We start from the raw sequence: 53,578 nt of genomic DNA on the forward strand, positions 1-53,578 counted from the left end.
CTAAAGCTCAAACCGAAGTGCTGCTTGAGCTGCTGCTGTATCTTGCTGATGCTCTGGTGGAACTGACCACTCTGCAAAGCGATATAGCTCAGCAGATTAGCCCCCATCTGGCTGTGGCTCACCGTATCGGGCAGGGCTGCTTCACTGGTGGTGACGCACCCACGGCAGGTGCCCCGATACAGCTGATGCTCTGTCACCACATAGCTGACCTCGGGCAGGTCAAACACCTGATGAACCCGGTAGGGCTTGTCATGGGACACCACCTGCTCACCACAGCAGGCGCACTGCCGGGCAGGATAGTGTGGTATTGCCGTCAGTCGGTCGTCCTCAGGATGACGTTCACGCCGCTGCCCCTTGTGGCCAGGCTGGGCACCACGAGCCTTGCCGGAAGCGGGGCGCTTGCGCGCAGGCGGGGTCCCCGAGCCATCAGTGGAGGGGGGCTTGGAGGAGTTATTGCTGTTTTGGTTGAGGCGGTCTTCAAGCTCGGCGATGCGCGCCATCAGCTTGTAAATCAGCTCGTTGGCTTGCTCGAGGGTCAGCGGCAGGCCGGGTGGTGGCGTAATGGGTTTGCTCATGACGTGATGGTGCCAAGCTGGCGGGATCAGGCAAGGGGCAACAGTGGATCAAGGGATGATCGTCTCACTTTTTCCTGTCAATGCCATCTGGGTGAACAGTTACAAAGGCTCCATCGGCAAGCAGGGGCAGTTGTGGGCATTGATCAAAACCCCGGACGGGCAAGCCGTGCGCGTCGGGCTCAACCAGCACATGGGGCTGGATCAGGGCAGGGTCATCAAGATAACGAACACGCATGTTGACTTGATGGAGACGGTACCGGATGGCAAAGGATGCTGGGTCACCCGAGAAACCCAGCTGGCCATGGCCAATCTCGACGCAAAACTATGATCAGGGATGAGCAGAGATGAGAACAACAATAAGAAGGATGATCGGTGTGGCGCTGCTGTGGCTGGGCGGATGCACTCAGGTGTGGGCAGTACCCGCGTTGCAGGAGGTCAAGGTGAATCCCCTGCTGGCCGATCAACTCCTGCTGGAGCTCAGCTTCAGCGAACCGGTCAGCGGTTTTACGGACAGGTTGACCTATGAACCCAATCAGCTTCTGCTGCACGTACCCGGGGCCATCGGTGCCCTGACGGTCAATCCCCTGCCCATCAAGCAGCAAGGGGTGAACAATCTCCTGGTGGAGGGGAAGGGGCAGGGGCTCGACATCAAGATCGCCCTCGATCAGCTCACCCCCTATCAGGTCCATCAGCAGGGCAATAAATTGCTGGTGGCGCTGGGAGATAAGGCCGGGCAGCCGGTCGCCTCTTCGGCGGCGCCTGTTGCAGCCGGTCAGTCTGCGCTCGTCAGAAGCCAGCCAGTGACCCAGTCTGCGCTGATTGACACCCAGCGGGTTGCCCAGAACCAGTCCCAGTATCAGGCTCAGCCTGCCGTGGCTGCCACGCCTACCGTGGCTCCTTCGCCCGTTGCCCTCGGCAAGCCGGTGTTGTCCGTGTCTCAGGCAAACATGGGTGGCGCCTACTTCAACTCGGTCAAGGGCGTGGATTTTCGTCGTGGCAAGGAGGGGCAGGGGGAGTTCCTTGTGACGCTGGACAACAGTTCGGCGGCGGTGGATGTCAGCAGCCGTGGTCAGAAAGTGCTGGCCAAGTTCCATGGTACCCGGGTGACTGATGATCAGCTCAACCTCATCAATGTGCAGGACTTTGCTACCCCGGTCTCCCAAGTGGAGGTGTTCCGCCAGGGCAATGACACCCTGTTCGAGCTCTCGGTGAACGGCCAGTTTGACTACCGTTACGATCAGGCCGACAAGATGTTCATCATCGAGGTGAAAAAACGGGTGGCCACCACGGCGGCGAAGCAGTACCAAGGAAAACCCATCTCATTGAACTTCCAGGATATTCCTGTTCGTACCGTGTTGCAGATCATCGCCGATTTCAACAATCTGAACCTGGTGACCACGGACTCGGTCTCCGGCAACATCACGCTGCGTCTCGATGGCGTGCCCTGGGAGCAGGCGCTGGACATCATCCTCAAGGTCAGAGGGCTGGACAAACGGCTGGACAACAACATCCTGCTGGTGGCGCCGGCGGACGAGATTGCCGCTCGCGAGAAACAGCAGATGGAGAGCCGCAACCAGGTGGCGGATCTTGCTCCCCTCTACACCGAGTATCTGCAGATCAACTATGCCAAGGCATCGGAAGTGGCGGCCCTGCTCTCCTCCGAGAGTACCAAGCTGCTCTCCCCCAGAGGCGCGGTCAGCGTGGATGAACGTACCAACGTGCTGGTGGTCAAGGACACGGCGGATGTCATCAGCAACGTCAAGCGGATGCTGGATATCCTCGATATCCCGGTCAAGCAGGTGGTGATCGAGGCGCGCATGGTGACCATTGATGATGGTTTCGATGAGGCTCTGGGGGTGCGCTGGGGGGTGACCAAGACAGACGGTCATGGCAACGGCACCTCGGGCACCATAGAGGGTAATGATGGCGCCGGAAACAATGATGGCAGTTCCACCATCACTCGCCCCAACGTAGAAGACAGACTCAACGTCAACCTGCCGGTGACCAACGCGGCCGGCACGCTGGCGTTCCAAGTTGCCCGTCTTGCCAATGGCACCCTTTTGGATCTTGAGCTCTCGGCTCTGGAAAAGGAGAGCAAGGCCGAGATCATCGCCAGTCCGCGTGTCACCACGGCCAACCAGAAGCCGGCCCTGATCGAGCAGGGGACCGAGATCCCCTATGTGGAGTCCTCTTCGAGCGGGGCGACCTCGGTCACCTTCAAGAAGGCAGTGCTGAGCCTCAAGGTCACACCGCAGATCACCCCGGACAACAGGGTGATCCTGGACTTGACCGTGACTCAGGATACCAAGGGTGAAACCGTGCCGACCGGGACCGGGGATGCGGTGTCCATCAACGCCCAGTCCATCACCACCCAGGTGTTGGTCAACAACGGTGAAACTCTGGTGCTTGGCGGCATCTATCAACAGACCATCAAGAGCGATGTCAGCAAGGTGCCGCTGCTGGGGGATATCCCCGGGTTGGGCTATCTGTTCAAGAAAACCACCAGTGAAAACAAGAAGCGTGAACTGCTGATCTTCGTGACCCCGAGGATAGTGACCGACGCCCTCTGAAAACTTTACTTGTGAGAGTAAAACACATATAACCTTACGCCCCGATGAGGCTGGGGCGTAAGGGCTGCGGTTGCCAGTCCTGGTTTCTACTGAGATAATCCCCCTCCTGATCCAACGCAAGATAAGGTTCATAGGTACCCCGGTCGAGTGTTTACCGGGGCCATACAGTTTGTAATTACTAACGAAAAGACATGGCTGAGAAACGCAATATTTTCCTGATAGGTCCCATGGGTGCGGGCAAGAGCACCATAGGTAGACATCTGGCAGAACAACTGCACATGGAGTTTTTCGACTCAGATCATGAGATTGAGCGCCGCAGTGGTGCCGATATCGGTTGGGTGTTCGATGTTGAAGGCGAAGAAGGCTTCCGGATCCGCGAAGAGAAGGTGATCGGTGAGCTCGCCGAACAGCAGGGTATCGTGCTGGCAACGGGTGGCGGTGCCATCAAGAGCCGTGAAACCCGCAACAAACTCTCCGCACGCGGCATCGTGGTCTATCTCGAAACCACTATTGAAAAGCAATTGGCGCGAACCCAGAGAGACAAGCGTCGTCCCTTGCTGCAAACCGAAGAGCCGCCCCGTGAAGTGCTTGAGCGTCTTGCGCAAGAGCGCAACGCCCTGTACGAAGAGGTTGCCGATTTTGTCATCCAGACGGATGACCAGAGTGCCAAAGTTGTCGCTAATCAAATCGTCAAGTTGATTGGTATGTAATTCATTAGAGGACGTCCATGGAAAGGTTGAAGGTCGAACTGGGTGAACGCAGCTACCCGATAGAGATAGCTGCCGGTCTGCTGCAACGCCCCGAGGTACTGGCGCAGACGATCAAGGGCAAGCGGGTCATGATAGTGACCAATACCGTGGTCGCGCCCTTGTATCTTGAACAGATCATTCAGTTGCTGTCCGGTTTTCAGGTGGAACACCTGATCCTGCCCGATGGCGAGGCCTACAAAACCCTGGCGACCTTCGAGCGGATCATGTCTGCTCTGCTGGAAACCAGCCATGGTCGTGATACTACTCTGATCGCTCTGGGGGGCGGTGTGATAGGCGATGTTGTCGGCTTTGCTGCGGCAAGCTACCAGCGAGGCATTCCGTTTATTCAGGTGCCTACCACGCTGCTCTCCCAGGTTGACTCTTCCGTTGGCGGCAAGACCGCCGTCAACCATCCCCTCGGCAAGAACATGGTGGGTGCCTTCTATCAGCCCAAGCATGTGATCATCGATACCGACTGCCTCAAGACCCTGCCTGCCCGGGAATTTGCCGCCGGCATGGCCGAGGTGATCAAATACGGCATCATCTGGGATGCCGCCTTCTTCTCCTGGCTTGAAACCAACATGACCCGCCTGCAGCGCCTCGACGGTGATGCACTCTCCTATGCCATTCGCCGCTGCTGCGAGATCAAGGCCGATGTGGTCGGTCAGGACGAGACCGAGCACGGCGTGCGCGCCTTGCTGAACCTGGGACATACCTTCGGCCATGCCATCGAGGCGGAGAAGGGTTACGGCAACTGGCTGCACGGTGAAGCCGTGGCGGCGGGAACCATGCTGGCGGCCGAGACGGCCCTGGCCCGTGGCGACATGACGGTGCAAGAGGTGGCACGAGTCCGCGATCTGCTGTTGGCCGCCGATTTGCCGGTCAAGGCACCGTCCGATATGGATTTTGCCGCCTTCATTCGCCATATGCGCCGTGACAAGAAGGTGCTGGAAGGCAAACTGAGGCTGGTGCTGCCGATCGGGATCGGACAGGCCCAGGTCGTGGCCGATGTGACAGACGAACAATTGATGGCGGTGATCGAGTCTGGTCGTGACCACTAATAAATTGCTCAAGCTGCCTTCTCAGCGGCAGTTGGTTGACCGGCTGCTGCACCTGATCGAGTTCAACCACCCCTTTGTTTTTCTCTCCGGCAAGCCAGGCAGTGGCCGTGGCACACTGTGCGAGTCGCTGCTTGCCCAACTGCCCGATGCGGTGCGGGTGGCCAGCCTCATCGGCAGCCCGTCCATGAAGATGGCGGATGTGCGTCAGTTGCTGCTGCAGCAGGTGGTGGCACGTCCCCTGTTCAACGCGCAGGATGCCCTGGCGGACAGCTTCTTTCGCATGGTGGGTGACAAGCCTGCCAGACTGCTGCTCATCATCGAACGTGCCGATACCTTGCCTGCCGAGCTGGTGGGGGAGTTGTGGGCGCTCTGTCGTCACAACGATACCCTGGCATCTCCTCATAAACTGGCCATCCTGCTCTCGGGTGATGACGCCTGGTGTCGCAACCAGAAGGCGCTCCTCAAGGGACGGGCCATGCCAGCCCTCGAGCTGGAGGTCGCGCCACTGAGCGCTCCTGAGCAACGTATCTTCTTGTATGAGAAGGCCAAAGAGCTCAAGATCCCGACTGCCCTCTTGCCCAAGCCGAAAGTGGAAGAGATCCTGAATGGGGCGGGCGGACATCCGTCAGCCATCATGCAGTTACTGGAGGATACCATGACCGACAGAAGGCCCAAGAAACGTCAGGCCGAGTTGCCCGTCAAGAAGATAGCGATCGTGCTTGCCCTGTTGGCGGGCGGGTTGCTGGCCCTGAGCTATCTGCCCCTGTTCGACAGTGCAGGCCAGGACCCCGCCCAGGCACCGTCCCAGGGGACGGCGTTGCCCGATCCCGTCTCAAGCGATCCTGTGAACGTCGGTGCGGCGAGCGGGGCTCTGAGTACTCAGACGAGCAGTGGCGCCGCTGCCATCCCGTCAGGGAATCAGGTTGCCCGCGATTGGCAGTCCGATGCCAAGCCCTTGCCCAAGAAGGTCGAGAGCGAGACGGTCACCACGGAGTCAACCAACTATGAGGGGCGCCGGGTCGTCATCTCCGACGAAGTGGTCGAGAAATTGATGAACCAGCCGAACGTCAGCGGCGCCTTGCCCACGGCCGTGGTGGATGAGCTGGTGGGGAGCGGTTCCCGTGCGGTCCCGACCGGAACGACGGCCCAGGTCAAGAATCCGGCCCCGAGCAGTGTCCCGGCCCGGACAGAGGCTCAACCGGCCAGTGGCGCGCAGACAGCGCCGGTCGCGGCCCCAGCGGCCAAGGTGGCGTTGACGCCGGTGGCGACTCTCAACAAGAAGCCGAAGAATCACTACAGCATCCAGTTGATGGGGGCGAGCAACACCAAGGCGGTAGACAGCTTTGTGGCCGAGCATGGCTTGGCGGGCAAGGTGTGGGTTTACAAGACCCGTTTCCGTGGCAGTCCCTGGTATGTAGTGGTGCAGGGAGACTACGCCAGCAGTGCCCAGGCCAAGGCGGCCATTCGCAAGCTGTCACCTGCCTTGCTCAAGGGACAACCCTGGCCCAAGTCATTCGCCCAGATACAAAAAGAATTGAAGCAATAGCCAGCCACCCGAAGAAGGGGGTAGAATCACCCCCCTTTTTTGGGCATAGCCTTGTCAACACCGGACTTCCATGAAAAAAACACGCGCGTTTTTAAAATGGGCCGGGGGAAAATACTCCCTGGTCGAAGAGATCGCCGAGCGTTTGCCGGCCGGGCGTGTGTTGCTGGAGCCCTTCGTCGGGGCGGGATCCGTGTTTCTCAACACGGATTACGACGCCTATGTGCTCAACGACATCAATCCGGATCTCATTGGCCTCTACAACCACCTCAAGCAGCAGCCGGACAGCTTCATCAGCGAGGCCCGCAAGCTGTTCGTGGCCGAGCACAACCACAAGACCGCCTATTATCGGCTGCGTACCCAGTTCAACCAGACCGCGGCCGGGTTTGAACGGGCTCAGTTGTTCCTGTTTTTGAATCGCCATGGTTTCAACGGCTTGTGCCGTTACAACAAGAAGGGGGGGTTCAACGTTCCCTTCGGTTCCTACAAGAAACCCTACTTCCCGGAGAAAGAGCTGTGGGCGTTTGCCGAGAAGGCGCAGAAGGCGACGTTCATCTGCGAAAGCTATGCCGACGCCATGGCCCGTGCAGAGGAAGACTGGGTGATCTACTGCGATCCGCCCTATGCCCCCCTCTCCACCACGGCAAGTTTCACCACCTATTCGGCAGGCGGTTTCACCCTGGACGATCAGGCGCTGCTGGCCAGGCTGGCTCGCCACACCGCCGCCCATAAAGGGGTGCCCGTGCTCATCAGCAACCATGACATCGAGTTGACCCGCGAGCTCTATCGTGGCGCCCGGCTCGACGAGATCCTGGTCAAGCGCACCATCAGCCGCAACGGCGGTGGTCGCAACAAGGTGGCCGAGCTGCTGGCGCTCTATCCCCCCGGCATCGAGCCCGAACAGGGCTATTATCCCGGTGAGGCGGAGCTGGTTGCCGTCGGCTGAGTGAACAACGGTCCCTGAGGGGGCCGTTGTCATTTCTGATGCTGCCGCTGGCATTCCGTGAGCCGCGCTTGGCATCGTGTGCCAGCCATGGTGCCGGAGCGGCGTGTTCTGTAGATGCGGGTCGTTTTCATCGCCCTTTTGCGATAAAATTGCGCCGTTTTTTCTGCCACGCTGCCAATGGATGACGCTGATGAAAGACTTTCTGATTGCCCCCTCTATCCTCTCCGCCGACTTTGCCCGTCTGGGTGAGGATGTGGCCAAGGTGCTGGCCGCCGGGGCCGACGTGGTCCATTTCGATGTAATGGACAACCATTATGTCCCCAACCTGACCATAGGCCCCATGGTCTGTCAGGCGCTGCGCGATTACGGCATCGAAGCGCTCATCGACGTGCACCTGATGGTCAAGCCGGTGGATCGCATCGTGCCTGATTTTGCCAAGGCCGGTGCCAGCCTGATCACCTTCCACCCGGAAGCCTCCGATCACGTGGATCGCACCCTGGGCCTCATCAAGGAGCAGGGTTGCCAGGCTGGTCTGGTGCTGAACCCCGCGACCCCGCTCACCTGCCTGGAGTACGTGATGGACAAGCTGGACGTGATCCTGCTGATGTCGGTCAACCCGGGCTTTGGCGGTCAAAGCTTCATCCCCGGCACCCTCGACAAGCTGCGCCAGGTGCGCCGCCTGATCGACGAGAGCGGCCGCGACATTCGCCTGGAAATCGATGGCGGGGTCAAGGTCGACAACATTCGCGAGATTGCCGAGGCGGGTGCCGACATGTTCGTGGCGGGCTCTGCCATCTTCGGCAAGCCGGATTACAAGGCAGTGATCGACCAGATGCGCGCGGAGCTTGCCCATGTCCGTCGCTGATCGCCCCTTTGACCTGGTGCTGTTCGATCTGGATGGCACCCTGATTGACAGCGCCCCGCAACTGGCGCTGGCGGTCAACCGTACCCTGGCGGAGCTGGGGTTGGCCGAGGCCGACGAGTCCGTGGTGCGTACCTGGGTCGGCAACGGCGCCGACAAGCTGATCCAGCGGGCTCTCGATTACCGCGACGCCCCGGAGCAGTTTGCCAAGGCCCGCCCCCTGTTCGACCGTCACTATCAGGCCTGTCTTCTGGAAGGTCTGGCCATGTATGACGGAGTGGCCCGGAGCCTGCGCCGTCTGCAGGGGCTGGGTTACCAGCAGGCCGTGGTGACCAACAAACCGAGTCACTTCGTGCAGCCCATTCTGGAGGCCCTCGGCATCAGCGACTGTTTCGCACTCTGGCTAGGGGGCAACTGCGTACCCGTCAAGAAACCGAGCCCGGAGCCGCTGTTGCACGCCTGCCACGAGCTGGGTGTCAGCCCGTCCCGCACCCTGATGGTGGGGGATTCCGAAAATGACGTGCTGGCCGCCCAGGCCGCCGGCATGAAGGTGGTGGGGCTCACCTATGGCTACAACTATGGCCGCCCTATCGCAGACTCCCGCCCCGACTGGGTTTGCGAGCAGTTTGCCGAACTCGATGCCCTGCTGGTCTGATCCAGACCGGGCTGGCGGATAACAAGGATTACTACTCTGATGACTAAACCAATCGTATTGAGCGGTGCCCAACCCTCGGGCCAGCTGACCATCGGCAACTACATGGGGGCCCTGCGTCAGTGGGTCAGCATGCAGGATGATTTCGACTGCCTCTATTGCATCGTCGATCTGCACGCCATCACCACTCGCCAGGATCCGGCCGCCTTGCGCAAGGCGTGCCTCGACGCAGCCGCCCTCTATCTGGCGGTGGGCATCGACCCGGCCAAGAGCACCGTCTTCATCCAGTCCCACGTGCCCCAGCACGCCGAGCTCGGCTGGATCCTGAACTGCTACACCCAGATGGGCGAGCTGTCGCGCATGACCCAGTTCAAGGACAAGTCCGCTCGTTTCGAGAACAACGTCAACGTCGGCCTGTTCGGTTATCCGGTGCTGATGGCGGCCGACATTCTGCTTTATCAGGCCAATCAGGTGCCGGTTGGTAATGACCAGAAGCAGCATCTGGAGCTGACCCGCGACATCTGCACCCGCTTCAACAACCTCTATGGCGAAGTCTTCACCCTGCCGGAACCCTTCATTCCGACCGAAGGGGCCCGGGTGATGAGCCTGCAGGACCCGACCAAGAAGATGTCCAAGTCCGACGACAACGAGGCCAACTTCATCGGCTTGCTGGAAGATCCCAAGCAGATCGTCAAGAAGATCAAGCGGGCGATGACCGACTCCGACGAGCCGGCCGTGGTGCGTTTCGATCCCGAAAACAAGCCGGGGGTCTCCAATCTGCTGACCCTGATGTCCGGTGTGACCGGCCGCTCCATCCCGGAGCTGGAGCAACACTTCGAAGGCAAGATGTACGGCCACCTCAAGAGTGAAACGGCCGATGCCGTGGTCGCCTTGCTGGAACCCATCCAGGCGCGCTTCCGCGAGCTACGTCAGGATGAGGCCCATCTGCAGGCCATTTTGGCGGCTGGCGCACAAAAGGCGCGTGAAAGGGCTGAAAAAACCCTGATCAGCGTATATGATGTCGTCGGCTTCGTTCCTCGAGCCTGACATACTGGGAAGGTGTAGTAGAAGAGAGCTGGGTGGATGCCTGGCTTTCTTTGTTTTACACCTTCCGGTTTGTCGCAACCTCCCCAATGTCAAACACGGGCTTTGCCCCAAGAGAAAGCATGTCTGTCGAATCACAAACCCTGAGTGAAGAGTTGGGTGACAAGGGTCACTGGCTGCGCAAGTTTCGCAAGGCCAAGAGCCTCAATACCTTGCAGTTGATGGTCTCCAACGCCATCGACAAGCACCACAAGACCCCGGCCATCGCGGCTGCCATCTATCTGGCCGAGTGCCAGCGGGAACGGGAACTGGAACAGGGCCGCTATCTGGACCGCTGAGGTCCGTTGTCAGCCCTTGCCAAGGTGACTCCTTCCCATCTGCCTGTCACGACCTTTGCCCTTTTCCCAGTCGCCTCCCGTCTCTTTTACCTTGCCATCCTGACATGGAGCGGCTGATGCTGCCCGGTCGGGGACAGGCCCACCGCCGGGTGGGGTCGACAGGCCCGGATCGTCATTGAAGAGTGGACAGACTGCACAGCAGGTGAGGTGATCGCCGGTTTATTAACGCAAAGAGACATGCCAGAATGCGCGGCGTTTGTCTGCCCGCGCTCGTAACGGGCTGTCCGATCACCGTCTCTGTCTTATTCCCATGGTGTTTGCATGCTGCTACTCATCGACAACTACGACTCCTTTACCTGGAACCTGGTGCAATACTTCGGCGCCCTGGGGCAAGAGGTGGTGGTCAGGCGCAACGATGAGCTGAGCCTGGAGGAGATAGCCCGGCTTGCCCCCCGCAATCTGGTGATCTCTCCCGGCCCCTGCACGCCAAACGAGGCGGGCATCTCTTTGGCCGCCATCTCCCGTTTTGCCGGCGAGATCCCCATCCTCGGCGTCTGTCTCGGCCATCAGTCCCTGGCACAGGCCTTTGGTGCCCGGGTGGTGCGTGCCCGTCAGGTGATGCACGGCAAGACATCTCTCATCCGTCACAAAGGGGAGGGGGTGTTCAAGGGGCTCAACAACCCGCTGCGGGTGACCCGCTATCATTCTCTGGTGGTGGAGGCGGCGTCGCTGCCCGACTGTTTCGAGGTCACTGCCTGGAGCGAACATGCCGACGGCAGCCTGGACGAGATCATGGGGCTGCGGCATAAAACGCTGGCGCTGGAGGGAGTGCAGTTCCATCCGGAGAGTATTCTGAGCGAACAGGGGCACCAGTTGCTGGCCAACTTTTTGGCCGTTTCCTGAAAAAATTGCGATGTCTGTCTCAAAACCGTCATGAGGCAAAAAAAAATTTCCCTGAGACTTTATTCACCCTCCTCCCTGTCCAAATTATCTCTTGCCAACACCCCCTGAGCCGTTATGCAATGCGGTTGCCTAAAATCTCAAAGGCAATCGAACATTGTTCCTTATAGGCGGTTAAGTTACAGACTTTTTACTTTTTTTCTGTGATAATTCCGCCACGTTTACACGGATTTAACTTTTGGGCGGTGGATTATTCTGCCGCGAGATAGCAGGAGAGCAATATGTCAGAGTTGTTGGCAGTGACACGTGAAGTGTTTGATGAAGTGATGGTTCCCAACTATGCGCCGGCCAAAATCATCCCGGTGCGCGGCGAGGGGTCACGTGTCTGGGATCAGGAAGGCCGCGAGTATGTGGATTTCGCGGGCGGGATCGCGGTCAATGGCCTGGGCCATTGCCATCCCAAACTGGTCGAGGCCCTGAAATCCCAGGGTGAGAAGCTGTGGCACCTCTCCAACGTGATGACCAACGAGCCGGCCCTGCGCCTGGCCAAGAAACTGGTCGCCGCCACCTTCGCCGAGAAGGTCTATTTCTGCAACTCCGGTGCCGAAGCGAACGAAGCGGCCCTCAAGCTGGCCCGCCGCTACGCCATCGAGAAGTTCGGGGCCCACAAGACCCAGATCATCGCCTTCCACCAGGGCTTCCACGGCCGTACCTTCTTTACCGTCAGCGTCGGCGGCCAGGCTGCCTACTCCGATGGCTTCGGTCCCAAGCCTGCCGACATCACCCACGTCGCCTACAACAACCTGGAGGAGCTGGCTGCCGTCATCTCCGACAACACCTGCGCCGTGGTGATGGAGCCGCTGCAGGGCGAGGGTGGCATCATCAGCCCCACCGACGAGTTTGCCAAGGGGGTGCGCGAGTTGTGCGACAAGCACAACGCCCTGCTGGTTTATGACGAGGTGCAATCCGGTGTCGGTCGTACCGGCGAGCTGTTTGCCTATATGGGTCTGGGCGTCACGCCGGACATCCTCACCAGCGCCAAGGCGCTGGGCGGTGGCTTCCCCATCGGGGCCATGCTGACCACCACCGAAATCGCCTCCCACCTGAAAGTGGGCACTCACGGCTCCACCTACGGCGGCAACCCGCTGGCCTGCGCGGTGGCAGAGGCGGTGATCGACGTGGTCAACACCCCGGAAGTGCTGAGCGGTATCAAGCAGCGCGAGCAGCTGTTCCGCGAAGGGCTGGAAGCCATCAACGCCAAGTACCACTGCTTCAGCGAAGTGCGCGGCAAGGGCCTGCTGCTGGGCGCCGTGCTCAACGATGACTTCAAGGGCCGCTCCCGCGACTTCCTGCTGGCCTCCATCGATCAGGGCCTGATGGCGCTGGTTGCCGGTACCAACGTTGTGCGTTTTGCCCCCTCCCTGGTGATCCCGGAAGCGGACATCAAGGAAGGGCTGGCACGGTTCGAGAAAGCGGTCGCTCAGGTGGTCAACGCCTGATCCAAATTGAGGTGGGGAGCCCTCCCGGCAGGAGCCGGGACCCCACCTGTCGTCAATGAAAGGGAGTTGTCATTTATGTTGGTTATCCGTCCTATCGAGCAGCGCGACTTCGCCGGCCTCAAGACCTGTGCCATCGAATCCGGCACCGGCATGACATCCTTGCCGGTCAACGACGAGCTGCTGCAACGCAAGATCGATGCCTCGACCCAGACCTTCCTGGACAAGCCCGCCGGCAAGGGCGAGTGCCTCTATTTCTTCGTGGCCGAGGATCTGGAGACCGGGGAGATGGTCGGTACCTGCGCCATCGACGCGGCGGTCGGCCTGTCCCAGGCGTTCTACAACTATCACATCGGCAAGGTGGTGCACTCCTCCCCCAAGCTCGGCATCTACAATGTCGTGGAAACCCTCACCCTCTCCAACGACTACACCGGCAATTCCGAGCTCTGCACCCTGTTTCTGCGTGAATGCGCCCGCGAGGGGCTCAACGGCCGTCTGCTCTCCAAGCACCGTTTCCTGTTCATGGCCGAACACCCCGAGCTGTTTGACAGTACCGTCTTTGCCGAGATGCGTGGTGTCTCCGATGGCAACGGCCACAGCCCCTTCTACGAGTGGCTGCAAAAACATTTCTTCTCGATGGATTTTCCCACCGTCGACTATCTCACCGGCATCGGCAAGAAGCGCTTCATCGCCGAGCTGATGCCCAAGTACCCCATCTATGTCAATCTGCTGAGCAACGAGGCGCGCGCCGTCATCGGCAAGACCCACGAAAAGACCCGGCCTGCCCTCAAGATGCTGCAGGATGAGGGGTTCGTGAATCGCGGTTATGTCGATATCTTCGACGCAGGCCCCACCGTCGAATGCGAGGTGAAGAACATTCGCAGCGTGCGCCGCAGCCAGAAGTTGGCGGTGCTGGTGGGTGAACCCATCGGCGGCCATACCTACCTCATCTGCAACGCCAGGTTCGAGCAATACCGCGCCTGCTACGGCAACATCCGGGTCGATCTGGACAAGCACGAAGCCATCATTCCGCCCAAGATGGCGGCCGCCCTCAAGGTGGAAAATGGCGACATGGTGCGCGTCGTCGATCTGGATTGACCCACCCCGCAGCACAGCATTGAGACAGGCTGCCGAGGCGGCCTGCGTACCCACAGGGAGTGAATTGATGATGTCTTTAGTCCAGTTTATCGATGGCCAGTGGCTGGCCGGTGAAGGCAAGCCGTTCGAATCCATCGACCCGGCCAAAAACGAGGTGATCTGGCGGGGTGAGGCGGCAAGCCAGTCCCAGGTGGATGCGGCCGTCAAGGCGGCCCGCACGGCCTTCTACCATTGGTCCGATCTGGCCCTTGAAGAGCGCCTTGCCATCGTGCGCCGCTATGCCGACCTGCTCGGCGAGCACAAGGAGGCGCTGGCCCTGACCATCGCCCGTGAAACCGGCAAGCCCCTGTGGGAGACCCGCACTGAAGTGGCGGCCATGCAGGGCAAGATTGCCATCTCCATCCGCGCCCATGAGGAGCGTACCGGTACGGTGGAAAACCCCATGCCGGGCGCCAAGGCGTTCGTGCGCCACAAGCCCCATGGCGTCGTGGCCGTGTTCGGCCCCTACAACTTCCCGGGCCACCTGCCCAACGGTCACATAGTGCCTGCGCTTATCGCGGGTAACGCAGTGGTGTTCAAGCCTTCAGAGCTGACCCCCATGGTGGCCGAGGCCATGCTGAAGATCTGGCAGGAGGCGGGGCTGCCCAAGGGGGTGCTCAACCTGGTGCAGGGGGAGGTCGACACCGGCAAGGCGCTGGCCGGCAACCCGGACATCGACGGCCTCTTCTTCACCGGCTCCTCCCGTACCGGCCACTTCCTGCATCAGCAGTTTGCCGGCCAGCCGGGCAAGATCCTGGCACTGGAGATGGGGGGCAACAACCCGCTGATAGTGAAAGATGTGAGCGACGTCGACGGCGCCGTCCATGCCATCGTGCAGTCCGCCTTCATTACCTCCGGCCAGCGTTGCACCTGCTCGCGCCGTCTGTTTGTCGAGCGCGGCGAGCGGGGCGATGCCCTGGTCAAGCGCCTGGTGGAGGTGGTCGGCCAGATCAAGGTCGGCCTCTATGACGCCGCCGAGCAGCCGTTCATGGGCGCCATGATCAGCGAGAAGGCCGCACTCGGCATGGTCGAGGCGCAAGCCAACCTGCAGCGCCTCGGTGGTGAAAGCCTGCTTGCCCTCAAGCACCTGGAAGCGGGCACCGGCTTTGTCTCCCCGGGCATCATCGACGTGACCGCGGTCAGCGCGCTGCCGGATGAAGAGTACTTCGGCCCGCTGCTGCAGCTCATTCGCTACGACGACTTCGATGCGGCCATCGAGAAGGCGAACGCCACCAGTTTCGGTCTCTCGGCCGGCCTGCTCGGTGACAACGAAGCGGACTGGAACCACTTCTTCAAGCGCATCCGTGCCGGTATCGTCAACTGGAACAAGCCCATCACCGGCGCCTCCAGTGCCGCCCCCTTCGGCGGCATCGGTGCCTCCGGCAACCACAGAGCGAGCGCCTACTATGCCGCCGACTACTGTGCTTACCCGGTCGCCTCCGTCGAAGACAGCAAGGCTGCTATGCCGGATCAGCTGTCTCCCGGTCTGACCTTCTGATAACAAGAAAATAAAAGAGGGGCACTGAACAGGTGCCCCTGTCTGTACCCGCAATCAAAGGAAAGAGAGATGCAAAAGGATATCGACACCCTGTTTGGCCATCTGTGGGACAACTACATTCAGGTCACCCCCAGTGCTCACAAGGTTCATCAACTGCTGGGCGGCGGTGCCCCCATCATCAACGATCACGTGGCGTTTCGGACCTACAACCTGCCCAAGCTCGGTCTCGAGAAACTGGCGGCCCACTTCCGCGCCCTGGGGTATGAAGAGAAGGGCGAGTATGTATTCAAGGCCAAGAAGCTCTATGCCAAACACTTCGAGCATAAAGATCCTGATGCGCCCAAGGTGTTCATCAGCGAGCTGAAGGTGGAAGAGCTCTCCGAAGGTGCCCAGGCCATCATCCACAAGCTGGTGGATCAGGTACCCGATCACCTCACCGACACCTCGGCCTTCCTCTACGCCGGCGCGCCCTGGCAGGTCTCCCACACCGACTACCAGACCCTGCTGGCAGAGAGCGAGTATGCCGCCTGGATGGCCGCCTGGGGTTATCGTGCCAACCACTTCACCGTCAACATCAACCGCCTGAAGGACTTCGACACCATCCAGCAGGTGAATGCGGCGCTCAAGGCGGCAGGCTTCGTGCTCAACACCGTTGGCAGCGAGGTGAAGGGCGATCCCGAGGTGATGCTGGAGCAATCCTCCACCATGGCAGACAAGGCCGAGGTGCCCTTCAGCGACGGCGTGCGCACCATCCCGAGCTGCTTTTACGAGTTTGCCCTGCGCTACCCGCAGGCCGACGGCGTGCTCTACCCTGGCTTCGTCGAAGCGTCGGCCGACAAGATCTTCGAATCCACCAACGCCATGTAATGGCCGCCATGAAAACAACGCCCCGCCTGGGGCGTTTTTTTATGGATTTACGCCGACCTGACACCTCTTTACCTCCCCTTAACCCATCAGTTCGCGGCGATTCGCTAGCATGATACCGCCCGCTGCCGTGGGCCATCGCCGCACCGTGCCGGTGTATGCCACCCGTTTTGGAGTCATGCCATGAAGATTGTTCTGCCTTTGCTGTTTTCCCTCACTACTCTGACCGCCGCAGCGGGCGATCAGGGCAGCCGTACCCCGCCCAAGCCTCCGCACGAGCTGTCGGTCGAGATGAAAGCGGCGTTTGAGAACTGCAAGGAGCATGGCAAACCGGGGGAGTCGGAATTTGACAACTGCATGTCAGATCTGGGATTTGAGCGGCCGGACGGCCCGGTACCGGCAGGTGGGAAGGAGGGGGAGAATGAGGCCGAGTAAGCTGGTGCGGGCCCGTCGGTTAGGATGGTCCCGCACCGCTCACACCCGTTGCAGCGTCCCTTCGGTGGCCAGCAAGGTGGTCATGCCGGCGGCCTTGCCCGCCTGAATGCCTATCCGGGTGTCTTCAAACACCAGGCAGTTGGCCGGGTTGGCGCCGAGCTGCTCGGCCACTTTCAGGAAGGTGTCCGGGTGGGGCTTGTGATTGACCACATCATCGGCACTCACCAGCACGGAGATGAAGGCATCGAGCCCGGTCTGACGCAGGATGTGCGCCGCATGTTCCCGGGTTGAGCCGGTACCTATGCCCATGGGCACCTTGTCGTGGTACTGCCTGACCAGCTCCCACATGGCGGGAAACACCCGGACGTCGTCGATCCGTGCCAGGTAGAGGGCGACCTTGCGCCGGGCAAAGGCTTCCACGTCGATGGTCATCCCGTGCCGCTCTGCCAGCATGGTCACTATCTTGCGGGTGGGGATGCCGCCGTACTCGTTGAGCTGTGCCCGATCAAACGGCAGGCCGAACTCGGCACTGGTGATTTCCCAGGCATCCAGGTGCAGAGGCATGGAGTCCACCAGGGTGCCATCCATGTCGAAGATCAGGGCGTCGTACTCGTCGAATCGGGGCTGTTCACTCTGGTGATGATCGCAGGGGGATGACTGGGGCATGGGGGCGTCCTCTTCGGCAAAGACTCACCCTAGCAGATCCAGCGCGCAGATGTCGCGACCTTCATCATGGTTGGCAGTGGTTTTGACCATCGGCTAATGATTTATGAGACAATAATGTGCCTTGCACCCCCTGTGCCGATATCTCACATGAGCGAGCCTGCCTATGTCCCCCAAAACCGTCTTCTCGAGCGTGGCCCTGGTGATCGCCCTGGGCTCACTGGAAAAGAGCATCGTCACCACGCCCTTGCCCATCATAGGGGTTGAGCTGAACGCCGGTGCCGCCCTCACCTGGGTAGTGACCGCCTATCTGCTGGCGGCCACTGCGGCCCTGCCCATCTATGGCAAGTTGAGCGACATGTTCGGCCGGGTACGCATGCTCAACATCGGTATCGGCCTGTTTCTGGCTGGATCAGTGGCCTGCGCCCTGGCCCAGGATCTGCCAACCCTGCTGGCCGCCCGCGTGCTGCAAGGATTGGGGGGCGGAGGGCTGATCGCGCTCGCCTTTACCGTGATCGCCGACTGTATTCCGCCACGGGAGGTGGGCAAGTATCAGGGGTATATCTCGGCGGTCTATGCGGTCTCCAGCATCGCAGGCCCGCTGCTCGGTGGCTATTTTACCGAGCAGCTCAGCTGGCGCTGGATCTTCTGGATCAATCTGCCTCTCGGTGCCATCGCCCTCTGGCTGGTGAACCGCAATCTGGGTCACCTCAATGTGCGTCGCCACAGCCGCTTCGACTGGAAGGGAGCGGCACTGCTCATTACGGTCACCACCCTCACCCTGTTGCTGCTCTCGCCGGAAGCGGCCTTGCCCGCCGTCTGGCTCGCGGCTGCGCTGGGGGCGGCCTTGTTGCTGCTCGTCCTGGCTGAGCGGCGGGCGCACGACCCCATACTGCCGGCCCACCTGGTGCGCCTGCCGGGTTATCTGGTGAGCGTGCTGCTGGCGCTGGCTTCGCAGTTGCTGATGTTTGCCGTGCTGGTCTACCTGCCGTTGCAGATGCAGTGGCAAAAGGGGATGAGCGCCAGTGACAGTGGCGAGATCATGGTGATCTTCATGGTCTGCATCACGGCGGGGCCTTCGTCGGCGGCAAGCTCATCGGTCGCACCGGTCACTACAAGCGTTTCGTGGTGGCAGGTTTTGCCCTGGCAGCGCTGGCCCTGTGGCAGATCCACTTCGACGTCTGGGCCAGACTGGGACTGGGGTTTGCCGGATTGGGGCTGGGTCTGGTGCTGCCGGCGCTGTCGGTGGTGGTGCAAAATGCCCTGCCGCGGGAAGATCGCGGCATCGGCATGTCCCTGTTCAACTTCGGCCGGGAGCTGGGTGGGGCGGTCGGTGTCGCCATCTGCGCCGTGTTGTTCCATGCCGCCCTGCCGGCAGGCAGCAGCCCCAATCTGGCCAGCCTGAGCCCGGCCGAACTGGCACCCGGTTTCAGCGCCACCTATATCGGCATGGCGCTGATCGCCACCGCCGCCCTGCTGGTCACCTTGCTGGCATTGAAGCGCCACGAGCTGGCCAGCAAGCACGTCTGATGGTTGCTATCGGATACAAAGAGGGCTCCCCGCGGGGAGCCCTCTTCATGGGATCAGGCAGGTGCCTTTCCTTCCGTGTCGTGGCCTTGTGCCACTCAGCCCACTCATCGGGCGTCGGGGCGGGAAGGTGACCTGACAGGCTCGGGTTGCTGGCGCTCGGCCTGGGCATCGAGTTCCTTGCCGAGGAAGTAGTTCAGGAAGGTGCGGATGACCGCGATGATGGCGAGGCGCACCAGCTCCTCCTTGCTGGGGGCCACCGTGGTGGCCAGGATGTCGGCAGCGAGCTGGAATTCCAGCGCCAGGATGAGCCAGCTGCCGAAGCAGAGGCGGATGCGGGGAAAGCCGGGCTCGTGATCCCGCACTCTGGCCGCCAGCCAGAGGGTCTTGCCAAGGCCGATGACCACGCATGCGATGGAGATGATCTCCAGCAGCAGCTGGAACAGCTCCACCCCGTGCATCATGCCCTCTTTCAGGCTCGCTATCTCGAACACTCGGGTTACCTCCCTGATTCAAAAGAGACACTTTTAACACGGCTTGGGGGCCGGTTCCAACTCAGAGTCTTCTGAGCATCATGGCTATCTGGTCGATGAGCTGACGAGCGGCAGGGCTGATGGCCGCCAGTTGGAAGTAGCCATGAATGACGCCATGCTGCCGCTGGCAAGTGGCATCGACGCCAGCCTGCACCAGCTTGCCATACAGGGCTTCCCCTTCGTCGCGCAGCGGATCATATTCCGCCGTGACGATATGGGTCGGCGGTAATCCTGACAGGGCGGGATGGTGGAGCGGGCTGGCTTCGGGATGGCTGGGGGGCAGGCTGCCCAGGTAGGCGTGAAAACCGCTTTCGAGCATGTCCCGGGTGATGAGGTAGTCGTCACCGAGATCGCGGTAGCTTTGGCTCTCGCAGAGGGCATCCAGCATGGGATAGAGAAGCAGCAGGGCCTTGGGCAAGGGGGCGCTGGCAGCCTTGAGCCGCAAGGTGGTGACCAGGGCGAGATGACCCCCTGCGCTGTCGCCGGCAATGGCGAGACGTGCCGGATCCCCATGCCATTTCTCCACCTCGGCCATGATGGCCCGTGTGGCGGCCAGCGCATCGTCGTGAGCCGCAGGATAGGTGTGTTCCGGGGCGAGGCGGGTGTGTACGGCGAAGATCAGGGTGCTGGCCCGGTTGCACAGCATCCGCATCTGGCGATCGTGGGTCTCGAAATCCCCGCTGACAAAACAGCCGCCGTGAAAATAGATCAGCACCGGATACGCGGGGTCCGGTTTGTCTGCGGGCCGATAGCAGCGGATGGCGTGGTGATCGGCCTGCCACTCTTCGATGGCGCCCACCTCTTCCCGCTCACCGCCCAACAGGGCAGAGGCTAGGTAGCCGTCACGGCGCGCCTGCCAGCTCAGCTGGCTCGCCTTGGGACGACCTGCGGCGATGAAGTCTGCCACCATGGCTGCGATGGCCGGTTCGAGTTGTTTTTCCATAAGACACCAATGACTGTATATAAAAACAGTCATTGTGCGCTTTTGGCCCGTGAGCGCAACCGGCGTTAGCTGAGGCAGCTCACAAAATCAGGCTTCAATCAGCACGAATTCAATCACATAGAGGGGCGGCAGTGCGGGGTAGATATCGCGGATCACATCTTTAAGCTCGGGGAGGGTCATGTTCTCCTGACGGGCGTGCTCGTCGCTCAGCGCCTCGAAGGCGACCGCCTTGACCGAGATGACCTCAATGGTGCCAAAAGGCTGGTGTTCCGGGTTGGTGAACAGGGCCAGGCGCTGGCCGGGCTGCCAGTTTGCCTCGCTCTCGTCGCGGATGGTGATGGTCTTTCGGCCAGCCTGGATGTCGGCGACAAAGCGGCTGAAGAAGGTGAATGCCGGGTAGGCCGGGGTGTGCTGGGCCATGTCGTCTCCGAAGGGCAAGGGGTGAGAGGGCGGCTCAGGCCGCGGCGGGCCCATTTTAGGAGGGGCGGGGGGAGCGTGCAGCACTTTTTACCCCGACATGTGAAGGGCGACCGACTGCGTTCACGGACCGGTAAAATGGCCGCAACTGAACCTGGATGTGAGATGATGCGGCCTCCTCTTTCTTGATATGTAACAAATCAAGGGGACGGGCTCTGTGGTCTGATGGCGTCCGGGGCCGGCCGTGGTTGACGTTGAACAAAAGGAGCAAGTGTGAATTCCGAGTTGATCTGGGTGCTCAGCATGCTGGTGGGTGCCATTCTCCTGTTTATTACCAACAAGGTACGCATGGACGTGGTCGCCTTGTTGATCATCATCCTGTTCGTGTTGAGCGGCACCCTGACCCTGCCGCAGGCGCTGGCAGGATTCAGCGATCCCAACGTCATTCTGATTGCCGCCCTGTTCGTGGTGGGGGAGGGGCTGGTGCGTACCGGCATCGCCTATCAGGTGGGAGATGCCCTGGTGAAGGTGGCCGGCAGCAGCGAAACCCGCATGCTGGTGCTGCTGATGGTGGCGGTGGCGACCCTGGGGGCCGTGATGAGTTCGACCGGGGTGGTGGCCATCTTCATCCCCGTGGTGCTGAGCGTGGCGAACCGGATGGGGATCCCGGCGGGCAGACTGATGATGCCGCTCGGCTTTGCCGGCCTTATCAGCGGCATGATAACGCTGGTGGCAACCCCTCCCAACATGGTGGTGAACAGTGAACTGATGCGCCACGACATCCAGGGGTTCGGCTTCTTCGGCTTCACTCCCATGGGTGTCATCATTCTGGGGATGGGGATCCTCTACATGCTGCTGATGCGCAACCGTCTGGTGCGTGAAGGGGAAGAGGGCAAGGGCAAGCAGATGGGACGCAGCACCATGCGAGATCTCATCCGTGACTACCGGCTGGCCGGGCGAGCACGCCGACTGGCGATCCGGCCCGACTCCCCCCTGATCGGCCAGACCCTGGACGAGCTGCAATTGCGTGCCCGCTTCGGGGCCAACGTCATCGGGATGGAGCGCTGGCGCAAGTTCAGGCGGGTGATGGTCAGTGTCACCGGGGTGACCGAGTTCCAGGCCAAGGACGTGCTGCTCATCGACATGTCGGATCCCGAGGTGGATGTGCGGGAGTTTTGCAGCGAGGCGCGGCTCGAGCCCATGATATTGCGCGGGGAGTATTTCTCCGATCAGGCGCGGGAGGTGGGCATGGCGGAGGTCTCCCTCATCCCCGGCTCCCGGCTGCTCGGCAAGAGCATCCGCGAGGTGACCTTCCGTTCCCGTTACGGTCTGAGTGTGGTGGGGATCCGCCGGGATGGAGAGGCGCTGACCGGCAAGCTGGTGGACGAGGCGCTGCAGATGGGGGATACCCTGCTGGTGGTGGGGAACTGGAGCCTCATTCGTCAGTTGCAGACCCATCATCGCGATTTTCTGCTGCTGGGCCTGCCTGCGGAAGTGGACGAGATGGCGCCGGCCCGCAGCCAGGCCATCCACGCCCTGATTGCCCTCGGGGTCATGATAGTGCTGATGGTGACGGATCCCGTGCCCAACGTCATCGCGGCGCTCATCGCCTGCCTGCTGATGGGCAAGTTCCGCTGCATCGATCTGGAGAGTGCCTACAAGTCCATCCACTGGCCGACCCTGATCCTCATCGTGGGCATGTTGCCCTTTGCCCTTGCATTGCAGCAGACCGGCGGGGTGGATCTCATCGTCGGCGCGCTCATCTCGGCAGTGGGGGAGATGGGCCCCAGGGTGATGCTGGCCAGCCTCTTCGCGCTCTGTGCCGTCATCGGGCTCTTCATCTCCAACACGGCGACGGCGGTGCTGATGGCGCCCATCGCGCTGGGGACGGCCCATCAGATGGGGGTCTCGCCTTATCCCTTTGCCATGACCATCGCCATCGCCGCCTCGGCAGCCTTCATGACGCCGGTCTCGTCGCCGGTCAACACCCTGGTGCTGGGCCCGGGCAACTACAAGTTCATGGATTTCGTGCGCATCGGCGTGCCCTTCACCTTGCTGGTGATGGTGGTCAGCGTCATCGCCATCCCCTGGTTCTTCCCGTTCTGACGACAGCAAACGATATGGCGGCCTGCGGGCCGCCTTTTTATTGCCCGCAGCGCTCTGCGAGATGAAAAGGGCGGCATCACGCCGGAGCAGGACATAGCGCCGTCGCAGAGGAGAGCACAAGGCTCAGCCGTTGAGACATGAGGTGGCGTTGCAGGCGTGCGATGGCGTGGAGAGGGGAAGAAGAGCGGCAAACGCCGGATACAAAAAAACCAGCCTGAGCTGGTCTGTTTGGTACTGCTTTCGATGGTGCGGAAGGAGAGACTCGAACTCTCACGCCTAGGGCGCCAGAACCTAAATCTGGTGCGTCTACCAATTTCGCCACTTCCGCAAGAATAATGGTGGCTATGACGGGATTCGAACCTGTGACCCCCGCATTATGAGTGCGATGCTCTAACCAACTGAGCTACATAGCCGTCTTGTGCACGACTTGCGTCGAATACAAGCAAAAATGGCTGGGGCACTAGGATTCGAACCTAGGTATGGCGAGATCAAAACCCGCTGCCTTACCGCTTGGCGATGCCCCAACAGTGTTCTTTGCAATCGGATGATTGAAGGAACGTTTTTCAAACATGGTGGCTATGACGGGATTCGAACCTGTGACCCCCGCATTATGAGTGCGATGCTCTAACCAACTGAGCTACATAGCCGTTTGTTGTCAACCACAAACGTGGAAGAGAACAGAAAAATGGCTGGGGTACTAGGATTCGAACCTAGGGATGGCGAGATCAAAACCCGCTGCCTTACCGCTTGGCGATACCCCAACAGCGATGCCTGACAGAGACCATCAAACATCATTCAAAAAATGGCTGGGGTACTAGGATTCGAACCTAGGGATGGCGAGATCAAAACCCGCTGCCTTACCGCTTGGCGATACCCCAACAGTGATGCCTGACAGAGACCATCAAACATCATTCAAAAAATGGCTGGGGTACTAGGATTCGAACCTAGGGATGGCGAGATCAAAACCCGCTGCCTTACCGCTTGGCGATACCCCAACTAGAGATGGTGGCTATGACGGGATTCGAACCTGTGACCCCCGCATTATGAGTGCGATGCTCTAACCAACTGAGCTACATAGCCAACCGTGCTTCCAGTGAGTCGTTGCCTCGTCACTGTGCGGCCGGAATTATGCGTATCTGGCTCTGGGGCGTCAACCCTTTTTTTGTTTGAAAAAACGAATTTGGGTGCGTTTGGCGAGTTATTGGCCGCTGTCGTGCAAAAGCCCAACAATCTGGTTTTTTTTACGACATTCGCACCCAGATCGCGCCTCTGGCCAGATAAAAAAGAGGCCAGCAAATGCTGGCCTCTCATGGGGTTAGACGTTGAACAGGAAGTTCATGATATCGCCATCCTTGACGATGTAGTCTTTCCCTTCCGCGCGCATCTTGCCTGCTTCCTTGGCGCCTTGCTCACCCTTGTAGGTGATAAAGTCGTCGAAGGCGATGGTCTGGGCGCGAATAAAGCCTTTTTCGAAGTCGGTGTGGATCTTGCCAGCGGCCTGCGGGGCGGTGGCGCCTACCGGAATGGTCCAGGCGCGCACTTCTTTCACACCGGCGGTGAAGTAGGTCTGCAACTTGAGCAGCTCGTATCCGGAGCGGATCACCCGGTTCAGGCCCGGCTCCTCGATGCCCAGATCCGCCATGAACTCGGCGCGGTCTTCGTCGTCCAGCTCGGCGATGTCCGCCTCGATGGCGCAGCAGACGACCACGACAACGGCGTTTTCGGCGGCGGCTATCTCACGGACCTGATCCAGGTAGGGGTTGTTCTCGAAGCCATCTTCCGCCACGTTGGCGATGTACATGGTGGGTTTGAGGGTCAGGAAGTTGAGGTGGCTGACGGCGTCCAGCTCATCCTTGTCCAGCTTCATGCCGCGGATCATCTGGCCGTTTTCCAGGGCAACCTTGATCTTCTCCAGCACTTCCACTTCCAGCTTGGCATCCTTGTCGCCGCCCTTGGCACGCTTGGACTGGCGATTGATGGCGCGCTCGCAGGCATCCAGGTCGGAGAGGGCCAGCTCGGTGTTGATCACCTCGATGTCGTCGGCCGGGGAGACCTTGCCCGCCACGTGGACGATGTTCTCGTCCTCGAAGCAGCGCACCACGTGACCGATGGCTTCGGTTTCACGGATGTTGGCGAGGAACTGGTTGCCAAGGCCTTCGCCCTTGGAGGCACCGGCCACCAGGCCGGCGATGTCCACGAACTCCATGGTGGTCGGCACGACACGCTGCGGATTGATGATGGCCGCCAGCTGGTCGAGGCGAGGATCCGGCATGGGGACCACACCCGTGTTCGGCTCAATGGTGCAGAACGGGAAGTTGGCGGCTTCGATGCCGGCCTTGGTCAGCGCATTGAACAGGGTGGATTTGCCTACATTGGGCAGGCCCACGATACCGCATTTAAAACCCATGGATTGTTACCTTGTTGGTGGATGCTTCAAGGGGCCGCGCGGGCGGCCCGTGTCGTGTTGCTTGACCCCGAGGCGAGGGATCTCGCCAGGGGGCCGGTCATCTTGAACTGCCTGGCGATGCAGGCTGAAGGCCTAGACTTTCTCGGCCTTGAAACTGTGCAGGCGATTCATGGCCTTGGTCATGTCCTGCTTGAACAGGATGTCGGTGGCGCGCAGGGACTCGTCCAGCGCGGCCTCGATCAGACTCTGCTCACTGCTGGGCGCCTTGGTCAGCACGAAGCCGGCGACCAGCTCCTTGGCGCCCGGATGGCCGATGCCAAGGCGCAGCCGGAAGAAGTTATTGTTGTTGCCCATCCTGGCGATGATGTCCTTGAGGCCGTTATGGCCGCCGTGACCGCCCCCTTGCTTGAACTTGGCGATGCCGGGAGGCAGGTCCAGCTCATCGTGGGCCACCAGCATGGCTTCCGGCTCGATCTGGTAGAAGCGGGCGAGCGCGGCCACCGCCTTGCCGGAGAGGTTCATGTAGGTGTTCGGGATGAGCAGCCGCACATCCTGGCCATCCACCTGGATGCGGGCGGTGTGGCCGAAGAACTTGGGCTCTTCGCGCAGGCTGACGTTGTGCCAGCGTGCCAGTTGCTCCACATACCAGGCGCCCGCATTGTGGCGGGTCTTGGCATATTCGGGGCCGGGATTACCCAGCCCGACAATCAGTTTGATTTGACTTGTCACGCTTGATGTCTTCACTCGCTACTTGCCATGGGCGGATGACCCGGGGCAATGGGACGCAATATTCTAGCCGCCGAGTGGCGATCACTCAACCAAAGTGCGGCAAGGTCGGGGAAAAGCCGGACAGAAGGGCTCGGGTGGGGTGGCTCGTCCGAGGTTTTCGTCTCTTGCCGAGTGGAGGCTGGCGGCTGGCGCCAGGCACCCAAAAAAACAAAAACCGCCATTCGGCGGTTTTTGTCACAACAGGGTCTATCAATGCTCGAACATGGCAGAGATGGACTCTTCGTTGCTGATGCGGCGAATCGCTTCGGCCAGCACGGAGGAGAGGGTCAGCTGCTTGACCTTGCCGACTGCCTTCATCTCCGGGGTGAGCGGGATGGAGTCGGTGATGATCAGCTCGTCGATGACCGAATTCTTGATGTTTTCAACGGCGGTGCCGGAGAAGACAGGGTGGGTCGCATAGGCGAACACGCGCTTGGCACCACGCTCTTTCAGCGCTTCGGCCGCTTTGCACAGGGTGCCGCCGGTGTCGATCATGTCGTCGACGATGACGCAGTCACGACCGGCTACGTCGCCGATCAGGTGCATGACCTGGGAGACGTTCGGACGGGGACGACGCTTGTCGATGATGGCGATGTCGGTGTCGTCCAGCAGCTTGGCGATGGCACGGGCACGGACTACGCCGCCGATGTCCGGTGACACGACCACGGGGGATTCGAGGTTCTTGGCCTTCATGTCTTCCAGCAGCACCGGGCTGCCGAACACGTTGTCGACGGGGACGTCGAAGAAGCCCTGGATCTGCTCGGCATGCAGGTCAACGGTCAGCACACGGTCCACACCCACGCTGGAGAGGAAGTCGGCGACGACCTTGGCGGTGATGGGCACACGGGCGGAGCGGACGCGGCGGTCCTGACGGGCATAACCAAAGTAGGGGATAACGGCAGTGATACGGCCAGCTGAAGCACGACGCAGTGCATCCACCATGACGATCAATTCCATCAAATTGTCGTTGGTCGGGGCACAGGTGGATTGAATGATGAAGATATCGCCACCGCGTACATTCTCGTTGATCTGTACGCTGATCTCGCCGTCGCTAAAGCGACCTACGGCAGCATTGCCGAGTTTGATAAACAGGCGATCTGCGATCTTCTGGGCTAGTTCCGGCGTTGCGTTACCAGCAAACAGCTTCATGTCAGGCACGGTTTGAAACCTCGGGGTTGCATCCAGTATGTGGGGAGTCTGATTTTAGACCCGTATCGTTTGGGGGCAAACGATTTAGCAAGATGACGGACAAGGTCTCTGGGCGATGTCGAGGATGGCGTCTCATCACCCGCAGGGTGGGTGGACGGGAATCCACCTTGAGCGCCATCGCGTCAGATTGGCCCAAGACACATCGACGAGGTCAACACCTCCCGATACGGCCTCAACAAGGAGAGAGTTGGCTGGGGTACTAGGATTCGAACCTAGGAATGGCGAGATCAAAACCCGCTGCCTTACCGCTTGGCGATACCCCAATCACTGACTTGTTGCAAAGTGGCGAAGAGTGGTGATATGTTCTCGCCCTTGGCGACAAACCCATCCCAGCCTTCCGGCACTTTGGCCAACACCTTCCGAGCAGCCATTTCGTCTTCAAATTGAGCAAAGACGCAGGCGCCAGTGCCCGTCATTCTTGACGGCGCGTATTCTAGCAACCAGCCGAGCGCATTGGCAACCTCGGGGTGGCGCTTTTTCACCAGCAATTCGCAATCGTTTTTCCACTCCCCTTCCAGCAGATTGCCCAGGGTCATCTTGGGGGTGTCGCGAGGCAGTTCCGGATCCTGAAACACGGCCGCCGTTGCCACATGGCAGTCGGGCTTGAGCACCAGATACCAGGCAGCGGGCACCTCGACCGGTTGCAGTCGCTCGCCCACTCCTTCTGCAAAGGCGGCCCGGCCGCGCACGAACACCGGCACGTCGGCGCCGAGCTGCACGCCGAGCTGCGCCAGCTCATCCTCGCCGAGGCCCGCCTGCCAGAGATGGTTCAGGGCCACGAGCGTGGTGGCGGCATCGGACGAGCCCCCGCCGATGCCGCCGCCCATGGGCAGCACCTTCTCCAGCCGGATATGGGCCCCCTGGGGGCTCGGCAGCCTGGTTTGCAGCAGGCGGGCGGCGCGGATGATGAGGTTCTGTTCATCGGGCACGCCGGGAATGGCGGGGCTCAGGGTGAGCTGGTCGCTACCCGGGATCACCTCGAACTCCAGCCAGTCGCCGTGGCTGAGGAAGATGAACAGGGTCTGCAGCTCGTGATAGCCGTCGGGGCGGCGGCCGTTGACGTGCAGGAAGAGGTTGAGCTTGGCCGGGGCGGGCCAGCGGATCTGGCCAGGCTTCATCATGGTGCTGTGCTCCTGCGCCATCACTGTGCCAGCGTCCACTGGTTGATCTGCAACTTGAGGCGGCTCTCCTGGCCCGTCATGGTCAGCAGGTGCGGCAGGCGGTAGCCGTCCTGGTCCCGGTAATCGCCGTAGAGGATCTGCCACTGGCCATCGCGCACACTGGCGAGGCTGGCGTCGGGATTGAGCTCGAACTCGGCGTTGCCCGGCAGCCCCTTGATCCACTCCGGCAGCCCGGCCACCGGAATGTGCCAGCCGGTGAGCTGGTAGACGAGCGCCTCGGCATCCTGGCTCTGGTGCAGCCTGCCGTCGTTGTCGAGCAGGGTCACCTCGCCCCCGGTGCGGGAGAGCTCCAGGATATGGGTGCCGATCAGGCTGGTGAGGTTGAGGCGGTAGTCGTCGCCGTTCTGCTGCCAGTTGAGGCGGGCGCTGCCCTTCTGGCGGGCGGTGATGATGGCCATCTTGCCCGACAACTGCCAGTGTGTGAGGCGTTCGAGGCGGGCGCGCTCCTGCTGCCAGTTGACCTGATCCCGCTGGGGTTGGGTGGTGGTACAGCCCGCCAGCACCAGCAGGCAGGCGAGGGAGAAGATACGCAACAACAAGGTGGAGCTCCGCAGATGAGGTTTGCGACAGTATAAGGGGCGGCCGTATTGCTTTTAAAGACTTACCCTTTCTCGTACAATTGTCGGCCTCTACACCCTGTGCATGAAACGATCATCACCCACCCATGAGTCTGCTTGCCCTCGGAATCAACCACAACACCGCCAGTGTCGCCTTGCGGGAGCGGGTCGCCTTTGGCCCGGACCGCATCGATCGCGCCCTGCGTGAGCTGGTGGAGCAGCCTGGCGTCAGCGAGGCGGTGATCGTCTCCACCTGCAACCGCACTGAGCTCTATTGCAGCCTGGAGCAGGGGCAGGGGGAGCAGGTGCTGAACTGGTTGCAGCGGTTCCACGCGCTGGAGGCGAGCGAGGTGCTCTCCGCCATCTACCGGCACCAGGACGAGGAAGCGGTGCGGCACCTGATGCGGGTGGCCTGCGGCCTCGACTCCCTGGTGCTCGGGGAGCCGCAGATCCTGGGGCAGATCAAGCAATCCTACGCCCACGCCCAGCAGGCGGATGCGGTGAAAGGATCCCTGGAGCGCCTGTTCCAGAAATCCTTCTCGGTGGCCAAACGGGTGCGCACTGACACCGAGATCGGCGCCAGCGCGGTGTCGGTAGCCTTCGCCGCCGTGAGCCTGGCCCGCCGTATCTTCTCCGATCTCTCCCAGACCAAGGTGCTGCTGGTGGGCGCCGGCGAAACCATCGAACTGGTGGCCCGCCATCTGCGCGAGCAGAGCGTGACCCGGATGATGGTGGCGAACCGCACCCTGCAACGGGCCCAGTTGCTGGCAGAGGAGTTCGGTGCCCAGGTAATGACGCTCGAAGAGATCCCGGACTACCTGCACGAGGCGGACATCGTCATCAGCTCCACCGCCAGCCCCCTTCCCATCCTCGGCAAGGGCATGGTGGAGCGGGCGCTGAAGGCCCGCCGCTTCAGGCCCATGTTCCTGGTGGACATCGCCGTGCCGCGTGACATCGAGGCCGAGGTGGACGAGCTCTCCGACGCCTACCTCTACACGGTGGACGACCTGCAGGGCATCATCGAGCAGAACCTCGAGACCCGCAAGCGGGCGGCCGCCGAGGCGGAGCTCATCGTCCAGGAAGAGCGCGACGACTTCATGGGCTGGTATCGCAGCCAGCACTCGGTGGATCTCATCCGCGATTACCGTCACCAGTCCCAGCAGGTGGCCGATGAAGAGCTGCAGCGCGCCCTGCTGGCCCTGCAACAGGGCGAGAATGCCGAGCAGGCCCTCAGGGCCATGGCGCACCGCCTCACCAACAAGTTGATCCACGCACCGACCCAGGCCCTGCGCCAGGCCGCCGCCCAGGGGGATGCCCACAAGCTGGCCCAGCTGCGTCAGGTGCTGGGATTGTCACAAGAATCATAGTGTTGGGGCGGCCCCTTGGCCGTCCCGTCCTCCATCGAGAATCCAAGAGTCATGAACCCGTCATTGATCAGAAAGCTGGAAGGCCTCATCGAGCGCCACGAAGAAGTACAGGCCCTGCTCGGCGAGCCCGGGGTGGCCTCGGATCAGGACAGATACCGTGCCCTGACCCGGGAATATGCCCAGCTGGAAGACATAGTCCACGCCTTCCAGCGTTTCCGTCAGGCCGAAGAGAACCTAGAGACCACCCGGCTGATGCTGGAGGAGGAGGATGCCGACCTGCGCGAGATGGCGCAGGAGGAGCTGCCGCTCGCCAAGGCGGCCTTCGAGGAGCAGGAGCAGGCGCTGCAGGTGATGCTGCTGCCGCGGGATCCCAAGGATGACAACAACTGCTATCTGGAGATCCGCGCCGGCGCCGGTGGTGACGAGGCGGCCATCTTCGCGGGGGATCTGTTCCGCATGTATTCCCGCTACGCCGAGCGCCAGGGCTGGCGTGTCTCCATCGTCAGCTGCAACGAGGGCGAGCACGGCGGCTACAAGGAGGTGATCGCCAAGGTGGACGGCGAGCACGTCTACGGCCGCCTCAAGTTCGAATCCGGCGGTCACCGGGTGCAGCGGGTGCCGGAGACCGAGTCCCAGGGCCGGGTGCACACCTCCGCCTGCACAGTCGCCGTGCTGCCGGAAGTGCCGGAGGCCGAGCAGATCGAAATCAACCCCTCGGAGCTGAAGATCGACACCTTCCGCGCCTCCGGGGCCGGCGGCCAGCACGTCAACAAGACCGACTCGGCCATCCGCATCACCCACCTGCCCACCGGCCTGGTGGTGGAGTGCCAGGACGAGCGCTCCCAGCACAAGAACCGCGCCAAGGCGATGTCGGTGCTCTCGGCCCGCCTGCAGGCGGCCGAGGACGAGCGCCACCGCGCCGCCGAGCAGAGCACCCGCCGCAACCTGGTGGGCTCCGGGGATCGCTCCGAGCGCATCCGCACCTACAACTACCCCCAGGGACGCCTCTCCGAGCACCGGATCAACCTCACCCTGTATCGCCTGGGCGAAATCCTGGAGGGAGATCTGGACTGCGTGATCACCCCCCTGGTGCAGGAGTATCAGGCGGATCAGCTCGCCTCCCTGGCCGAGAGCAACTGATGCAGATCCAGCAGGCCCGTGCCCATATCATGGCGACCCTGGCCTCCGGGGAATCCCCCCGCGCCGACGCCGATGCCCTGCTCTGCCATCTGCTGGAGTGCCGGCGCGGCTACCTGATGACCTGGCCGGAGCGCGAGCTCGATGCCGCCCAGCAGGCGACCCTGGCGGGCTGGCTGGCGCGCCGCCTCCAGGGCGAACCCATCGCCCACCTCATCGGCGAGCGGGAGTTCTGGTCCCTGCCGCTGAAAGTGAGCCCGGCCACTCTGATCCCGCGCCCGGATACCGAGGTGCTGGTGGAGCAGGCGCTGGCGCGCCTGCCAGCAGGCCCCTGCGCCCTGCTGGATCTCGGCACAGGGACCGGCGCCATCGCGCTCGCGCTCAAGTCCGAGCGACCGGATGCCGATGTATGGGCCGTGGACAGGATGCCGGAGGCCGCCGCCCTGGCCCGCGCCAACAGCGCCGCGCTGGGCTTGCCCGTCACGGTGCGGGACGGCAGCTGGTTCGAGCCGCTCTCGGGTGCTCCGCGCTTTGCGATGATCGTCTCCAACCCGCCCTACATCGACGGGGCGGATCCTCATCTCGACGAGGGGGACGTGCGCTTCGAGCCCCGCTCCGCCCTGGTGGCGGACGAGCAGGGGCTGGCGGACATCCGCCTCATCGTGGCAGGCGCACCTGCCCACCTGGTTCCCGGTGGCTGGCTCCTGCTGGAGCACGGCTGGGAGCAGGGGGCATTGGTGCGTCAACTCCTGTTGCAGCAAGGCTACGACCAGGTGGAAACCGTGCGCGATTACGGTGATAACGAGCGAGTGACCCTGGGGCGGCTGGCTCGTTGACGATGACGGGCGGGCTCTTCCCGCCCCCGTGCAAGGAAATGTTATGTATGTTGTGCTCAAGCATCTGCACCTCGCCCTGATAGCCGGGGCCGTGCTGATGTTTATCCTGCGCTTTTACTGGTCGCAGACCGGCTCCGCCCTGGCGGGGGCCCGTACCCTCAGGGTGAGCGGCTGGCTCAACGGCCTGGTGGTGCTCTCCGGCGTGCTGTTGTGCATGGTGCTGGACCTCAACCCCCTCAACAACGCCATTCCCTGGCTCAGCGAGAAGCTGACCGCGGTGCTGGTGGTGATGTTTCTGGCCATGATGGCCCTGCGCCTGGCGCGCAGCAACGGCATCCGCTGGTTTGCCTTCCTGGGCGCCCTGGGGTGGATCTTCTTTATCGCCAAGCTGGCGGTACAAAAGCAGGCCAGCCTGTTCGGTTAGGGATGACGACGATGATACGCGTGGACGAATGGACCGATTTCGAAGCCCATGACATCGCCGAGCTGGCGCTGTCGGTGAGCGACGAGATCCGGGGACAGGGTGGGAGCGGGGAGGCCGAGCTGGCCCGCCTCGATGCCTGGCTGGACGAGGCGATTGCCGAGGGGGACTGCGACGAGGTGCGCCGCCAGCTGCTGCAGGGGTTCTACCAGACCCTGGGGTTTCGCGGCGACTGGCAGGATTACTTCTCGGCGGCCAACTGCGACCTGAACCAGGTGCTGGCAAGGCGCAAGGGGATCCCGGTCAGCCTCGGCATCCTCATCATCCAGCTGGGTCGCAAGATAGGGCTGGATGTGGAGGGGATCTGCTTCCCCGGCCACTTCCTGCTGAGCTTCGCCGGCCTGGAAGGGGAGGTCTATGTGGACCCCTTCAATGGGGACGAGCTGAGCCGGCACCGCATCGAGCTGCTGCTGCGCGGCGCCCTCGGCAACCTGGCGAGCCTGAGCGACGACCACCTGCAGCCATCGGGGCAGTGGGAGATCATCGAACGGTTGCTCAACGTCAGCAAGGGGGCCCTGCTGCGGGAGGAGCGGATGACGGAGGCGCTGCGCTGCAGCGAGCTGCTGCTGCGCATGAAACCCGGCGATCCGCTGGAGACGCGGGATCGGGGCTTCATCTACGAGCAGCTCGATTGCCCGCGCTTCGCCGCCGACGATTTCGAGTACTTTATTGAACAATGCCCCGACGATCCCGTGGCCGACGTGCTGAAAACCCAGCTGGCCAGTCTGGATCTGAGCCCCAAGCCACTCCATTGAGGGGGCTGGGAAATCAAGCGGAAGAATATCGAGGCCGCCGTGCCCAGGGCACAGCGGCCGGATGTGGATTCAAGCCCCGAGCCCTTTTACCTAAGGAAGCCTGAGATGGAACAGAAGAATATCAAGATCAACCAGATCGACGTCGCCAACGACAAGCCCTTCGTGCTGTTCGGCGGCATGAACGTGCTGGAGTCCCGCGACATGGCGATGGCGGTGTGCGAGAAGTACGTGGAAGTGACCAGCAAGCTGGGCATCCCGTTCGTGTTCAAGGCGAGCTGGGACAAGGCCAACCGTTCCTCCATCCACTCCTATCGTGGCCCGGGTCTGGAAGAGGGGATGAAGATCTTCCAGGAGCTGAAAGCGACCTTCGGCATGCCGGTGATCTCAGACCTGCACGAGCCCCATCAGGCCAAGCCGGTGGCGGAGGTGGTCGACGTCATCCAGCTGCCCGCCTTCCTGGCGCGCCAGACCGATCTGGTGGAGGCTATGGCCCGCACCGGCAACGTCATCAACATCAAGAAGCCGCAGTTCCTGAGCCCGAGCCAGATGAAGAACATCACCGACAAGTTCGAGGAGTGCGGCAACGATCGCCTTATCCTGTGCGAACGCGGCGTCAACTTCGGCTATGACAACCTGGTGGTGGACATGCTGGGTCTGGGCGTCATGAAGAAGAGCACGGGTGGCTACCCCGTCATCTTCGACGTGACCCACTCCCTGCAGTGCCGTGACCCCCTGGGCGCCGCCTCCGGTGGTCGCCGCGAGCAGGTGGCCGAGCTGGCCCGTGCCGGCATGGCGGTGGGCCTGGCAGGCCTGTTCATCGAATCCCACCCGGATCCCAAGGTCGCCCGCTGCGACGGTCCGAGCGCCCTGCCGCTGGAGAAGCTGGAAGGCTTCCTCAAGCAGATGAAGGCCATCGACGATCTGGTCAAGGGCTTCGAGCCCCTCGATACTTCGGTCTGATCCAGGCTTAGGTTGAAAAATGCCCCGCTCTGCGGGGCATTTTTATTTCTTCCGTCTTCACATGGCGCCGCTTCATGGTCATTACTGCAAGGTTGCTGTGGTGTTAATGATGTTAAATATATTGTGTGATTGATGTCGCTAAATTGATTCTTATAACGTGTGAAAGTGCCGCCGTCGGAATGGCGAAATGGCATGAACCGGGTGAGAGGTGTGAACTGTCTCGCCGCGGATCCCTGCACGCGTTTTTTGCCATCGCCCGTGTCAATTAATTAACAGGACGTTGAGCATGCACAAGAAAATAGTCAGCAGCCTCTACTTTCAGGTGATATTGGCCATCACCATCGGAATATTGCTGGGGCACTTCTATCCGAGCCTGGGCGCCGATATGAAACCCCTCGGCGATGGTTTCGTGAAATTGATCAAGATGATCATTGCCCCCGTTATTTTCTGTACCGTGGTGACGGGGATCGCCGGCATGGAGAGCATGAAGGCAGTCGGCAAGACGGGGGCCATCGCGCTCATCTATTTCGAGGTGGTGAGCACCCTGGCGCTGATCATCGGCCTGTGCGTGGTCAACCTGCTGCAACCCGGGGTCGGCATGAACGTGGACCCCTCCTCGCTGGATGCCAGCGCCATCTCCGCCTATGCGGAGCAGGCTCAGTCACAGGGCATCGTCGCCTTCCTGCTGGACGTGATCCCGGCCAGCGTGATCGGCGCCTTTGCCAGCGGCAATATTCTCCAGGTGCTGCTGTTTGCGGTGCTGTTTGGTTTTTCCCTGCATCATATCGGTGAGAAGGGTAAGGCTATTTTCAATATCATCGACGGCTTCTCCCAGGTTATTTTCGGGATCATCAACATGATCATGAAATTGGCACCTGTCGGGGCATTTGGTGCCATGGCGTTTACCATAGGAAAATATGGCATCGGCTCCCTGGTACAGCTCGGGCAATTGATCGCCAGCTTCTATCTGACCTGTCTGCTGTTTATTTTCCTGGTGCTTGGCAGTATCGCCAAGGCAAATGGCTTCAGCATAGTGCGCTTTATTTCCTACATCCGGGAAGAGCTGCTGATCGTGCTCGGCACTTCCTCATCGGAATCCGTATTGCCGCGCATGCTGGTGAAGATGGAGGCGCTCGGCTGCAAGAAGTCGGTGGTGGGCCTGGTGATCCCGACCGGTTACTCCTTCAACCTGGACGGCACCTCCATCTACCTGACCATGGCCGCCGTCTTCATCGCCCAGGCGACCAACACCCCGCTGGACTTGTTCCATCAGCTCACTCTGCTGGTGGTGCTGCTCATCTCCTCCAAGGGGGCGGCCGGGGTCACGGGCAGCGGCTTCATCGTGCTGGCGGCGACCATCTCGGCGGTGGGACATCTGCCGCTGGCCGGGCTGGCGCTGATCCTCGGGATTGATCGCTTCATGTCGGAGGCGCGCGCCCTGACCAACCTCATCGGCAACGGGGTGGCGACCCTGGTGGTAGCTCGTTACTGCGATCAGCTCGACGAGGCCACCATGCAGGACGCCCTGGCGAAACCCGTGGTGGCAAGGCCGGTGGACCTGCGAAGCTGAGCCAGGTTCCGGCGGTGATCATCACCCATGAAAAAACGGCCCGAGGGGGCCGTTTTTTTATCTCTTTACGCAGGGCGCCTTACAGGCTCTGGGTGAAGGTGCGGGTGACCACGTCACGCTGCTGCTCCGGGGTCAGGGCGTTGAAACGCACGGCGTAACCGGAGACGCGGATGGTGAGCTGCGGGTATTTTTCCGGGTTGGCGATGGCGTCTTCCAGGGTTTCGCGGCGCAGTACGTTGACGTTCAGGTGCTGACCCCCTTCGACCACAGGCTCTTGCTGAACCGGCAGTTCACGGTATTCGAATTGACCCAGGTCGGAGAGGCTGACTTCCTGATCGGCGGCAAAGCTGTCGCCCTTGGCGCAGATGCAGCGAGCCTGTTGTTTCTCTTCGTCCAGCAGCCAGAAAGAGTTCAGCAGAGCGGCGTTGGCGGACTGGGTGATTTGGATGCCCTTGATCATGGTATGACTCCTCATAGGAAAGCGGATTCAACGGTAAGCACATTACCCTGATGTTTTTAAACCACCTCTTGGAAGGAATGATTTAACGGGGCCTTGCCTTACACCTTTACTTCGTTGGGGCCATATATACCACGACGGTAATATTACGAAAATTGATCCAAATCAATAAAACCCCATTTTGCACGCATTAAAAGGGATTAAATCATTGAGTTGAATCAAAAACAGATCATTTTTCTGTTTTTGTAAGATATATGAATTATGCATTTTTTATTATTCATATCTAGTAATTTAACTACACCTTTAGGGTTTATTTCTGGCGTCAGCGAAAACCGGCCTGCCCATGAGGCTTGTCCGAAGGACATCCTGTTATTCCTGTGTCGACGCAGCCCCGGTCATTGCCCGTGAACGCCGCCGCCACTTCCCAGGCTGGCCAGGCTGAGCCTGACCTCCATGCGGTTGCGTCTTGGGGGCGAGGACCCTATCCTGAGCCCCTTGCTCTATTGACCGAGGAGATAGCGGTGCCAAGCTGGACAGAAGGCGGGGAGTGGGGAGAGGGAGAGGCTGGCATGCCAGCCAGGATGGAAGGAGTGGATTCGCAACGAGAGGAGACGGGTGTGCTGACCTGGAAAGATGTGATTGGTTCGGAGAAAGAGCAGGCGTATTTCATGGACACCCTGGCCACCGTCAGGGCCGAGCGGGAGGCGGGCAAGGTGATCTATCCCCCGGCGACCGAGGTATTCAATGCCTTCAAACTGACCGAGCTGGATGACGTCAAGGTGGTGATTCTGGGGCAGGATCCCTATCACGGCCCGGACCAGGCGCACGGCCTCTGTTTCTCCGTCTTGCCCGGAGTGCGCACGCCGCCGTCCCTCGTCAACATCTACAAGGAGATGCAGCGGGATCTGCCGGGTTTTGTCACACCCAATCACGGATTCCTGGAATCCTGGGCCAGACAGGGAGTGCTGCTGCTCAATACGGTGCTGACGGTCCAGGCGGGCATGGCGCACTCTCACGCCCACCTGGGGTGGGAGACCTTTACCGATCGGGTCATCGAGCGGATCAATGCCCATTGCCAGGGAGTTGTCTTCCTGCTGTGGGGCGCTCATGCCCAGAAGAAAGGGCGCTTCATCGACCGGTCGCGCCACCATGTGCTGAGCGCCCCCCATCCCAGCCCGCTCTCTGCCCATCGCGGTTTCATCGGTTGCGGCCACTTCTCCGAGGCCAATCGCCTGCTGGTCCAGCAAGGACGCAGTCCCATCGACTGGCTCTCGGTCTGCGCCGATCCGGCGGCCTGACGCCGTGCATGCACAGGGGAAATGGTGTCCCCTGTGCCTCCTGTGGTGAGAGGCTGGTGCAGCCGCTGTCTGCATCCGACTTGATTGAGTGCAAAGTTCAGGCAATAAATGACCGTATACTCGAGACAGACGTTTTCTCATTTCAGTGCAAGGAGTGCCCATGTTATCCAGTCTGCATAAGGACCACCTCAACATCACCCGGTTGCTGACGCTGCTCAAGCAAAAGCTGGCGGCCATTCGCAATGAGCAGCCGGTCAGCTACTTCCTGCTGCGGGATGTGGTGGATTATCTGCGCGAGGTATCTGACAAGTACCACCACCCGAAGGAAGACATGATTTATGACTACTACCTGAAATACAGGGTGGTGGAGGGGGAAGTGGCCAACCGGTTGCACGAGGAGCACGCCCGTCTGCTGGATGCAGGGACCGAGCTCAAGGAGATGGTGGAGATGATCCTGATGGATGCGGTCATCCCGCTGGATCAGTTCGTGGCCTGTCTGGAGCAGTTCATCGAGCAGCAGGAGGCGCACATGAACTATGAGGAAGGGGTCATCTTCCCCCATCTGCGCGACTCCCTGACCGAGGATGACTGGCGTCATCTCGAACAGCTCTGGCAGAACCGGGCCATCAATGATCCCCTGTTCGGGGCGGAGGTGAGCCAGCACTTCCAGGCGCTGGCCAAACAGCTCTCGCTGCCTGCAGCCTGACAGGATCACCCATAAAAACAGCGCCCCGGTCAATCCGGGGCGCTGTTTTTATGGCTCCACTCGCTGGAGTGAAACATGGGCGACGTGGGCGTATCAGAGCTCCAGGTCGTCCGATCCTTCATAGGCGATGTCGATGGCCTGCAGCTCCTTTTGCAGGCGGTGCTTGTCTTTAAGCGCCTCAATCTCACGCCATTTGCGTTTTTTTCCCGTTGTCCCGCGGCTACGTGAACCCAGCTCAACGACCTCGTCAAAATCGAAGTTGAACATGTCCATGGCTCCCTCCTTGGTTTTATGGTTTTCACCATCCGTATAACACGACGCCTTTGAAAATAAAACGTTTTTATGACGAAGTTGTGACAACCGGAAACAGGCACAAAAAAACCGGGCTGCCCTTTCGGGAGCCCGGTTTTTGCAGCGCCACTTCGCTCTGTGAGAGCCGTGTGGCGAGCGGCCTTACAGGTGGCTTGCCAGCATGGTTTCCAGCTTGCCCTGGTCGATGGCGAACAGGCGGATGCCTTCCCCCAGTTTCTCGACTGCCATGGCGTCCTGGTTCAGCTCCCAGCGGAATTCGGCTTCGGTCATCGGGGCCGGTTTGGCTGTGCGCTCGCCGGTGTAGTCCAGTTTGCGCACCACGGTGCCTTCGGCCTTGCTCAGCTCTTCCAGCAAAGCGGGGCCAATGGTCAGGCGGTCGCAGCCGGCCAGTTCCAGGATTTCGCCGGTGTTGCGGAAGCTCGCGCCCATGACCACGGTCGGGTAGTCGTGCTGCTTGTAGTAGTTGTAGATGGCGGTGACGGAGACCACGCCCGGATCTTCACTGGCGGTGTAGTCACGGCCGTTCTTGGCCTTGTACCAGTCGAGGATGCGGCCCACGAACGGGGAGATGAGGAAGGCGCCGGCTTCGGCACAGGCACGAGCCTGGGCGAAGGAGAACAGCAGGGTCAGGTTGCACTGGATACCCTCTTTCTCCAGCACCTCGGCGGCACGGATCCCTTCCCAAGTGGAGGCCAGCTTGATCAGGATGCGATCATTGCTGATGCCGGCTTCGTTGTAGAGGCGGATCAGCTTGCGGGCCTTGGCGATGCTGGCGTCGGTGTCGAAGGAGAGGCGGGCGTCCACTTCGGTGGAGATGCGGCCCGGGACGATTTTCAGCACTTCGAGGCCGATGTTGACCGCCAGCTTGTCGCCTGCGTCGATGATTTGCTGTGCCTTGTCCTGGCTCTGGGATTTGGCCCAGGCAATGGCGTCCTGGATCAGGGCTGCGTACTCGGGGATCTCGGAGGCCTTGAGTACCAGAGAGGGGTTGGTGGTGGCATCGATGGGCTGGTAGCGCTTGATGGCTTCGATGTCGCCGGTATCGGCAACCACTGTGGTCAGGGCTTTCAGCTGGGTCAATTTATCGGCCATGGCAAATATCATCTCTTTATGAGGGAGCAATCCCAGGGTGGCGGGCATGAGACGGCAGTTCTGAAATTAAATTACAAGATCCCGGCGGCTCAGGCTCAGAAAGGGGCGATGGGCAGGCCCCATCGTCATTGCCTGCCTAATTAATACGGATGTGGCGCATCCTGCAATAGGGGGGCTTGTATGCGAATCAGCCAGGTGGTGAAAGCGGTACCGGCTGTCGGGTGAAAGTGTTTGATAAAAAAAGAGTTTTATTCATGGTGTGGCGGCTGGCTCCGACATGGAAAAGCGCAATTATTTTGGTGGATTCATGAATTTGTGCGGGAGGTCACATAAATAGTTCTGTCAGCTACTTGAAATTTAATTACGTGTAAAACGTTTTGCGTTACAACCCCTTGCCGATGAGGCATGAGAGGCAAACGCTTGTCTCCCTGGTTTCGTTTCACTCAGCGGTTTTTACCCCCATGGGATGAGTTGTAAAATGGTTCTCTATTGGCTCTAATTTGTGTGGGGCTGGGTTGCGCATCAATTTTTGTTGATTTATTGCGTGCTAAATGAAGCTTTTTTGCATCAAATTGCTCGTTTTTTGTCTCCCCAGTGAGCCCTGTCACTATTCTGAATTCCCTCGCTATGCTAGATTCCGCCCCTTCGGCGCAATGCTGGTTCGGAAATTGACAGAGAGCGGTCAGCGCAGACTGGCCATGGATGTGATAACAACGAGAGAATTATGGACACCTTGATTGCAATGATTAACGACCTGATGTGGGGAGCCGTGCTCATTTACCTGCTGATCGGGGTCGGTATCTTCTTTACCTTCCGTCTGGGCTTTATCCAGATCCGCCACTTCGGCCACATGTTCTCGGTCCTGCGCAACAGTCGCAAATCCGACAGCGCCGGCATCTCCTCCTTCCAGGCTCTGTGTACCAGCCTGGCGGCACGCGTCGGGACGGGCAATCTGGCCGGTGTGGCCGTCGCCATCTATCTGGGTGGCCCTGGCGCCGTCTTCTGGATGTGGCTGATCGCCTTCATCGGCATGGCCACCGCCTTCGTGGAGAGCACCCTGGCCCAGCTCTACAAGGTCAAGGATGAGGATGGCAACTACCGGGGCGGTCCCGCCTACTACATGGAGCGCGGCCTCGGCATGCGCTGGATGGGGGTGGTCTTCTCCCTCTGCCTGCTGCTGGCCTTCGGTCTGGTGTTCAACGCGGTGCAGGCCAACTCCATCAGCCTGGCCATGAACGTCGCCTTCGGCATCCCTGACTGGGTGAGCGGTCTGGCCCTGGTGGTGCTCTCCGGCCTCATCATCTTCGGCGGCATCCGCGGCATCGCCCGTTTCGCCGAGCTGGTGGTGCCCTTCATGGCGCTCGCCTACATCCTGATGGCGCTGTTCGTGGTGGCCATGAACATCAGCGAGCTGCCCGGCGTGCTGGCCCTGATCATCAAGTCTGCGTTCGGCATCGAGCAGGCGGGTTCCGGCGCCATGGGCTATGCCATCTCCCAGGCGATGATCAACGGCATCAAGCGCGGCCTCTTCTCCAACGAGGCGGGCATGGGCTCTGCCCCCAATGCTGCCGCCACCGCCACCCCCTATCCGCCGCACCCGGCCTCCCAGGGTTATGTGCAGATGCTGGGTGTCTTCCTCGATACCATCGTCATCTGTACCTGTACTGCCGCCATCATCCTGATGTCCGGCCAGTTCGAGCCGGGCTCCGGTGTGACCGGTGTCGAGCTGACCCAGCGTGCGCTCTCCTCCCAGGTGGGCGGCGGTGGCAACATCTTCATCGCAGCGGCCATCTTCTTCTTCGCCTTCACCTCCATCGTGGCGAACTACTCCTATGCGGAGACCAACCTGGTGTTCCTCGAGCACAACCACAAGGGCGGCCTGATGCTGTTCCGGATGTTCGTGCTGGGCATGGTGATGTTCGGCTCCGTGGGCGAGCTGCCGACCGTGTGGGCTCTGGCGGATGTCTCCATGGGGCTGATGGCCATCGTCAACCTGGTGGCCATCCTGCTGCTCTCCGGCGTCGCCATCAAGCTGGCCAAGGACTACAACGACCAGCTCAAGCTGGGGCGCGTCCCCACCTTCGATGCCAACAAGTACCCCGAGCTGCGCAGTCAGCTGGAAGAGGGGATCTGGGACAACCCGGGCAAGAAATAAGCCCGTGTTGCAAGGTGATTGAAGGGGAGCCATGGCTCCCCTTTTTCATGGGTAAAAAGAGGGGGTGGCTTCACACAGACTTCACAGAGCCTCATCGGCAGCACACCTCGTGGGACTATGCTGGGCTCATCAGTCGCCGCCATGGCGATACCTTGCTAACGACAGTCAGGAGACATGCTATGCAACAACGACAATCCATCCTGTGGGGCGCTTTGGCCACCCTGATGTGGGCCGGTCTGGCTCATGCCGGTGACAAGGCGGCGACCGATCCCCTGCGCCCCGTGGTGGATGCCAGCATCCGGCCGCTGCTCAAGGAGCACAGGATCCCGGGCATGGCGGTGGCCGTGCTCAAGGATGGCAAGGCCCACTATTTCAACTACGGTGTGGCCGATCGGGAGCGCGCGGTCGGTGTCAGCGAGCAGACCCTGTTCGAGATAGGCTCCGTGAGCAAGCCCCTGACCGCGACCCTAGGAGCCTATGCGGTGGTCAAGGGAGCGATGCAACTGGATGACAAGGCGAGCCGGCACGCCCCCTGGCTCAAGGGATCCGCCTTTGACAGCATCACCATGGGGGAGCTGGCTACCTACAGCGCGGGCGGCTTGCCGCTGCAATTCCCCGAGGAGGTGGATTCGCTCGAGAAGATGCAGGCCTACTACCGCCAGTGGACCCCAGCCTACTCGCCGGGTTCCCATCGCCAGTACTCTAACCCCAGCATAGGGCTGTTCGGCCACCTGGCGGCGAGCAGCATGAAGCAGCCGTTTGCCCAGTTGATGGAGCAGACGCTCCTGCCGGGGCTTGGCCTGCACCACACCTATGTCAATGTGCCGAAGCAGGCCATGGCGAGTTATGCCTATGGCTATTCGAAAGAGGACAAGCCCATCAGGGTCAGCCCCGGCATGCTGGCGGACGAGGCCTACGGCATCAAGACCAGCTCGGCGGATCTGCTGCGCTTTGTGAAGGCCAACATCAGCGGGGTTGATGACAAGGCGTTGCAGCAGGCCATCTCCCTGACCCACAAAGGGCACTACTCGGTAGGCGGGATGACCCAGGGACTGGGTTGGGAGAGTTACGCCTATCCCGTCAGCGAGCAGACATTGCTGGCGGGCAACTCCCCGGCGATGATTTACAATGCCAACCCGGCGGCGCCCGCGCCCGCTGCGGCAGGGCACCCTGTGCTCTTCAACAAGACCGGCTCGACCAGCGGCTTCGGCGCCTATGTGGCCTTCGTGCCGGCCAAAGGGATCGGCATCGTCATGCTGGCCAACCGCAACTATCCTATCCCGGCCAGGGTGAAAGCGGCCCACGCCATCCTGACGCAACTGGCCAGGTAATGGTGCGCCGTCGCTGAGCCTTGAGGGCACGTCGCATCGCGGCGTGCCCGTTACCTCGGACCCGACCCCTCAAGGGCGACCTGGCAGGGGGCGGGTCGATGAGCATGCCAGTCCGGGCCTCTCCTGCGGGAGATGTCCGGATTGGCATCCACCGAGTGCCATCTCGTCACTAGGCCCCGGCAGGCCGTCCGCTCTATAGTGCCCGGCATCTTCCTCTGCTTTTGCAGGATTGAGTTGTCAATCTCGCTGACAGCGCACCTGTGATGGTGAAACCTGCTGCTATGGAGCCTTCATGGGTATGTTTCTGCTGTGTACTTTTCTGATGATCATCCTCTATCCCCTCGGGATCGATCTCTATCTGGTGGCCGTCCCCCGCATTGCGCAAACCCTGCAGGGGAGCGAGGCGCAGATCCACACCGCTTTTTCCATCTATCTGCTGGGCATGGCGGCTACCGTGCTGCCGGGGGGCATGCTGGCGGATCGCCATGGCAGGCGTCCCGTGGTGCTGGGGGGCGCCCTCATCTTCGTGGTCGCTTCCCTGGTGGCGGCGGAGGCAACCGGCATCGCCCAGTTTTATCTGGGGCGTTTCTGGCAAGGGGTGGGCGCTGGAGCGCTCTACATCATGACCTTCACCGTGCTGCGGGATGTGCTGAGCCAGGCGCGCCTCGCGATGGCCCTCTCCCTCATCAACGGCGTGATTTGCGTCATTCCGGTGCTGGCTCCCGTACTCGGTTATCTCATCCTGTCGCACTTCGAGTGGCGCGGCATCTTCGTGGGCATGGCGCTGGTGGCTGCCATCAGTGCCCTGGTCAACCTGCGACTGCTCAAGGAGACCCGCCCCGCCCGCCAGCCTGCGTGGGCATCGCCGTTGGCCCTGCTGGGCATGGCCCCCTTCATGCAGCGCGCCTTGCTGACCAGCGCCAGCGTGACTGCCATCCTGGTCTATGTGAGCGTCTCGCCCCTCGTCCTGATGACCACGTTCGGCCTGTCTCCCGAGCAGTACACCCGGCTGATGATGGCGATGGCCGGGGTGAGCATGTCCGCTTCCTTCCTGACCCTCTTGCTGCTGCGCTGGCTCGGCAAGCTGCGGGACTGGTTCGGGGACCCCCTCTTCGTGCGCGTGCGCCAGGGCTTGCAGCCGACCAACCTCTCCCTGACCCTGGCAGAGGAGCTCAAGACCTGGTTCCAGCTCACCGAGAGCATCAGCACCCTCAACCGCGAGGCGATCCCCGAGGGGGCCCGCTTCAGTCTGGTGATGGAGTCCCCCTTTGGCATCAGCTTCCTGAGCGAGCTGCCCACGACCATCTACCAGAAGTACCCCCACTCCGTGGTCAGGATGCTGGGCTGGGATCACCACTCTCTCAACGACATCGTCAACGGGGAGGCGGATCTCGGCTTCTGTGCCCGGGAGACCCACGGCCGCTCCCATGCCAGGGTCAACCGGCTGCCCTATTACATCGATCATGAGGTGCTGTTCTGCGATCGTCCCGTGGTGTTCCTGCGCAAGGATCACCCCTTGCTCGGGCAGACGTGGTCGCTGACCCGCTTTCTGGCCTGCCCCCAGGTGAGCGTGGTGTGGGAGGCCAGCGACAGCTGGGCACTGGATGATCTGCTGGAGGACGAAGGCCACAGGCGGCAGGTGCCCATCATGGTGGCGAGCTTCGAGCAGGCGCTGCATATCGCCGCCCAAAAGAGCCACGAGCTGATCGCCGTGGTGCCTTCATATTGCGCGGACTATGCCGCCAGACATCACCCCGACCTCATCCCCATGCCGTTGCCGCTGGAAGAGTCTCTCTATGCCCAGCTGGAGATCGCCTTCATCCTGCTGTGGCACAAGCGCCACAATCAGGATGCCAAGGTGATGTGGTTGCGGGGGGAGATCCGGCGGCTCTATGGCCTGGCCGCGGCGGGGATGACGCGTTTTGCCTAGGGCGGGCCCATGGGGAGCGGGGCGGTGAAAGAGAAGCAAGGGGGAGGAGGCTCCCCGGTTTAGTCGTACTGCTCTTCCATCCAGGCTTCGACGATGAGCTGGGCGGAGACGCCGTCCACGCTCCCCTTGTCCAGCGCCTTGTAGCCGCCACGTTCAAACAGGCGGGCGCGGGCATCCGTGGTGGTGAGCCGCTCGTCCTTGAACTCCACCGGCTTGCCGAAGCGACCGTGCAGGCGATTGCCGAACTTGCGAGCTCGCACCGTGATCTCCTGGTCCGTGCCATCCATGTTGAGCGGCAGACCGACGATCAGCAGATCCGGTTGCCACTCCTTGATCAGCTTCTCTATCTCGTCCCAGTTGGGGATGCCGTCGTTGGCCTTGAGGGAGCGAAGGGGGCGGGCGCTGCCCGTGAGCTCCTGGCCGATGGCGACACCGATGCTCTTGGTGCCGTAGTCAAAGCCCATGATGCTGCGTGATGACATGGGGTCTCCTCGAAATGGATGGATAAATGAAGGGGGAAGACCCCTCCCTGTCTCCCCCTGATCGTGGGGGGAGAGCGTGCCGTCTCCCCCGGAGGGGAGGTCCGGGGTGTCAGCTATGGCCCACCTGGCTGGAGAGGTGCAGGGGGTTGACCCCAATGCTCGCGGCGGCTTGCTGCCAGCGCAGGTGGATGGGGGTATCGAAGACCAGCTTGGGATTGGGGGGGATCACCAGCCAGGCGCCATCCACCAGCTCCTGCTCGAGCTGGCCTGCACTCCAGCCGGCGTAACCGAGCGCCACCAGCCAGTGGTCCGGCGCCTCGTCGGTGCCCAGGGTCTCCAGGATGTCCTTGGAGGTGGTGACCATCATCTCGTCGCTCACCTGCAGGGTGGAGTTGAAGCCCGGGCGGAAGCTGTGCAGCACGAAGCCGCGATCCCCGTGCACCGGCCCCCCCTGTAACACCGGCTGTTTCATCTCGGCGGTGGCGGGGGGATTGAGGTTGAGCTTGGTCAGCATGGCGTCCAGGGACATGTCGACCGGAATGTTGACCACCAGTCCCATGGCGCCTTCGCTGCTGTGTTCGCACAGATAGACCAGGGAGCGCTGGAAATAAGCGTCCGTGAGGCTCGGCATGGCGAGCAGAAAGTGATTTTGCAGTGTTTGCATGGAGCGTATGTATCTCTAAGCGTGCAAAGGTATTTGGGGTGATTATGGCAGTTGATGGCGGCGGGCAAAACCGCTTTTTGCCGGCAGGAGGGCGGCAGTCAAAGGGGCCTTCACGGCCCCTTGTGTGTGTGTCCTCGCCGTGGCAACGAAGGGGTCAGCGGCCCAGTCGGCGCTCGATGGCGTCCATCAGCATGCCGGTGATGGAGACGTCGAAGGCCGCCTCAATCTCGCGGATGCAGGTCGGGCTGGTGACGTTAATCTCGGTCAGGCGATCGCCGATGATGTCGAGGCCGACGAAGATGAGCCCCTTCTCTTTCAGCGTCGGGCCCACCGCGCGGGCGATGGCCCAGTCCGCGTCACTCAAGGGGCGGGCCTCACCACGGCCACCGGCCGCCAGGTTGCCACGGGTCTCACCTTGGGCCGGAATGCGGGCCAGGCAGTAAGGTACTGGTTCGCCGTCCACCACCAGCACCCGCTTGTCGCCATCCTTGATGGCGGGCAGATAGGTCTGCGCCATGCAGTACTGGCTGCCGTGAGAGGTTAATGTCTCGATGATGACGCCGACGTTGGCGTCATCCTCCTTCATGCGGAAGATGGAGGCGCCGCCCATGCCGTCCAGCGGCTTGAGGATGACGTCCTTGTGCCTGGCGTGGAAGGCCCGCAGCTTGTCTGCTCTGCGAGTGACGAGCGTGGTCGGGGTGTGCTCGGCAAACCAGGCGGTGTAGAGCTTCTCGTTGGCGTCGCGCAGGCTCTGGGGCTTGTTGACGATGAGGCAGCCCTCATCCTCGGCCCGCTCCAGCATGTAGGTGGCGTAGATGAACTCCGTGTCGAAGGGGGGATCCTTGCGCATCAGGATCACATCCAGGCTGGAGAGCGGCTGATCCACCACCTCGCCGAGGCTGTACCAGTCGGCATAGTCATATTTGACGGTGAGCGGGCGCATGGTACCGAAGGCGCGACCGGCCTCCATGTAGAGATCCTTCATCTCCAGATAGAACAGCTCGTAGCCGCGCTTTTGCGCCTCTTCGAGCATGGCGAAGCTGGAGTCCTTCTTGATGTTGATGGCCGAGATGGGGTCCATCACGATGCCGAGTTTAATGGTCATCCGAGTTTCCTTCCTAATGGCTCGATGGGATGTGATGACCCCCTCCCTGCCTCCCCCTTCACAAGGGGGAGGGGCCTGTTGCTCCCTCCCCTGCGAAGGGGAGGGTCGGGGTCGGCTGTCAGGCCAGATCGCCAAAGCGGCACTGAAGCGCAGTAATTGCCGTCAGGGCGGCGGTTTCGGTGCGCAGCACCCGCGGCCCCAGCAGCATCTCCTTGAAATCTTCCTGCACGGTACGGGCGATCTCGTCGCTGGACAAGCCCCCTTCCGGGCCGATCAGCAGGCGCACGCCGTGCTCGGGGATGGGCAGGGTGTTGATGCTGTAAGGGGCGCGCGGGTGCAGGTTGAGCTTGAGCTCCTGAGTCTCTTCCGCCAGCCAGGCGTCCAGCTCCATCGGCATGCGCACCTCGGGCACGGTATTGCGGCCGCACTGCTCGCAGGCGCTGATCACCACTTTTTGCCACTGCTCGCGTTTTTTCTCCAGCCGATCGGCGGGCAGCTTGACGCCGCAGCGCTCGGAGAAGAGCGGCGTGATGCAGGTGACGCCGAGCTCCACGGATTTCTGGATGGTGAAGTCCATCTTGTCGCCGCGGCTGATCACCTGACCCAGGTGGATGGCAAGGGGGGACTCCACCGAGCGGGTCTCGCAACTGTCGATGGTCACTTCCACCGACTTCTTGCCGACGTTGGCGATGGTGGCGGGGTACTGGTTGCCGTCGCCGTTGAACAGCTCGAGCTGCTGGCCCGGCTGCATGCGCAGCACGCGGCCGATGTGATTGGCACAGTCTTCCGACAGGGCGAGGGTCTGGCCAACCTGCAGGCTGGCCGGTTCATAGATACGTGGAATGCGCATGGCTGATAGTCAGTCTCTTGCTTGGAAACCCTTCAATACCCTACTGCACGGCGGCGAGCAAGGCTCGCGAGACAGAGAGTGAAGGGATTCAGGAGGAGGGGGACGCTCCCCCTCCCTGGTCAAATGGGGTTATTGGCACTGCTTTTCAATGAAGGGATTGGTATTGCCCTGCAGCTTGCCGATACGGCGGTTGCGCTCGCACTCCCAGCGATCAGCCGGATACTGCCTGTCCCAGGCTTCGTAAAGCTTGCGCTGCTGGGCCGCCAGACGCAGTCCGTACTGCTGGCTCATGTAGAGGTAGGCGCGGGCGATCTGGCCACGCACCGGCCCCTTGGGCGGCTGCACCTGGCGCTCCTTGAAGTCCACCAGCATCTGGCACTTGCCGTACTGGTTCGGTTTGCCGTTCCAGTCGCTGAAGCGGAAGTTCGCCCGATCACCGTTCACCTCGCCGATGGTGGGGAAGAGGTTGTGCATGTCTCCCTCCATCCTGTTGAACTCGTCGCTCTTGCCGCAATTCTTGCGACCCCCGTCCTGCCAGCACTGGAGCTGGTGGCCGAACTCCCAGGCGGGCACCACGTGCTCCCATTCGATGCGGGAGGCCCGCTCGGCCTGTTTGCGCGGCAGGTAGCCGCAGCTCTCCCAGTCGGGGGCCATCTTCTTGCCGCTGAACTTGATGTTGCAGCCGCAGTAGAAGGTGACGGGGTGGCTCTGGTAGAGCTTGTTCAGATCCTGCTTGGCGGCGCGAAAGGTCTGGATGTTGTCGGCATGGGCCGGGGCGCTGACCAGCAGGGCCAGGCAGAGGGAGAGCAGAGGGCGAAACATGAATATCCTTGGCAATGAGACAGTTGAATGAAGTAAGCGCGCACCCTATCACAGGAGCGCGACACGGGGTGACTCAATCCGCCGTCGTGTCGCGCTGCCACACCAGGGGCTGGCGACAGCGGCGGCAGTGATAGCGGGCCTCGCCGCGCATCACCTTGTTGTGGCGGCGCACCGAGAGGGGATGCTGCTGGCAGGCGCAGGCATACACGAAGGTGCGCTGGGCCAGCACCCCCAGATCGAAGCTGTGGGTGGTGCTGGGTTCGAGACCGAACAGCTCCCGCATCACCGACTGCCACTGGCGACCGTGGGGCAGTACCCGGCTCTTGCCACGCCCCTCTCCCCAGAGCGCATAGACCAGCAGGTGCGCCACCTCGTGGGGCACTACTTCCCTGAGAAACGCCTGCTGATTGGCCTGATAGAGCGCCGGATTGAAACGCAGCTCCCAGGTTTGCAGCCGCGCAGACCCTGCCGCCCGGCCCCGCATGTTGCAATGGACTTGCGGGCGGAGAAAGGTGCGGCCAAGGCGCGTTTCAGCCTGCACAAAGCAGGCCTCGACGCGCGCGAGCAGCATCTCGATGAGGGCGGGGTCAAGCCGGGTGGCAGTGGCAGGCATGGGATCCTCGGGACGGACACAAAAGCAAAAGGGGAGCCTGGCTCCCCTTTTATCACAACCTCGGGCCTTACAGGCCGGCGGCAGCGCGAAGCAGCTCGGCCTTGTCGGTCTTCTCCCAGGGGAACTCGTCGCGGCCGAAGTGGCCGTAAGCGGCGGTTGCCTGGTAGATCGGGCGCTTCAGATCCAGCATCTCGATGAGGCCATAGGGGCGCAGCTCGAAGAACTCGCGCACCAGCTTGACCAGCAGGGCTTCGGCCACCTTGCCGGTACCGAAGGTTTCGACGCTGATGGAGGTGGGCTCGGCCACGCCGATGGCGTAGGAGACCTGCACTTCACAGCGATCCGCGAGGCCTGCGGCCACGATGTTCTTGGCCACGTAGCGGGCGGCGTAGGCGGCGGAGCGGTCCACCTTGGACGGATCCTTGCCGGAGAAGGCGCCACCACCGTGACGGGCCATGCCGCCGTAGGTGTCGACGATGATCTTGCGACCGGTCAGACCGCAGTCACCCATGGGGCCGCCGATGACGAAACGACCGGTCGGGTTGATGAAGTACTTGGTGTCCTTGTTGATCCACTCGGCGGGCAGCACCGGCTTGATGATCTCTTCGCGCACCGCTTCCACCAGATCGCTGTGGCTGATGGAGTCGCAATGCTGGGTGGAGAGCACCACGGCATCGACACCCAGGATCTTGCCTGCGTCGTCGTAGGCGAAGGTCAGCTGGCTCTTGGCGTCCGGACGCAGCCACGGCAGGGTGCCGTTCTTGCGCACTTCTGCCTGACGCTTCACCAGCAGGTGGGAGTAGGTGATGGGCGCGGGCATCAGCACGTCGGTTTCGTTGGTGGCGTAGCCGAACATCAGGCCCTGGTCACCGGCACCTTGCTCCAGCGGGTCGGTACGGTCGACGCCCTGGTTGATGTCCGGAGACTGTTTGCCGATGGCGTTCAGCACGGCGCAGGAGTCGGCGTCGAAGCCCATGTCGGAGTGGGTGTAACCAATCTCGCGCACGGTGTCGCGCACGATCTGTTCGATGTCGACCCAGGCAGAGGTGGTCACTTCGCCGGCTACCATCACCATGCCGGTCTTGACCAGGGTTTCGCAGGCGACGCGCGCCTTGGTGTCCTGCTGCAGGATGGCGTCCAGCACCGCATCGGAGATCTGGTCGGCGATTTTATCGGGATGGCCTTCGGAGACCGACTCGGAAGTAAACAGCTTTGCCATGTTTGGTTCTCGATTCGTAAGGGTTATCGCCTTGGCCATAACCGGATAATGACAGGATGACTGTAGAGGTATCTACATCTGGACGTCTATTTTAAATAGGTCATCCGGTGATTGCCAGCACTATTTGGGGGTGGAGCCGCCCGGGGCGGGATGGGGAAGGGATCCACCTCCATGGAGGTAAAGCAGGGGGCGGATTGAATCGTTTTCCCCGCCCAGAAAAGCGATTGTGCTCCCAAAGCCACTTTATTCGCCCAGATAATATTTGCACGCCGCGCCCCCTGCTGGGACAATAACGCGCCTTAATCTTGGCCATCAAATGAAGCAATCGCAGGAGATACAGATGCCTTCTCGTAAAGAGCTTGCCAATGCCATTCGTGCATTGAGTATGGATGCCGTTCAAAAAGCCAACTCCGGTCACCCGGGCGCCCCCATGGGAATGGCGGATATCGCTGAAGTGCTGTGGCGCAGCCACCTCAAACACAACCCGAACAACCCCAAGTGGGCCGACCGCGACCGTTTCATTCTCTCCAACGGCCACGGCTCCATGCTGCTGTACTCCCTGCTGCACCTCTCCGGTTATGACCTCTCCATCGACGATCTGAAAAACTTCCGCCAGCTGCACTCTCGCACCCCGGGTCACCCGGAGTACGGTTATGCGCCGGGCGTTGAAACCACCACCGGCCCGCTGGGTCAGGGCATCACCAACGCCGTGGGCATGGCGATCGCCGAGAAGGCCATGGCCGAGCAGTTCAACCAGCCGGGTCACGACATCGTCGACCACTACACCTACGCCTTCATGGGCGACGGCTGCCTGATGGAAGGTATCTCCCACGAAGCCTGCTCCCTGGCCGGCACCCTGGGTCTGGGCAAGCTGATCGCGTTCTGGGATGACAACGGCATCTCCATCGACGGTCACGTAGAAGGCTGGTTCACCGACGACACTCCCAAGCGCTTCGAAGCCTACGGCTGGCACGTCATCCCGGCCGTTGACGGTCACAACCCGGAAGCCATCAACGCTGCCATCGAAGCCGCCAAGGCCGAGACCGGCAAGCCGACCCTGATCTGCTGCCGCACCATCATCGGCTACGGTTCCCCGAACAAGTCCGGCTCCCACGACTGCCACGGCGCACCGCTGGGCAACGACGAGATCGCCGCCGCCCGTGCCTTCCTGAAGTGGGACCACGCGCCGTTCGTCATCCCGTCCGACATCGCCGCCGAGTGGAACGGTCAGGAGAAGGGTGCCAAGCTCGAATCCGACTGGGCTGCCAAGTTCGCCGCCTATGAAGCCGCTCACCCGGCCCTGGCTGCCGAGTTCAAGCGCCGTACCGCTGGCGAGCTGCCGGCCAACTGGGCTGCTGAATCCGCCAAGATCATCGAAACCCTGCAGGCCAACCCGGCCAAGATCGCGACCCGTAAAGCGTCCCAGAACTCTCTGGAAGCCTTCGGCAAGCTGCTGCCGGAATTCATGGGCGGCTCCGCGGATCTCGCGCCGTCCAACCTGACCATGTGGTCCGGCTCCAAGTCCCTGACTCCCGAGAGCGCCGCAGGCAACTACATCCACTACGGCGTGCGCGAGTTCGGCATGTCCGCCATCATGAACGGCATCGCCCTGCACGGTGGTTTCATCCCCTACGGCGCCACCTTCCTGATGTTCATGGAGTACGCCCGCAACGCCCTGCGCATGGCCGCCCTGATGAAGCAGCGCGCCATCTTCGTCTACACCCACGACTCCATCGGTCTGGGTGAAGATGGTCCGACTCACCAGCCGGTCGAGCAGATCGCCTCCCTGCGTCTGACCCCGAACATGAGCACCTGGCGCCCGTGTGACCAGGTAGAGTCCGCCATCGCCTGGAAACACGCCATCGAGCGTACCGACGGCCCGACCTCCCTGATCTTCTCCCGTCAGAACCTGGCCCAGATGGACCGCACCGCCCAGCAACTGGCCGATGCCGCCAAGGGTGGTTACGTGCTGAAGGATTGCGCCGGTACCCCGGAGCTGATCCTGATCGCCACCGGTTCCGAAGTGGAGCTGGCCGTGACTGCCTATGAGCAGCTGACTGCCAATGGCCGTGCCGTGCGCGTGGTCTCCATCCCGTCTACCGACGTGTTCGACGCTCAATCTGCCGAGTACAAAGAGTCCGTCCTGCCGGCCGCCGTCACCAAGCGTGTGGCCATCGAAGCGGGCATCGCCGACTACTGGTACAAGTACGTCGGTTTCGGCGGCAAGATCATCGGCATGCGCACCTTCGGTGAGTCCGCTCCGGCCGAGCTGCTGTTCAAGGAATTCGGCTTTACCGTGGAAAACGTGGTTGCGACCGCAGAGTCCCTGTAATCGCTGAACGTTGGGCCTTTTTGGCTCAATAGCCGGAACAATAAAACGCCCTCCATCGCAAGATGGGGGGCGTTTTTTATGGAGTTAAAGGAAGATTTCAGTTAATTATGTATCTGTCTCTTT

48 protein-coding genes, 9 tRNA genes and 3 pseudogenes are annotated in these 53,578 nt (G+C 61.4%); 31 read left to right on the forward strand and 29 right to left on the reverse strand.

What is annotated here, in order from left to right; all coding sequences use genetic code 11:
* A pseudogene (locus C3418_RS08900) lies at positions 1-575 on the reverse strand (IS66-like element ISAs21 family transposase); the annotation flags it as partial.
* Positions 576-672: 97 nt separating this feature from the next.
* Between C3418_RS08900 and C3418_RS08905 the strand changes: the two are divergent.
* The 16 genes and pseudogenes from C3418_RS08905 to C3418_RS08980 all read left to right on the forward strand — a co-directional run.
* Positions 673-903 (forward strand): annotated as a pseudogene (locus C3418_RS08905) (pilus assembly protein PilP); the annotation flags it as partial.
* A gap of 16 nt (positions 904-919) precedes the next feature.
* Complete coding sequence (locus C3418_RS08910; RefSeq protein ID WP_029314121.1) at positions 920-3,145, forward strand: type IV pilus secretin PilQ; 2,226 nt, start codon at positions 920-922, stop codon at positions 3,143-3,145.
* A 191-nt stretch (positions 3,146-3,336) separates the two neighbouring features.
* The gene (aroK, locus tag C3418_RS08915) at positions 3,337-3,855 is read left to right on the forward strand and encodes a shikimate kinase AroK (RefSeq protein WP_010673824.1); all 519 of its coding nucleotides are present in this window, start codon (positions 3,337-3,339) and stop codon (positions 3,853-3,855) included.
* Positions 3,856-3,872: 17 nt separating this feature from the next.
* Positions 3,873-4,955, forward strand: a complete 1,083-nt coding sequence (aroB, locus tag C3418_RS08920; protein ID WP_010673825.1) for a 3-dehydroquinate synthase — start codon at positions 3,873-3,875, stop codon at positions 4,953-4,955.
* On the forward strand, positions 4,945-6,501 hold the full coding sequence (locus C3418_RS08925) for an SPOR domain-containing protein (protein WP_041201489.1): 1,557 nt from the start codon (positions 4,945-4,947) through the stop codon (positions 6,499-6,501). The genes aroB and C3418_RS08925 overlap by 11 nt, the downstream gene beginning before the upstream one ends.
* Positions 6,502-6,571: 70 nt before the next feature.
* Complete coding sequence (locus C3418_RS08930) at positions 6,572-7,444, forward strand: Dam family site-specific DNA-(adenine-N6)-methyltransferase (RefSeq protein WP_029314124.1); 873 nt, start codon at positions 6,572-6,574, stop codon at positions 7,442-7,444.
* A gap of 190 nt (positions 7,445-7,634) precedes the next feature.
* The gene (gene rpe, locus C3418_RS08935) at positions 7,635-8,309 is read left to right on the forward strand and encodes a ribulose-phosphate 3-epimerase (protein WP_010673828.1); all 675 of its coding nucleotides are present in this window, start codon (positions 7,635-7,637) and stop codon (positions 8,307-8,309) included.
* The gene (locus tag C3418_RS08940; protein ID WP_010673829.1) at positions 8,296-8,961 is read left to right on the forward strand and encodes a phosphoglycolate phosphatase; all 666 of its coding nucleotides are present in this window, start codon (positions 8,296-8,298) and stop codon (positions 8,959-8,961) included. The genes rpe and C3418_RS08940 overlap by 14 nt, the downstream gene beginning before the upstream one ends.
* A 39-nt stretch (positions 8,962-9,000) precedes the next feature.
* The gene (gene trpS / locus C3418_RS08945) at positions 9,001-10,005 is read left to right on the forward strand and encodes a tryptophan--tRNA ligase (RefSeq protein ID WP_010673830.1); all 1,005 of its coding nucleotides are present in this window, start codon (positions 9,001-9,003) and stop codon (positions 10,003-10,005) included.
* A gap of 119 nt (positions 10,006-10,124) precedes the next feature.
* The gene (locus C3418_RS08950; protein ID WP_010673831.1) at positions 10,125-10,340 is read left to right on the forward strand and encodes a hypothetical protein; all 216 of its coding nucleotides are present in this window, start codon (positions 10,125-10,127) and stop codon (positions 10,338-10,340) included.
* 321 nt (positions 10,341-10,661) lie between these two features.
* On the forward strand, positions 10,662-11,243 hold the full coding sequence (locus C3418_RS08955) for an aminodeoxychorismate synthase component II (RefSeq protein ID WP_103858316.1): 582 nt from the start codon (positions 10,662-10,664) through the stop codon (positions 11,241-11,243).
* A gap of 278 nt (positions 11,244-11,521) precedes the next feature.
* Positions 11,522-12,739: an aspartate aminotransferase family protein gene (locus C3418_RS08960; protein WP_010673833.1), complete on the forward strand. Its 1,218-nt coding sequence runs from the start codon at positions 11,522-11,524 to the stop codon at positions 12,737-12,739.
* 75 nt (positions 12,740-12,814) lie between these two features.
* On the forward strand, positions 12,815-13,834 hold the full coding sequence (gene astA, locus C3418_RS08965; protein ID WP_010673834.1) for an arginine N-succinyltransferase: 1,020 nt from the start codon (positions 12,815-12,817) through the stop codon (positions 13,832-13,834).
* A 67-nt stretch (positions 13,835-13,901) separates the two neighbouring features.
* Complete coding sequence (astD, locus tag C3418_RS08970) at positions 13,902-15,371, forward strand: succinylglutamate-semialdehyde dehydrogenase (protein ID WP_010673835.1); 1,470 nt, start codon at positions 13,902-13,904, stop codon at positions 15,369-15,371.
* A gap of 69 nt (positions 15,372-15,440) precedes the next feature.
* Positions 15,441-16,238 carry a DUF1338 domain-containing protein gene (locus C3418_RS08975; RefSeq protein WP_010673836.1) on the forward strand — a complete coding sequence of 266 codons (798 nt, stop codon included), beginning with the start codon at positions 15,441-15,443 and terminating at the stop codon, positions 16,236-16,238.
* Between the two features lie 180 nt (positions 16,239-16,418).
* Positions 16,419-16,670 (forward strand): hypothetical protein, encoded by a 252-nt coding sequence (locus C3418_RS08980; protein WP_010673837.1) that lies wholly within the window; start codon positions 16,419-16,421, stop codon positions 16,668-16,670.
* A 39-nt stretch (positions 16,671-16,709) separates the two neighbouring features.
* Here the strand turns inward: C3418_RS08980 and C3418_RS08985 are convergent, their stop codons facing one another.
* Positions 16,710-17,336, reverse strand: coding sequence for an HAD family phosphatase (locus tag C3418_RS08985; protein WP_010673838.1), 627 nt, complete (start codon positions 17,334-17,336; stop codon positions 16,710-16,712).
* Positions 17,337-17,499: 163 nt separating this feature from the next.
* Here C3418_RS08985 and C3418_RS08990 point away from each other — a divergent pair.
* Positions 17,500-18,863, forward strand: a pseudogene (locus C3418_RS08990) (MDR family MFS transporter).
* A 104-nt stretch (positions 18,864-18,967) separates the two neighbouring features.
* Here the strand turns inward: C3418_RS08990 and C3418_RS08995 are convergent.
* The 3 genes from C3418_RS08995 to yqfB all read right to left on the reverse strand — a co-directional run bounded on the left by C3418_RS08995 (position 18,968) and on the right by yqfB (position 20,756).
* The gene (locus tag C3418_RS08995; protein WP_010673839.1) at positions 18,968-19,354 is read right to left on the reverse strand and encodes a DUF1622 domain-containing protein; all 387 of its coding nucleotides are present in this window, start codon (positions 19,352-19,354) and stop codon (positions 18,968-18,970) included.
* Positions 19,355-19,415: 61 nt separating this feature from the next.
* Positions 19,416-20,336: an alpha/beta hydrolase gene (locus C3418_RS09000; protein ID WP_010673840.1), complete on the reverse strand. Its 921-nt coding sequence runs from the start codon at positions 20,334-20,336 to the stop codon at positions 19,416-19,418.
* Between the two features lie 87 nt (positions 20,337-20,423).
* Entirely contained in the window at positions 20,424-20,756 is a 333-nt protein-coding gene (gene yqfB / locus C3418_RS09005) for a N(4)-acetylcytidine aminohydrolase (RefSeq protein ID WP_010673841.1), read from the reverse strand.
* 270 nt (positions 20,757-21,026) lie between these two features.
* On the opposite strand from yqfB, the gene C3418_RS09010 reads away from it, so the two are divergent.
* Positions 21,027-22,859: an SLC13 family permease gene (locus C3418_RS09010; protein ID WP_029314126.1), complete on the forward strand. Its 1,833-nt coding sequence runs from the start codon at positions 21,027-21,029 to the stop codon at positions 22,857-22,859.
* A gap of 244 nt (positions 22,860-23,103) precedes the next feature.
* On the opposite strand, the gene C3418_RS09015 is transcribed toward C3418_RS09010, so the two are convergent.
* The 14 genes from C3418_RS09015 to lolB form a co-directional block, all read right to left on the reverse strand.
* Positions 23,104-23,187: transfer RNA gene (locus tag C3418_RS09015), tRNA-Leu, on the reverse strand.
* Between the two features lie 8 nt (positions 23,188-23,195).
* Positions 23,196-23,272: transfer RNA gene (locus C3418_RS09020), tRNA-Met, on the reverse strand.
* A 36-nt stretch (positions 23,273-23,308) separates the two neighbouring features.
* Positions 23,309-23,383 (reverse strand) — tRNA-Gln (locus C3418_RS09025).
* A gap of 46 nt (positions 23,384-23,429) precedes the next feature.
* Positions 23,430-23,506, reverse strand: a tRNA-Met gene (locus C3418_RS09030).
* Positions 23,507-23,545: 39 nt separating this feature from the next.
* A tRNA-Gln gene (locus C3418_RS09035) sits at positions 23,546-23,620 on the reverse strand.
* A gap of 42 nt (positions 23,621-23,662) precedes the next feature.
* Positions 23,663-23,737, reverse strand: a tRNA-Gln gene (locus C3418_RS09040).
* Positions 23,738-23,779: 42 nt separating this feature from the next.
* Positions 23,780-23,854 (reverse strand) — tRNA-Gln (locus C3418_RS09045).
* 8 nt (positions 23,855-23,862) lie between these two features.
* A tRNA-Met gene (locus C3418_RS09050) sits at positions 23,863-23,939 on the reverse strand.
* Between the two features lie 235 nt (positions 23,940-24,174).
* Positions 24,175-25,266 (reverse strand): redox-regulated ATPase YchF, encoded by a 1,092-nt coding sequence (ychF, locus tag C3418_RS09055; protein WP_010673843.1) that lies wholly within the window; start codon positions 25,264-25,266, stop codon positions 24,175-24,177.
* Positions 25,267-25,398: 132 nt separating this feature from the next.
* The gene (pth, locus tag C3418_RS09060; RefSeq protein ID WP_010673844.1) at positions 25,399-25,995 is read right to left on the reverse strand and encodes an aminoacyl-tRNA hydrolase; all 597 of its coding nucleotides are present in this window, start codon (positions 25,993-25,995) and stop codon (positions 25,399-25,401) included.
* A 249-nt stretch (positions 25,996-26,244) separates the two neighbouring features.
* A complete protein-coding gene (locus tag C3418_RS09065) occupies positions 26,245-27,192 on the reverse strand; it encodes a ribose-phosphate pyrophosphokinase (protein ID WP_010673845.1) in 948 nt (315 codons plus the stop codon).
* 239 nt (positions 27,193-27,431) lie between these two features.
* Positions 27,432-27,506, reverse strand: a tRNA-Gln gene (locus C3418_RS09070).
* Positions 27,486-28,364 (reverse strand): 4-(cytidine 5'-diphospho)-2-C-methyl-D-erythritol kinase, encoded by an 879-nt coding sequence (ispE, locus tag C3418_RS09075; protein WP_029314128.1) that lies wholly within the window; start codon positions 28,362-28,364, stop codon positions 27,486-27,488. The genes C3418_RS09070 and ispE overlap by 21 nt, the downstream gene beginning before the upstream one ends.
* 20 nt (positions 28,365-28,384) lie before the next feature.
* The gene (lolB, locus tag C3418_RS09080; RefSeq protein WP_069784693.1) at positions 28,385-28,963 is read right to left on the reverse strand and encodes a lipoprotein insertase outer membrane protein LolB; all 579 of its coding nucleotides are present in this window, start codon (positions 28,961-28,963) and stop codon (positions 28,385-28,387) included.
* Positions 28,964-29,088: 125 nt separating this feature from the next.
* Here lolB and hemA point away from each other — a divergent pair, with 125 nt between their 5' ends.
* From hemA to C3418_RS09115, 7 genes are all read left to right on the forward strand, one after another.
* Positions 29,089-30,348 carry a glutamyl-tRNA reductase gene (hemA, locus tag C3418_RS09085; RefSeq protein ID WP_010673848.1) on the forward strand — a complete coding sequence of 420 codons (1,260 nt, stop codon included), beginning with the start codon at positions 29,089-29,091 and terminating at the stop codon, positions 30,346-30,348.
* A 51-nt stretch (positions 30,349-30,399) separates the two neighbouring features.
* Positions 30,400-31,488 (forward strand): peptide chain release factor 1, encoded by a 1,089-nt coding sequence (prfA, locus tag C3418_RS09090; protein WP_010673849.1) that lies wholly within the window; start codon positions 30,400-30,402, stop codon positions 31,486-31,488.
* Positions 31,488-32,321 (forward strand): peptide chain release factor N(5)-glutamine methyltransferase, encoded by an 834-nt coding sequence (prmC, locus tag C3418_RS09095; protein ID WP_010673850.1) that lies wholly within the window; start codon positions 31,488-31,490, stop codon positions 32,319-32,321. The genes prfA and prmC overlap by 1 nt, the downstream gene beginning before the upstream one ends.
* A 43-nt stretch (positions 32,322-32,364) precedes the next feature.
* Positions 32,365-32,745 (forward strand): SirB2 family protein, encoded by a 381-nt coding sequence (locus C3418_RS09100; protein WP_010673851.1) that lies wholly within the window; start codon positions 32,365-32,367, stop codon positions 32,743-32,745.
* A gap of 11 nt (positions 32,746-32,756) precedes the next feature.
* Positions 32,757-33,557 (forward strand): SirB1 family protein, encoded by an 801-nt coding sequence (locus C3418_RS09105; RefSeq protein WP_010673852.1) that lies wholly within the window; start codon positions 32,757-32,759, stop codon positions 33,555-33,557.
* 105 nt (positions 33,558-33,662) lie between these two features.
* Complete coding sequence (gene kdsA, locus C3418_RS09110; protein WP_010673853.1) at positions 33,663-34,517, forward strand: 3-deoxy-8-phosphooctulonate synthase; 855 nt, start codon at positions 33,663-33,665, stop codon at positions 34,515-34,517.
* Positions 34,518-34,803: 286 nt separating this feature from the next.
* Positions 34,804-36,087 (forward strand): dicarboxylate/amino acid:cation symporter, encoded by a 1,284-nt coding sequence (locus C3418_RS09115; RefSeq protein ID WP_010673854.1) that lies wholly within the window; start codon positions 34,804-34,806, stop codon positions 36,085-36,087.
* A 79-nt stretch (positions 36,088-36,166) separates the two neighbouring features.
* Here C3418_RS09115 and grcA read toward each other — a convergent pair whose 3' ends face one another.
* Positions 36,167-36,547 carry an autonomous glycyl radical cofactor GrcA gene (grcA, locus tag C3418_RS09120; protein ID WP_010673855.1) on the reverse strand — a complete coding sequence of 127 codons (381 nt, stop codon included), beginning with the start codon at positions 36,545-36,547 and terminating at the stop codon, positions 36,167-36,169.
* Between the two features lie 614 nt (positions 36,548-37,161).
* Between grcA and ung the strand changes: the two genes are divergently transcribed.
* A complete protein-coding gene (gene ung / locus C3418_RS09125) occupies positions 37,162-37,842 on the forward strand; it encodes a uracil-DNA glycosylase (RefSeq protein WP_010673856.1) in 681 nt (226 codons plus the stop codon).
* Between the two features lie 160 nt (positions 37,843-38,002).
* The gene (locus C3418_RS09130; RefSeq protein WP_010673857.1) at positions 38,003-38,548 is read left to right on the forward strand and encodes a hemerythrin domain-containing protein; all 546 of its coding nucleotides are present in this window, start codon (positions 38,003-38,005) and stop codon (positions 38,546-38,548) included.
* 93 nt (positions 38,549-38,641) lie between these two features.
* Here the strand turns inward: C3418_RS09130 and C3418_RS09135 are convergent, their stop codons facing one another.
* Entirely contained in the window at positions 38,642-38,821 is a 180-nt protein-coding gene (locus C3418_RS09135; protein WP_010673858.1) for a DUF3545 family protein, read from the reverse strand.
* Positions 38,822-39,001: 180 nt separating this feature from the next.
* On the reverse strand, positions 39,002-39,952 hold the full coding sequence (tal, locus tag C3418_RS09140; RefSeq protein WP_010673859.1) for a transaldolase: 951 nt from the start codon (positions 39,950-39,952) through the stop codon (positions 39,002-39,004).
* A 724-nt stretch (positions 39,953-40,676) separates the two neighbouring features.
* Between tal and C3418_RS09145 the strand changes: the two genes are divergently transcribed.
* The 3 genes from C3418_RS09145 to yidZ all read left to right on the forward strand — a co-directional run bounded on the left by C3418_RS09145 (position 40,677) and on the right by yidZ (position 45,368).
* The gene (locus C3418_RS09145) at positions 40,677-42,107 is read left to right on the forward strand and encodes a sodium:alanine symporter family protein (RefSeq protein ID WP_010673860.1); all 1,431 of its coding nucleotides are present in this window, start codon (positions 40,677-40,679) and stop codon (positions 42,105-42,107) included.
* A gap of 179 nt (positions 42,108-42,286) precedes the next feature.
* Complete coding sequence (locus C3418_RS09150; RefSeq protein WP_010673861.1) at positions 42,287-43,438, forward strand: CMY-1/MOX family class C beta-lactamase MOX-8; 1,152 nt, start codon at positions 42,287-42,289, stop codon at positions 43,436-43,438.
* Positions 43,439-43,760: 322 nt separating this feature from the next.
* Entirely contained in the window at positions 43,761-45,368 is a 1,608-nt protein-coding gene (gene yidZ / locus C3418_RS09155; RefSeq protein ID WP_258039915.1) for an HTH-type transcriptional regulator YidZ, read from the forward strand.
* 59 nt (positions 45,369-45,427) lie between these two features.
* Here yidZ and ruvX read toward each other — a convergent pair whose 3' ends face one another.
* The 7 genes from ruvX to metK form a co-directional block, all read right to left on the reverse strand.
* Positions 45,428-45,850, reverse strand: a complete 423-nt coding sequence (ruvX, locus tag C3418_RS09160; RefSeq protein ID WP_010673863.1) for a Holliday junction resolvase RuvX — start codon at positions 45,848-45,850, stop codon at positions 45,428-45,430.
* Between the two features lie 109 nt (positions 45,851-45,959).
* Positions 45,960-46,514 (reverse strand): YqgE/AlgH family protein, encoded by a 555-nt coding sequence (locus C3418_RS09165; RefSeq protein WP_010673864.1) that lies wholly within the window; start codon positions 46,512-46,514, stop codon positions 45,960-45,962.
* Between the two features lie 154 nt (positions 46,515-46,668).
* Complete coding sequence (gene gshB, locus C3418_RS09170) at positions 46,669-47,619, reverse strand: glutathione synthase (protein WP_010673865.1); 951 nt, start codon at positions 47,617-47,619, stop codon at positions 46,669-46,671.
* Positions 47,620-47,737: 118 nt separating this feature from the next.
* Positions 47,738-48,469 (reverse strand): 16S rRNA (uracil(1498)-N(3))-methyltransferase, encoded by a 732-nt coding sequence (gene rsmE / locus C3418_RS09175; protein ID WP_103858317.1) that lies wholly within the window; start codon positions 48,467-48,469, stop codon positions 47,738-47,740.
* A gap of 129 nt (positions 48,470-48,598) precedes the next feature.
* Positions 48,599-49,291, reverse strand: coding sequence for an endonuclease (locus C3418_RS09180; protein WP_010673867.1), 693 nt, complete (start codon positions 49,289-49,291; stop codon positions 48,599-48,601).
* Between the two features lie 73 nt (positions 49,292-49,364).
* A complete protein-coding gene (locus C3418_RS09185) occupies positions 49,365-49,904 on the reverse strand; it encodes a SprT family zinc-dependent metalloprotease (protein ID WP_010673868.1) in 540 nt (179 codons plus the stop codon).
* Positions 49,905-49,971: 67 nt separating this feature from the next.
* Positions 49,972-51,123, reverse strand: a complete 1,152-nt coding sequence (gene metK / locus C3418_RS09190; RefSeq protein ID WP_010673869.1) for a methionine adenosyltransferase — start codon at positions 51,121-51,123, stop codon at positions 49,972-49,974.
* Positions 51,124-51,463: 340 nt separating this feature from the next.
* On the opposite strand from metK, the gene tkt reads away from it, so the two are divergent.
* The gene (gene tkt / locus C3418_RS09195; RefSeq protein WP_010673870.1) at positions 51,464-53,455 is read left to right on the forward strand and encodes a transketolase; all 1,992 of its coding nucleotides are present in this window, start codon (positions 51,464-51,466) and stop codon (positions 53,453-53,455) included.
* Positions 53,456-53,578: the final 123 nt, after the last annotated feature.

Origin of the sequence: Aeromonas sp. ASNIH8 (assembly GCF_002919855.1) — a bacterium.
Lineage (GTDB): Bacteria > Pseudomonadota > Gammaproteobacteria > Enterobacterales > Aeromonadaceae > Aeromonas > Aeromonas caviae.

Bases quoted from the DNA above. Each gene is read 5' to 3' on its own strand.
- C3418_RS09145 (WP_010673860.1), top strand. From the start codon at position 40,677: ATGGACACCTTGATTGCAATGATTAACGACCTGATGTGGGGAGCCGTG.
- C3418_RS08940 (WP_010673829.1), top strand. From the start codon at position 8,296: ATGTCCGTCGCTGATCGCCCCTTTGACCTGGTGCTGTTCGATCTGGAT.
- grcA (WP_010673855.1), bottom strand. From the start codon at position 36,547: ATGATCAAGGGCATCCAAATCACCCAGTCCGCCAACGCCGCTCTGCTG.
- C3418_RS08980 (WP_010673837.1), top strand. From the start codon at position 16,419: ATGAAGATTGTTCTGCCTTTGCTGTTTTCCCTCACTACTCTGACCGCC.
- C3418_RS09000 (WP_010673840.1), bottom strand. From the start codon at position 20,336: ATGGAAAAACAACTCGAACCGGCCATCGCAGCCATGGTGGCAGACTTC.
- C3418_RS09185 (WP_010673868.1), bottom strand. From the start codon at position 49,904: ATGCCTGCCACTGCCACCCGGCTTGACCCCGCCCTCATCGAGATGCTG.
- yidZ (WP_258039915.1), top strand. From the start codon at position 43,761: ATGATCATCCTCTATCCCCTCGGGATCGATCTCTATCTGGTGGCCGTC.
- aroB (WP_010673825.1), top strand. From the start codon at position 3,873: ATGGAAAGGTTGAAGGTCGAACTGGGTGAACGCAGCTACCCGATAGAG.
- ispE (WP_029314128.1), bottom strand. From the start codon at position 28,364: ATGATGAAGCCTGGCCAGATCCGCTGGCCCGCCCCGGCCAAGCTCAAC.
- ruvX (WP_010673863.1), bottom strand. From the start codon at position 45,850: ATGTCATCACGCAGCATCATGGGCTTTGACTACGGCACCAAGAGCATC.
- tkt (WP_010673870.1), top strand. From the start codon at position 51,464: ATGCCTTCTCGTAAAGAGCTTGCCAATGCCATTCGTGCATTGAGTATG.
- prfA (WP_010673849.1), top strand. From the start codon at position 30,400: ATGAACCCGTCATTGATCAGAAAGCTGGAAGGCCTCATCGAGCGCCAC.
- C3418_RS08975 (WP_010673836.1), top strand. From the start codon at position 15,441: ATGCAAAAGGATATCGACACCCTGTTTGGCCATCTGTGGGACAACTAC.
- metK (WP_010673869.1), bottom strand. From the start codon at position 51,123: ATGGCAAAGCTGTTTACTTCCGAGTCGGTCTCCGAAGGCCATCCCGAT.
- C3418_RS09115 (WP_010673854.1), top strand. From the start codon at position 34,804: ATGCACAAGAAAATAGTCAGCAGCCTCTACTTTCAGGTGATATTGGCC.
- aroK (WP_010673824.1), top strand. From the start codon at position 3,337: ATGGCTGAGAAACGCAATATTTTCCTGATAGGTCCCATGGGTGCGGGC.
- C3418_RS09150 (WP_010673861.1), top strand. From the start codon at position 42,287: ATGCAACAACGACAATCCATCCTGTGGGGCGCTTTGGCCACCCTGATG.
- C3418_RS09180 (WP_010673867.1), bottom strand. From the start codon at position 49,291: ATGTTTCGCCCTCTGCTCTCCCTCTGCCTGGCCCTGCTGGTCAGCGCC.
- prmC (WP_010673850.1), top strand. From the start codon at position 31,488: ATGCAGATCCAGCAGGCCCGTGCCCATATCATGGCGACCCTGGCCTCC.
- C3418_RS09100 (WP_010673851.1), top strand. From the start codon at position 32,365: ATGTATGTTGTGCTCAAGCATCTGCACCTCGCCCTGATAGCCGGGGCC.
- C3418_RS08930 (WP_029314124.1), top strand. From the start codon at position 6,572: ATGAAAAAAACACGCGCGTTTTTAAAATGGGCCGGGGGAAAATACTCC.
- rpe (WP_010673828.1), top strand. From the start codon at position 7,635: ATGAAAGACTTTCTGATTGCCCCCTCTATCCTCTCCGCCGACTTTGCC.
- C3418_RS09165 (WP_010673864.1), bottom strand. From the start codon at position 46,514: ATGCAAACACTGCAAAATCACTTTCTGCTCGCCATGCCGAGCCTCACG.
- astD (WP_010673835.1), top strand. From the start codon at position 13,902: ATGATGTCTTTAGTCCAGTTTATCGATGGCCAGTGGCTGGCCGGTGAA.
- C3418_RS09135 (WP_010673858.1), bottom strand. From the start codon at position 38,821: ATGGACATGTTCAACTTCGATTTTGACGAGGTCGTTGAGCTGGGTTCA.
- C3418_RS08985 (WP_010673838.1), bottom strand. From the start codon at position 17,336: ATGCCCCAGTCATCCCCCTGCGATCATCACCAGAGTGAACAGCCCCGA.
- C3418_RS09105 (WP_010673852.1), top strand. From the start codon at position 32,757: ATGATACGCGTGGACGAATGGACCGATTTCGAAGCCCATGACATCGCC.
- ychF (WP_010673843.1), bottom strand. From the start codon at position 25,266: ATGGGTTTTAAATGCGGTATCGTGGGCCTGCCCAATGTAGGCAAATCC.
- kdsA (WP_010673853.1), top strand. From the start codon at position 33,663: ATGGAACAGAAGAATATCAAGATCAACCAGATCGACGTCGCCAACGAC.
- trpS (WP_010673830.1), top strand. From the start codon at position 9,001: ATGACTAAACCAATCGTATTGAGCGGTGCCCAACCCTCGGGCCAGCTG.
- C3418_RS08955 (WP_103858316.1), top strand. From the start codon at position 10,662: ATGCTGCTACTCATCGACAACTACGACTCCTTTACCTGGAACCTGGTG.
- astA (WP_010673834.1), top strand. From the start codon at position 12,815: ATGTTGGTTATCCGTCCTATCGAGCAGCGCGACTTCGCCGGCCTCAAG.
- gshB (WP_010673865.1), bottom strand. From the start codon at position 47,619: ATGACCATTAAACTCGGCATCGTGATGGACCCCATCTCGGCCATCAAC.
- C3418_RS09130 (WP_010673857.1), top strand. From the start codon at position 38,003: ATGTTATCCAGTCTGCATAAGGACCACCTCAACATCACCCGGTTGCTG.
- yqfB (WP_010673841.1), bottom strand. From the start codon at position 20,756: ATGGCCCAGCACACCCCGGCCTACCCGGCATTCACCTTCTTCAGCCGC.
- C3418_RS08950 (WP_010673831.1), top strand. From the start codon at position 10,125: ATGTCTGTCGAATCACAAACCCTGAGTGAAGAGTTGGGTGACAAGGGT.
- tal (WP_010673859.1), bottom strand. From the start codon at position 39,952: ATGGCCGATAAATTGACCCAGCTGAAAGCCCTGACCACAGTGGTTGCC.
- C3418_RS08910 (WP_029314121.1), top strand. From the start codon at position 920: ATGAGAACAACAATAAGAAGGATGATCGGTGTGGCGCTGCTGTGGCTG.
- C3418_RS08960 (WP_010673833.1), top strand. From the start codon at position 11,522: ATGTCAGAGTTGTTGGCAGTGACACGTGAAGTGTTTGATGAAGTGATG.
- hemA (WP_010673848.1), top strand. From the start codon at position 29,089: ATGAGTCTGCTTGCCCTCGGAATCAACCACAACACCGCCAGTGTCGCC.
- rsmE (WP_103858317.1), bottom strand. From the start codon at position 48,469: ATGCGCATTCCACGTATCTATGAACCGGCCAGCCTGCAGGTTGGCCAG.